The sequence below is a fragment of the Bacillus sp. BK450 genome, from assembly GCF_004364885.1.
GTDB lineage: Bacteria > Bacillota > Bacilli > Bacillales > Bacillaceae > Bacillus > Bacillus safensis.
This window is the reverse complement of sequence record NZ_SOBQ01000003.1, coordinates 1-57671: the sequence shown is the minus strand read 5'-3', so window position 1 is coordinate 57671 and position 57671 is coordinate 1. Positions and strand designations below refer to the sequence as shown.

Annotated in this window: 50 protein-coding genes, 1 pseudogene and 1 riboswitch (1 of these 52 running past the window's edge); of the genes and pseudogenes, 24 read left to right on the top strand and 27 right to left on the bottom strand. The window is 41.1% G+C overall.

The genetic code is table 11. From position 1 onward, the window contains the following. On the top strand, positions 1 to 918 hold the 3' portion of the coding sequence (locus tag EV579_RS10195; protein ID WP_024423949.1) for a Gfo/Idh/MocA family protein. Its footprint begins 66 nt before the window's first position; 918 of the gene's 984 nt are visible here — the last part of the coding sequence; its start codon lies off the left edge, out of view; the stop codon is at positions 916 to 918. Positions 919 to 957: 39 nt separating this feature from the next. Here EV579_RS10195 and EV579_RS10190 read toward each other — a convergent pair whose 3' ends face one another. Beyond that, complete coding sequence (locus EV579_RS10190; RefSeq protein WP_133744368.1) at positions 958 to 2472, bottom strand: methyl-accepting chemotaxis protein; 1515 nt, start codon at positions 2470 to 2472, stop codon at positions 958 to 960. A 315-nt stretch (positions 2473 to 2787) separates the two neighbouring features. Between EV579_RS10190 and EV579_RS10185 the strand changes: the two genes are divergently transcribed. Next, positions 2788 to 4125, top strand: a complete 1338-nt coding sequence (locus EV579_RS10185; protein WP_044334970.1) for an amino acid permease — start codon at positions 2788 to 2790, stop codon at positions 4123 to 4125. A 31-nt stretch (positions 4126 to 4156) separates the two neighbouring features. Here the strand turns inward: EV579_RS10185 and EV579_RS10180 are convergent, their stop codons facing one another. From EV579_RS10180 to EV579_RS10155, 6 genes are all read right to left on the bottom strand, one after another. Further along, on the bottom strand, positions 4157 to 5245 hold the full coding sequence (locus tag EV579_RS10180) for a DNA alkylation repair protein (RefSeq protein WP_481747244.1): 1089 nt from the start codon (positions 5243 to 5245) through the stop codon (positions 4157 to 4159). Positions 5246 to 5355: 110 nt separating this feature from the next. Then, positions 5356 to 6684, bottom strand: coding sequence for a GntP family permease (locus tag EV579_RS10175; RefSeq protein ID WP_024427563.1), 1329 nt, complete (start codon positions 6682 to 6684; stop codon positions 5356 to 5358). Between the two features lie 24 nt (positions 6685 to 6708). Continuing rightward, the gene (gene gntK / locus EV579_RS10170; RefSeq protein WP_133744366.1) at positions 6709 to 8253 is read right to left on the bottom strand and encodes a gluconokinase; all 1545 of its coding nucleotides are present in this window, start codon (positions 8251 to 8253) and stop codon (positions 6709 to 6711) included. Positions 8254 to 8438: 185 nt separating this feature from the next. Next, a complete protein-coding gene (locus EV579_RS10165; protein ID WP_024423955.1) occupies positions 8439 to 9296 on the bottom strand; it encodes a MurR/RpiR family transcriptional regulator in 858 nt (285 codons plus the stop codon). Positions 9297 to 9389: 93 nt separating this feature from the next. Then, positions 9390 to 10325 (bottom strand): nucleoside hydrolase, encoded by a 936-nt coding sequence (locus EV579_RS10160; protein ID WP_034624101.1) that lies wholly within the window; start codon positions 10323 to 10325, stop codon positions 9390 to 9392. A gap of 96 nt (positions 10326 to 10421) precedes the next feature. Continuing rightward, positions 10422 to 10928 carry a hypothetical protein gene (locus EV579_RS10155; RefSeq protein ID WP_025093750.1) on the bottom strand — a complete coding sequence of 169 codons (507 nt, stop codon included), beginning with the start codon at positions 10926 to 10928 and terminating at the stop codon, positions 10422 to 10424. Positions 10929 to 11035: 107 nt separating this feature from the next. Between EV579_RS10155 and EV579_RS10150 the strand changes: the two genes are divergently transcribed. The 3 genes from EV579_RS10150 to EV579_RS10140 all read left to right on the top strand — a co-directional run bounded on the left by EV579_RS10150 (position 11036) and on the right by EV579_RS10140 (position 14729). Continuing rightward, the gene (locus tag EV579_RS10150; RefSeq protein WP_428839912.1) at positions 11036 to 12547 is read left to right on the top strand and encodes a lipase family protein; all 1512 of its coding nucleotides are present in this window, start codon (positions 11036 to 11038) and stop codon (positions 12545 to 12547) included. Between the two features lie 12 nt (positions 12548 to 12559). Beyond that, positions 12560 to 12970, top strand: coding sequence for a hypothetical protein (locus tag EV579_RS10145; protein ID WP_025093748.1), 411 nt, complete (start codon positions 12560 to 12562; stop codon positions 12968 to 12970). An 82-nt stretch (positions 12971 to 13052) separates the two neighbouring features. Then, positions 13053 to 14729 (top strand): hypothetical protein, encoded by a 1677-nt coding sequence (locus EV579_RS10140; RefSeq protein ID WP_024423958.1) that lies wholly within the window; start codon positions 13053 to 13055, stop codon positions 14727 to 14729. A 15-nt stretch (positions 14730 to 14744) separates the two neighbouring features. Here the strand turns inward: EV579_RS10140 and EV579_RS10135 are convergent, their stop codons facing one another. Next, a complete protein-coding gene (locus EV579_RS10135) occupies positions 14745 to 15644 on the bottom strand; it encodes a LysR family transcriptional regulator (RefSeq protein ID WP_034281399.1) in 900 nt (299 codons plus the stop codon). A 172-nt stretch (positions 15645 to 15816) separates the two neighbouring features. Here EV579_RS10135 and EV579_RS10130 point away from each other — a divergent pair, with 172 nt between their 5' ends. The 7 genes from EV579_RS10130 (at position 15817) to EV579_RS10100 (ending at position 25400) form a co-directional block, all read left to right on the top strand. After that, a complete protein-coding gene (locus EV579_RS10130; protein ID WP_048237924.1) occupies positions 15817 to 16812 on the top strand; it encodes a LacI family DNA-binding transcriptional regulator in 996 nt (331 codons plus the stop codon). A 172-nt stretch (positions 16813 to 16984) separates the two neighbouring features. Beyond that, entirely contained in the window at positions 16985 to 18250 is a 1266-nt protein-coding gene (ganS, locus tag EV579_RS10125; protein ID WP_133744364.1) for a galactooligosaccharide ABC transporter substrate-binding protein GanS, read from the top strand. 167 nt (positions 18251 to 18417) lie between these two features. Further along, entirely contained in the window at positions 18418 to 19635 is a 1218-nt protein-coding gene (gene ganP / locus EV579_RS10120; protein ID WP_281237591.1) for a galactooligosaccharide ABC transporter permease GanP, read from the top strand. A gap of 1 nt (position 19636) precedes the next feature. Continuing rightward, positions 19637 to 20479 carry a sugar ABC transporter permease gene (locus EV579_RS10115; protein ID WP_133744363.1) on the top strand — a complete coding sequence of 281 codons (843 nt, stop codon included), beginning with the start codon at positions 19637 to 19639 and terminating at the stop codon, positions 20477 to 20479. A gap of 11 nt (positions 20480 to 20490) precedes the next feature. Next, on the top strand, positions 20491 to 21699 hold the full coding sequence (locus tag EV579_RS10110; RefSeq protein WP_133744362.1) for a glycoside hydrolase family 53 protein: 1209 nt from the start codon (positions 20491 to 20493) through the stop codon (positions 21697 to 21699). Positions 21700 to 21722: 23 nt separating this feature from the next. Next, positions 21723 to 23792 (top strand): beta-galactosidase, encoded by a 2070-nt coding sequence (locus EV579_RS10105; protein WP_133744361.1) that lies wholly within the window; start codon positions 21723 to 21725, stop codon positions 23790 to 23792. Positions 23793 to 24071: 279 nt separating this feature from the next. After that, positions 24072 to 25400, top strand: coding sequence for a CitMHS family transporter (locus EV579_RS10100; RefSeq protein WP_133744360.1), 1329 nt, complete (start codon positions 24072 to 24074; stop codon positions 25398 to 25400). 40 nt (positions 25401 to 25440) lie between these two features. On the opposite strand, the gene EV579_RS10095 is transcribed toward EV579_RS10100, so the two are convergent. The 8 genes from EV579_RS10095 to EV579_RS10060 all read right to left on the bottom strand — a co-directional run bounded on the left by EV579_RS10095 (position 25441) and on the right by EV579_RS10060 (position 32894). Beyond that, positions 25441 to 25869 (bottom strand): DUF4064 domain-containing protein, encoded by a 429-nt coding sequence (locus tag EV579_RS10095; RefSeq protein WP_024423966.1) that lies wholly within the window; start codon positions 25867 to 25869, stop codon positions 25441 to 25443. A gap of 24 nt (positions 25870 to 25893) precedes the next feature. Then, positions 25894 to 26844, bottom strand: a complete 951-nt coding sequence (locus EV579_RS10090; RefSeq protein ID WP_103131820.1) for an ABC transporter permease — start codon at positions 26842 to 26844, stop codon at positions 25894 to 25896. Continuing rightward, entirely contained in the window at positions 26841 to 27770 is a 930-nt protein-coding gene (locus EV579_RS10085; RefSeq protein WP_024423968.1) for an ABC transporter ATP-binding protein, read from the bottom strand. Before EV579_RS10085 ends, EV579_RS10090 begins: the two co-directional genes overlap by 4 nt. A gap of 238 nt (positions 27771 to 28008) precedes the next feature. Next, the gene (locus EV579_RS10080) at positions 28009 to 28530 is read right to left on the bottom strand and encodes a tubby C-terminal domain-like protein (RefSeq protein ID WP_133744359.1); all 522 of its coding nucleotides are present in this window, start codon (positions 28528 to 28530) and stop codon (positions 28009 to 28011) included. A 262-nt stretch (positions 28531 to 28792) separates the two neighbouring features. Beyond that, a complete protein-coding gene (locus EV579_RS10075; RefSeq protein ID WP_024423969.1) occupies positions 28793 to 29131 on the bottom strand; it encodes a zinc ribbon domain-containing protein YjdM in 339 nt (112 codons plus the stop codon). A gap of 93 nt (positions 29132 to 29224) precedes the next feature. Then, positions 29225 to 30364, bottom strand: a complete 1140-nt coding sequence (locus EV579_RS10070; RefSeq protein WP_133744358.1) for a glycerate kinase — start codon at positions 30362 to 30364, stop codon at positions 29225 to 29227. 29 nt (positions 30365 to 30393) lie between these two features. Continuing rightward, positions 30394 to 31665 carry a GntP family permease gene (locus EV579_RS10065; protein ID WP_133744357.1) on the bottom strand — a complete coding sequence of 424 codons (1272 nt, stop codon included), beginning with the start codon at positions 31663 to 31665 and terminating at the stop codon, positions 30394 to 30396. Positions 31666 to 31781: 116 nt separating this feature from the next. Continuing rightward, positions 31782 to 32894 (bottom strand): CdaR family transcriptional regulator, encoded by a 1113-nt coding sequence (locus EV579_RS10060; RefSeq protein WP_133744356.1) that lies wholly within the window; start codon positions 32892 to 32894, stop codon positions 31782 to 31784. A gap of 161 nt (positions 32895 to 33055) precedes the next feature. On the opposite strand from EV579_RS10060, the gene EV579_RS10055 reads away from it, so the two are divergent. From EV579_RS10055 to EV579_RS10030, 5 genes are all read left to right on the top strand, one after another. After that, positions 33056 to 33706, top strand: coding sequence for a TetR/AcrR family transcriptional regulator (locus tag EV579_RS10055; protein ID WP_044334868.1), 651 nt, complete (start codon positions 33056 to 33058; stop codon positions 33704 to 33706). Positions 33707 to 33775: 69 nt separating this feature from the next. After that, positions 33776 to 35029 carry an MFS transporter gene (locus EV579_RS10050; protein ID WP_044334866.1) on the top strand — a complete coding sequence of 418 codons (1254 nt, stop codon included), beginning with the start codon at positions 33776 to 33778 and terminating at the stop codon, positions 35027 to 35029. Next, the gene (locus EV579_RS10045) at positions 35026 to 37353 is read left to right on the top strand and encodes an FtsX-like permease family protein (protein ID WP_133744355.1); all 2328 of its coding nucleotides are present in this window, start codon (positions 35026 to 35028) and stop codon (positions 37351 to 37353) included. The genes EV579_RS10050 and EV579_RS10045 overlap by 4 nt, the downstream gene beginning before the upstream one ends. Positions 37354 to 37366: 13 nt before the next feature. After that, complete coding sequence (locus tag EV579_RS10040; RefSeq protein ID WP_133744354.1) at positions 37367 to 38128, top strand: ABC transporter ATP-binding protein; 762 nt, start codon at positions 37367 to 37369, stop codon at positions 38126 to 38128. Positions 38129 to 38782: 654 nt separating this feature from the next. Beyond that, the gene (locus EV579_RS10030; protein WP_133744353.1) at positions 38783 to 39961 is read left to right on the top strand and encodes a Rap family tetratricopeptide repeat protein; all 1179 of its coding nucleotides are present in this window, start codon (positions 38783 to 38785) and stop codon (positions 39959 to 39961) included. 97 nt (positions 39962 to 40058) lie between these two features. Here the strand turns inward: EV579_RS10030 and EV579_RS10025 are convergent, their stop codons facing one another. From EV579_RS10025 to EV579_RS10010, 4 genes are all read right to left on the bottom strand, one after another. Beyond that, a complete protein-coding gene (locus tag EV579_RS10025) occupies positions 40059 to 40907 on the bottom strand; it encodes a PRD domain-containing protein (RefSeq protein ID WP_133744352.1) in 849 nt (282 codons plus the stop codon). 30 nt (positions 40908 to 40937) lie between these two features. Beyond that, positions 40938 to 42404: a glycoside hydrolase family 1 protein gene (locus EV579_RS10020; RefSeq protein ID WP_073208070.1), complete on the bottom strand. Its 1467-nt coding sequence runs from the start codon at positions 42402 to 42404 to the stop codon at positions 40938 to 40940. 4 nt (positions 42405 to 42408) lie between these two features. Continuing rightward, complete coding sequence (locus EV579_RS10015) at positions 42409 to 44268, bottom strand: beta-glucoside-specific PTS transporter subunit IIABC (protein WP_103131829.1); 1860 nt, start codon at positions 44266 to 44268, stop codon at positions 42409 to 42411. Positions 44269 to 44619: 351 nt separating this feature from the next. Next, the gene (locus EV579_RS10010; RefSeq protein ID WP_056765255.1) at positions 44620 to 45513 is read right to left on the bottom strand and encodes a hypothetical protein; all 894 of its coding nucleotides are present in this window, start codon (positions 45511 to 45513) and stop codon (positions 44620 to 44622) included. Between the two features lie 180 nt (positions 45514 to 45693). On the opposite strand from EV579_RS10010, the gene EV579_RS10005 reads away from it, so the two are divergent. Together EV579_RS10005 and EV579_RS10000 are read left to right on the top strand one after the other, a co-directional pair. After that, entirely contained in the window at positions 45694 to 46245 is a 552-nt protein-coding gene (locus EV579_RS10005) for a PadR family transcriptional regulator (protein WP_024423982.1), read from the top strand. Positions 46246 to 46249: 4 nt separating this feature from the next. Then, positions 46250 to 46732 (top strand): DUF4188 domain-containing protein, encoded by a 483-nt coding sequence (locus EV579_RS10000; RefSeq protein ID WP_122632014.1) that lies wholly within the window; start codon positions 46250 to 46252, stop codon positions 46730 to 46732. 11 nt (positions 46733 to 46743) lie between these two features. On the opposite strand, the gene EV579_RS09995 is transcribed toward EV579_RS10000, so the two are convergent. Further along, a complete protein-coding gene (locus tag EV579_RS09995; protein ID WP_122632015.1) occupies positions 46744 to 47367 on the bottom strand; it encodes an NUDIX hydrolase in 624 nt (207 codons plus the stop codon). 170 nt (positions 47368 to 47537) lie between these two features. Here EV579_RS09995 and EV579_RS09990 point away from each other — a divergent pair, with 170 nt between their 5' ends. Together EV579_RS09990 and EV579_RS09985 are read left to right on the top strand one after the other, a co-directional pair. Beyond that, entirely contained in the window at positions 47538 to 47744 is a 207-nt protein-coding gene (locus EV579_RS09990) for a helix-turn-helix transcriptional regulator (protein ID WP_003215336.1), read from the top strand. After that, complete coding sequence (locus EV579_RS09985; protein ID WP_024423985.1) at positions 47741 to 48421, top strand: DUF3169 family protein; 681 nt, start codon at positions 47741 to 47743, stop codon at positions 48419 to 48421. The genes EV579_RS09990 and EV579_RS09985 overlap by 4 nt, the downstream gene beginning before the upstream one ends. Before the next feature lie 47 nt (positions 48422 to 48468). Here the strand turns inward: EV579_RS09985 and EV579_RS09980 are convergent, their stop codons facing one another. Then, the gene (locus EV579_RS09980; protein ID WP_122632016.1) at positions 48469 to 49815 is read right to left on the bottom strand and encodes an amino acid permease; all 1347 of its coding nucleotides are present in this window, start codon (positions 49813 to 49815) and stop codon (positions 48469 to 48471) included. 164 nt (positions 49816 to 49979) lie between these two features. Beyond that, a riboswitch (glycine riboswitch) is annotated at positions 49980 to 50059 on the bottom strand. A gap of 264 nt (positions 50060 to 50323) precedes the next feature. Between EV579_RS09980 and EV579_RS09975 the strand changes: the two genes are divergently transcribed. The 3 genes from EV579_RS09975 (at position 50324) to EV579_RS09965 (ending at position 53891) form a co-directional block, all read left to right on the top strand. Beyond that, entirely contained in the window at positions 50324 to 51343 is a 1020-nt protein-coding gene (locus tag EV579_RS09975; RefSeq protein ID WP_122632017.1) for a LacI family DNA-binding transcriptional regulator, read from the top strand. A gap of 445 nt (positions 51344 to 51788) precedes the next feature. Next, the gene (locus EV579_RS09970; protein WP_024423989.1) at positions 51789 to 52970 is read left to right on the top strand and encodes an MFS transporter; all 1182 of its coding nucleotides are present in this window, start codon (positions 51789 to 51791) and stop codon (positions 52968 to 52970) included. A gap of 18 nt (positions 52971 to 52988) precedes the next feature. Then, positions 52989 to 53891, top strand: a complete 903-nt coding sequence (locus tag EV579_RS09965; protein ID WP_024423990.1) for a shikimate dehydrogenase — start codon at positions 52989 to 52991, stop codon at positions 53889 to 53891. A gap of 150 nt (positions 53892 to 54041) precedes the next feature. Here the strand turns inward: EV579_RS09965 and EV579_RS09960 are convergent, their stop codons facing one another. From EV579_RS09960 to EV579_RS19280, 5 genes and pseudogenes are all read right to left on the bottom strand, one after another. After that, entirely contained in the window at positions 54042 to 55235 is a 1194-nt protein-coding gene (locus EV579_RS09960; RefSeq protein ID WP_103131835.1) for an MFS transporter, read from the bottom strand. Positions 55236 to 55558: 323 nt separating this feature from the next. Continuing rightward, positions 55559 to 55843: a YxiF family protein gene (locus EV579_RS09955; RefSeq protein WP_202037076.1), complete on the bottom strand. Its 285-nt coding sequence runs from the start codon at positions 55841 to 55843 to the stop codon at positions 55559 to 55561. Positions 55844 to 55934: 91 nt separating this feature from the next. Further along, positions 55935 to 56271: pseudogene (locus tag EV579_RS09950) on the bottom strand (tRNA-Val4). A gap of 82 nt (positions 56272 to 56353) precedes the next feature. Beyond that, positions 56354 to 56680 carry a hypothetical protein gene (locus EV579_RS09945; RefSeq protein ID WP_044336021.1) on the bottom strand — a complete coding sequence of 109 codons (327 nt, stop codon included), beginning with the start codon at positions 56678 to 56680 and terminating at the stop codon, positions 56354 to 56356. 19 nt (positions 56681 to 56699) lie between these two features. Further along, on the bottom strand, positions 56700 to 57671 hold a 972-nt coding region (locus EV579_RS19280; protein WP_279586123.1), incomplete at its 5' end, for a pre-toxin TG domain-containing protein.

Sequence of the window (57671 nt, the reverse complement as noted above, 5' to 3'; positions counted from 1 at the left end):
GACGGTGCTTCTTGTCACGCTGTTTATTCAAGAAAGGAAGCAACGGCAAAGAAGCTCGCAGACAAATTTGGAGTGCAGACAACTTATACGGATCTAACTGCTATGCTAGAAGATCCTCACGTAGAAGCCGTTTACATCGCATCACCGAATCGTTTACATAGCGAGCATGCAACGAAAGCATTGAAACACGGAAAACATGTGATATGCGAAAAGCCTTTCACCTCTAATGTGAAAGAGCTGGAAGCCTTAATCGCTCTCGCAAAGGAAAAGCAGCTTCTCCTATTTGAAGCCATTACGACCGTTCATATGCCAAACTATCATTTGATCAAAAAGCACCTTCATCAATTAGGTAAAATCAAACTGGTTCAATGCAACTATAGTCAATATTCAAGCAAATATAATCAGCTGCTAGCCGGCGAAACGCCAAATGTCTTTAACCCTGAGTTCTCTGGGGGAGCGCTGATGGATATTAATATCTATAATGTCCATTTCATCATGAACCTCTTTGGATCACCAGAGCAAGTCCGATATCAGGCAAACCGCCATCCAAACGGTATTGACACATCTGGTGTTTTGACGTTCACTTACAATGATTTTATTGCGACAAGTGTCGGCAGTAAGGATACAAGCAGCATGAACTTTGCATTGATTCAAGGAGAAAAAGGCTTCATTCATGTGAAAAATGGGGCGAATGGCTGCGAGGAAGTGCTGCTGCATGTTGATGACAGGGTCATCTCACTCAATGCACAAACGAATCCAAATCGTCTGTTTTATGAAGCAGAAGCTTTCCAGCAGATCATTGAAACAAAAAATCATGAACAGTGCTATGCATGGCTTGATGAAAGTCTCTCCGTGATGAAAGTTCTTGATGCCGCAAGAAAAGATGCAGGTATTGTTTTCCCAGCAGATCAAATTTAATGAAAAAAACCGCCTTCTATGAGAGGGCGGTTTTTTTCATTAAATACTCTTTGAATACGCCACAAGACGCTGAGACATGTGATTCACTTCATCGACTGCAGCATTCACTTGCTCTGTTAAAGCAGCCTGAGTTTGCGTAAGAGCTGTCATATTCGAGATATTTTCAAGAATTTCATCAATTTGTGTTTTCATATCCGTTAAACTAGATTCAATATTTTCCGTTGCATTGGCACTATGCAGCGCCAGCTTTCGTACTTCATCTGCAACGACAGAGAATCCGCGGCCTTGTTCACCAGCTCTAGCTGCTTCAATCGCAGCATTTAGACCAAGCAGGTTCGTTTGGTTTGCCACTTCTTTGATTAAGTCAGAAATATTTTTTGTCTCATCTGCACTATTTTTTGCTAAGTGTGCGGCAGACGTTGACTGCTCTTGAGCGACAGCCAGCTCCTGTGCTTGATTTGTCACAGAGCTAATGCCCGAAACCATCTCACTAATAGAACTTGAAAGCTGTTCTACTTGTGAAGCCATTTCATCTGCTGTTTTCTCTTTGTTTTTTTCTAACGTGATGTCACGAATGGTTCCTGCCACACGAAGAGGCACACCTTTTTCATCACGGATGGTTTCACCACCTGCATGATACCAGCGGTACTCACCATTTTTGCGTTGCAATCTGTAATCAATATCAAACGGTGTGCGTCCAGAGTGGTCATTTAAATGATCTGCAAAAGCTTGGAGAGCCATTTCTTGATCCTCAGGATGCAGACGATCGCTCCAGCTGCTCAGAACATTCGGGAAATCTTTTTCGTCTGTAAAGCCAAGCGTTTTTCTGAACTGAGGAGACCACCAGAATTCGTTATTTGGATTGACTGGATCGCCTGCCTCTACCACCATGTCCCAAGGAGCTTCGACAAGCGCACGGTTGATTAAGTCATATCTTGTAACAAATGCTTGCAGCTCTTCTTCTTTCAATTTCTGATCATGAATATCAAAAAGAGCGCCCGCCACACGAAGAGGGACACCATTTCGATCTCGAACGGTCGTTCCAGTTGCTTTGAACCAACGATAATCCCCGTTTTTTAACTTTAAGCGATATTCGATATCATACGGCGTACGCCCTGAATGATCCAATAAATGCGAAGAGAATGCATTTAGAGTATATTCTTGTTCATCCGGATGAATTCGAGACGCCCAGCTGTCTAATAGATTCGGAAAATCGTGCTCATTTTGAAAGCCGATCATTTTGCGGAATTCATCCGTCCATGTGAATTCATTCTTTGGATTGACCGGGTCTCCAGCGATGACGACCATATCCCATAAGCCAACTTGAATGGCTTTTGTCACTAAATCCATCCGCATTTGAATATTTTCATTGGCCTCCTGCATCTTTTGCAAAGCTTCATTCATTTGCGCCACTGCTTCTATCGTTTGGCTAGAAGAAAATGCAGCAGTGTCTAGTCTTGCTGAAAGGTCTCCCTTTTCAATTCGTTCTATTAATTGGCTGCTTTCACTCAGAAGGATTTCAGCCGATGAATCATTTGCTTTCCTCTTAAACATCTTTCATAACTCCTTTCAACTCTAACGTTCTTGAAATATTTTACAATTATAAACAATTCTTTATTAGGACTTTAGTAGTACAAATGATATATCGACAAAAACTGAAAATTGTTTATGTCATAAATAAGGCAAATGTTCATTTATTTGAAGTTTCATTTTTAGGATATGGATAAAATAAGTTAATTATGGATATAAATATATGTTTTGATAGAATCAACCTCTATTTTTGTCTGAAAAATCTCTTTTTTTATATTGACACTGACGTCTTGAAAAAAGAAAATGGAACATAAGCATTTTTTAAAAAAGGAGAACGTCATGAGCGCGAATCAGGAGCAACAAGAATTAAAAAAGCTTTTATCACCGCGTCACATTCGCATGATTGCGATGGGCGGGGTCATTGGTACAGGAATCTTTAAAGGAAGTGCCGATACAATTGGTTTAGCAGGTCCTGGGGTCATTTTTTCCTATGTATTTGCCGGATTGCTGCTCCTCATTGTAATGGCAGCATTAGCCGAAATGGCCATTGTGTATCCGGGAAATAATCTTCGCGACCTTATACAAATTGCGCTTGGTCAACGTTTTTCATTTGTTGTCGGCTGGGTTTACTGTTTTATGTGGCTCACTGTATGTGTCATTGAGATTATTGCAGCTGGCAGTCTGCTTCAATACTGGCTGCCGAACGTGCCGTTATGGTCACTATGTTTACTTTGCTCACTCTTAGTCATCGGAATTAATTTAAATAATGTAAAATACTTTGGTGAAATTGAGTTTTGGTTCGCTGGAATGAAGATTTTCGTTATTATTGTCTTTATTATTCTCGGTGCAGCATTATTATTTGGGATCATTCCAAACGAACAAAGCACACCAGCGCTTACCAACTATCAAAACTTCGTCCCGAATGGATGGGGTGCGATCTTTGCATCACTTTTAGTGGTTATTTTCTCTTATGGAGGCTCTGAATTGATTGGGCTGACCATTACTGAAACAAAGGATGCGGAGAAGGTTCTGCCTGGAGTAGTCAAAAGTATGATGTGGCGGATTATCTTATTTTACACATTGCCGATTTTGATCATCTGCGGCCTTATTCCTTGGAATCAAATTGACCCAAATAACAGTCCTTTTGTCCAAGTCTTTTCTGCTGCTGGTATGCAAGGCGCCTCTCACTTCATTAATTTCGTCTTGATTACAGCCGTTCTATCTGCGGCGAATTCCGGTATTTATGGAACGACGAGAATGATTCATTCTCTTTCTAAATCAGACGGCGGTCCGAAAAAACTGGCACGGGTCAACAAAAGAGGCGTACCCATTTTAAGTTTATGGGTTACCGTTCTATTTCTTCTCATCGGAACATTTTTTGCTTACTTATATCCAGACCAAATTTTCAGCTACATGCTGGCTATTCCTGGTTTTGCTGTTTCACTCATTTGGATCAGCATTTGTATGGCACATCTGAAGCTGCGTCCAAAGTATCCACAGGAGCCGTATTTCAAAGTATGGCTGTTTCCGTATTTGACTTTATTTGCAGGTCTTGTACTCAGCTTGAGCTTTGTTTTGTTCCTATTCAGACAAGAAAACCTGCCTAGCTCCATTATCAGCATTGGTTTCTTAGTCGCTGCCATCATCGCTTCATTCTTAATGAAAAAGAAGGCTTAAACGCCAAAACCCGCCGAATTGGCGGGTTTTTTTATGAGCTGCTATCTTCTGTTACCTCAAAATCAATCGACGCTTTTGGAATGCCGTTGATGATAATCGTTAAAGTATGGGTTCCCTCATAGTGCTTTCTCGTCGTCATATTTTGAAAGGACTGTGACCTGATAAATTCTCTATGTAACGCTGAACTTGTTTCAAACTCTGTGATTTTAAATACCTTTTGATTGCGGGTACCCCGAGCTTTGACATAGTCTATGGCATACTCTACACGCAGCTTTAGTGACTTAGCAGCCTGAAGTGTAAATTGAAAGGTCATTTTCTCTCCAATACGAATAGAGTCTTGCACTAACTTCAAATCTGTTACTTGAACAGATGGATCATCCCCATAGCCAAACAAAGCCATGATATCGGGATCGCCCTTTTTTAGTAAGGTACGGGAAGCATGTTTGATGATCCAGTTCGTATGTTCATTCGTTCCATACCAGCTTTTAGCCGTCTTCTTCATCAGATCAGGCTGAATTGCAGAAATGTCATTTAAGTGGTTCGCTACACTTTTTTGCACATAGCGCGCCGGATCCGACTTCAAGTTTTCTAAAATAGGCAGCGTAACCGAAGGATCCTTTTTAAGTGCAGGAACAGTTAATCCCCATGGCAAACGTGGTCTGCATCCTTCACTAGCCAGCCGCCGAATATGCTCATTTTGATTCTGTGACCATACAAGCATTTGCGCCAGCATTTTGTCTTGATCCTGAATCAGAAAAGGCCGAACGGCAAATTCAGAAGTCGAAAAAGGCGTAAAGAATTCAAGCGCCTTGATCGAGATATCCCAATGTGCTAGACCGTACGTTTCGACGTAGTCTGGAAAGACAAGCGCACTAAGTCCTGAAAAATGCGGGGCTGTCTGACGCAGCACTTCAATTGCCTGCTCATAATCCTTAGGCAGACAGGCATGCATCGATTCAGTGACTCTTCTCATTCTGCCTTTTAACTCAAGCTGCTGCCAATCCTTTTGAAACACAAGCCGCTGGAATTCTCCAGCATCAAACCCAGTCGACGCTTGTGCAAGTTTCTCCGCTAATTCTTCAATAAATAATTCATGATAAACGTGTTTTAATGGTTCGATCGTGTCCGCCTCCCGCTTCTCAATATCTTTATTTTACCCCAATCTGACAAAGGTGGTATTGCCAAAAGCAAAAACAGCCCAATTCCGAAGAATCAGGCTGTTGCGTTTCACTAAATAAACATATTAATGATCATAATAAATGCAATGGCACAAACGGAAATGATCGTCTCCATAGCCGTCCATGTCAAAAACGTTTCTTTAATGGTCATCCCAAAATACTCTTTGATCAGCCAAAAACCAGAGTCATTGACGTGAGACAAAATCAATGAACCCGCCCCTGTAGCTAACACTAGAAGCTCTCTGCTCACATCCGGCATAGATGCAGCAATCGGTGCGACAATACCAGCTGCGGTCATCATGGAGACCGTAGCAGATCCTGTTGCCACACGAATAACCGCAGCAATCAACCAGCTAAGCAAAATTGGCGAGATCGGCGAGTGTTTTGCTAAATCTGCAATATAATCACCAACACCCGAATCGATGAGCACATTATTGAAAGCCCCGCCTGCTCCAATGACAAGCAGAATAGAAGCAATCGGTCCTAAGCATTCATTACTAAAGGAAAGCACCCGGTCTCGGCTCATCCCTTGCACAAAGCCAAGACTGAAGAAAGAATACACCGTTGCAATCAGCAGTGCTGTAATTGGATCTCCAATGTACTTAAATACCTGATACCAAATATTGTCCTCTGGTAAAATAATATCCGCCAGTGTGGCAAGAAGCATTAGAATCACTGGCACCAAAATCGTAAACATCGTATTTGCAAAGCCGGGAAGTTTTCGATCTTCATTGCGTTCAGTAAATTGCTTTCTCAGCAGCTCTGGAACTGGTTTATGAATCCGCTTTCCAATCCACTTTCCATACAGCGGCCCAGCAATAATAGCTGTTGGCAAACCGACAATAATGGAAAAGAAAATGGTTTTCCCCACGTTGGCATGATAGATGCCGACAGCTGCCATAGCAGCTGGATGAGGCGGCACAAGACCGTGAACGACAGACAAGCCAGCAATGAGCGAAATCCCAATTGTCACGAGCGAGATGCCCGTTTCAATCGCAATCGTAAACAATAAAGGAATAAGAAGAACAAATCCGACCTGGAAAAAGACAGGTATTCCCACAATAAAAGCAACAAACATCATCGCCCAATGCACATTTTTCGTCCCAAACCGGCCGATTAATGTGTGAGCAATCCGCTCAGCTCCACCTGATTCAGCCATCATTTTCCCAAGCATGGTTCCAAGCGCTAGTACGATGGCCAGCAATGATAACGTATTGCCTAACCCCGTTTTGATGGATTGAATGATTTCCTGCAGGTCCATCCCTGTGGCAAAGCCGACTAACATAGAGGTAATGATTAAACTCACAAACGGATTCAACTTAGCAACTGTTATGAGGATGAGTAAAAGGACAATTGCGGCAATCACGATGAATAAAAGCATGCTCTCCCACCTTTTCCCTGATGTTTAATGATTTTGTTTTAATTGAAGCGCACTAATGACATCAAATTCATCCTTGAGTTTGTCATAGAGACGCTCATATAAGTAAAACAGTTCTATGTATGTTTCATTGTTCTCCATATTTGGTTCATGACTGGCAGAGATTCGAATCCAATCTTGAACCTCTTCTATCTCTTCCATATAACCTAAACTATGAAGTGCGAGCACGGCCGCCCCTAGTGCTGATGCTTCGTAGCTTTCTGGGACAAGTACTTCCCTGCCCATCGTATCCGCTAAAATTTGCCGCCACAGCGGAGATCGCGCAAATCCGCCCGACGCCCTGACATCCTTTGCTGAACCGGTTAAATCCCTTAAGGCAACACCGATTGAGAACACACTCATAATGACGCCTTCTAACACAGCTCTTATAAAATGCTCCCGCTTATGCTGAAGACCGATCCCAAAGAAAGTGCCTCTCGCATTTGGATTCCAATATGGTGCACGCTCACCTGTTAAAAATGGCAGAAACAGCAGTCCCTCTGAGCCGGCTGGAACTTTTTTCGCAATATCAATCATCAGGTCGTAAGGGTCCACTCCAAGACGCTTTGCTACCTCTACCTCCGAGGATCCGAATTCATCCTTCAGCCATCTCAGCATGATCCCGCCATTATTCGTCGGTCCTCCAACCACCCAATGCTTATCAGTCAACGCATAGCAGAACGTTCTTGACTGTTCATCTGTTATTGGTTTGTCCACGACCGTACGGACTGCACCGCTTGTCCCAATCGTGACAGCCACCTCACCTTTTCCAATCGCTCCCACACCTAAGTTCGCTAGAACCCCATCATTCGCACCAACAACAAATGGTGTATCTTCCGCAATGCCCATTCGCAGGGCGATCTCTGGCTGAAGCCCTCTCAGCTGATACGTCGTGGGAACAAGTTCAGACAATTGATCAGCCTCAATTCCAGCAATACGCAGCGCCTGCTCATCCCATTGAAGCGTTTCCAAACGGAACAGTCCCGTTGCTGAAGCGATTGAATAATCGACGACATACTGACCGAAGAAATGATAAAGAATATATTCTTTGATGGAAATGAATTTCGCTGCCTTCTTGAAGACATCAGGTGCCATTTCCTTGATCCACCGTATTTTTGAAAGCGGTGACATTGGATGGATCGGTGTACCGGTTCTTTTATACACTTGGAAGCCGTCCATGTCTGAAGTGATTCGCTTCGCTTGTTCTGCACTTCTGTTATCTGCCCAAATGATACTGTTCGTTAGCGCCTTGCCATGCTTATCCATCACAATCAAGGAATGCATCGCTGTACTAATCCCGACGCCTATGAGATGTTTTGCATCAAATGCTGCTTTCGTCAATGCACCTCTTACACTTGCAATGACGGCTTCTAATATATGTTCAGGGTCCTGTTCAACCCATGCTGGCTGGGGCTGAATGAGATCATAAGGAACCGAATGCTTTGCTATCACTTTCCCCTGTGGTCCAAACAGAACCGCCTTTGTACTTGTTGTTCCAATATCCAAACCAATTACCGCCTGGTTTCCCTTCATCTGTATCACGCCCAATCATTGATTTGAAATCATATTTTATTGTTTTGATAAACCTGTTAAATCCCATTATAGGAATAATTTTTTCGACATTCAACGACTAAAAAGAAAATTATTTTCACTTAAAAGCTCAAAATCGTTACCACAACGGCATTTTTCACTAATAGAAAAATTTATTTTTGAAACCATTACACCCTTTTTTGTGAAATGGTTTCTCTCATTTGTTTTAAATTCGTTAAAGTTTCCTGCTGTCTTAAGTGAGCAAGTGCAAAGTATAGTACGTCAATGACAGTGAGCTGAGCAAGTCTTGCAGACATCGCTTCTGTTCGAAAAGCCGTTTCTTGCGTCGAAGTATACAAGGTGACATCGGCAAGCTGGCTCAATGGAGAGCGCTGATAACTTGTAATACCGATGGTTTTCGCTCCTTTTTCCTTTGCTGTTTTCATTGCATCGAGTAAATCTTTATTACGGCCAGAATGAGATATACCAATCACTGTACTGTGCTGGTCGAGAAGACCGGCAGACATCGCTTGAAAATGGGAATCGGTGTGAACAATACAGTTAATGCCTGTCCTCATAAATTTATGAAAAGCGTCTGTTGCAATGAGGCCAGACCCGCCACTCCCATAAAACTCTAAGCGCTTTGCTTCATGAATGATTTGTATGGCTTTTTCTACATCCTCTGGATTCAGTAATTGAAAGCTATCCTTTAATGCAGATATATTCGCCTGAAAAACCTTTTGCATAAAAACGGCCGTATCATCATCAAGACTCATTTCTTCATCTACATAATCAGGCTTTGTTTGATCTATTTCCTGGGCAATTGCAATCTTCAAATCTTGAAAGCCCTCAAATCCAAGCCTTTTACAAAGACGAAAAATCGTTGCCTCTGAGCTCGCTGTCTTTTTAGCAAGCTCGACAATTGATAAATGAATAATGTCGCCAGGTTCACTCGTAATATGTTCTGCAATTCCTTTCAACTTTGGCGGTAATCCTCTGCTTGCTGCTCGTATTTTTTCAATACTACTTAAACTGACAGAAGCCAATTGACTTCACTCCTTCCTTATTCATGTGAGCGCATACATTTCCTCATGTTCCCATCTTATAAAAAAGAAGCCTGTTTGCACAGACTTCTTTTTTTATGAATTCATCGTTTTGATCAATAAATCGAAAAAAGCTTCATCATCTACATCCATACACACTTGGACATTACGCTCTTTCTCCCACTGATGCTGAAAATCACAGATCATTTGACCGTCACAAAACTCACTCTTCGTCTCCACTTCTACATGAAAAGCCTGTGTGCTTACAAGCTCCTTGTTAATGGCAAGACTTACAGCAAGCGGATCATGCATGGCACACGCCCACACACCATTGCGCTCAAAATAGCGCTGTCGGTAAATGCTTGTACTCTCTCTGATATAAGCTGCCAACGTTTCATTTTGAATGGCATCGATTCTCTCATCCGTTAACAAGACCTGTCTGGTGACATCTAACCCCACTTGAGTCAATGAAGGGAATCCAGCATCCAGCACCAATTTCGCTGCTTCTGGGTCTGCATATGTATTGAATTCCGCAACTGGTGAGACGTTCCCCTGCCCCTTCACGACACCACCCATAAAAATGACCTCTTTCACATGATGAATCAGCTCAGGGCATTTTTTTACCGCAAGGGCTAAATTCGTTAAAGGCCCTGTCAACACAAGCGTGACCTGATTCGAATACTGCAGCACTTGTTCAATGATAAAATCAGGCGCAAAACCAGCATCTGCTGTTTTCTTTGGCCGGGCATCCTTTAAAGCCCCGCCAATTCCATCCTCTCCGTGTACCCGATGTTCATAGTGAGGCGCTCTTAAAAGAGGAGTTGCTGAACCTTTGATGACAGGAATGTTATCTGCCTCAACCAGCTCAAGCACTTTACACGTATTCAATGTAGCCGCATCGACAGACACATTCCCGCATACCGTCGTAATCCCCAAAATATCAAACTGCTTACTTTTCACTGCCAGCAAAATCCCAATCGCATCATCGATTCCAGTATCTACATCTAAGATCAATTTCTTTGTATTTGCCATGGGTGAAATCTCTCCCTTTTAATAGTGTTGTTAGGTGAATGATAGCATATGCCTGTTTCAACTATTTGGGGTTAATCGGAAATTACTTGTTTGTTATTACTCTTTTTCTCCAATGTCTTTAAGATATTGTTCGCGTTCTTTTTTGGGGAGGCTTTTTAGGAAATTCTCTTTTAATTCCGGTTCATCTTTATATTTTTCCCAATCCCTGAATCGAATTGATAACTCGTATGAATAACTCATTGAACTAATTTCTTTAGTTCTATACTTTAAAGATGCAGAAAAATTGAACTTCTCAGGTTCATCGTTAACGTATCCTTTAACAATAATATAGCCCATAGGACTAATGGTAACTCCCTTTTTAAAAGTTATATCTTTTATAAATTGATGGATGTCCATTTCATGAAGATCTTTTTCTATTTTCGGTTTCATTTTTTCGGCTAGTTCTTCTGCCTTTTGTTGATCACTTTTCTCTTTTTCTTGCACAGTATTCTTTCCTCCTGAATCGCTAGTTTTATTTTGCTTATCATGTTGGATTAAAAGCACTGCCAACGATATGATTATTATTACAATTAGAGCAAATAAAACCTTTAATGTATTTTTCATTAGCAACTATATCCACCTTTTAAAAATTTAAAATATATTTTTAAACTTTATACTCTTTCAATCCCAGATCATAATAGATATTTAATAAACTATATAATATAATTATTATGATAAATATTACAGGAGTGACAGTTTTGTCTAAAAAGATATCAAGAATTATGCTTAGCGACGAAGACTACAATAAAATTTCGGACGAATCCTATAAAATAGAAAATTATAGTGATTCAAACATGATAAAAATAAGTAATGGTAACAACATGTACGTCATTGATTATAAAGAGACGGAAAAAGGGCTCAATGCCTTAACTCTTGTTTCTGAAGAGGATTTCACTCGATCTAATGGAGGCAAAGACCTCACCAAAATCAAAAACGCCGTCATCGCATACCGTGGTTCTGAACCGATTGGTGCAGGCCAATATAAAGATACCATTAAAAAACATGGAAAAAAAGAGTCAGATGATCTTCTTTCTACCATTTTGACGAAGCTGCCTCCTTTTAGTAGATCGAAGGGTTCACAGGAAGTGACGACTAAGCTGACAACAGGCACGACCGCCTATACAAATGAAATTGTTCAAGATTGGGTGGTTTCGGATACAAAGTATCTGATTAAAAATATTCCATTTGAGCATGGTGCAGAGAATCAAATGGTTCAAGCGGATCGATATGCGAAAGAAATACATAAGAAAATGCCGAATGCGAAAATGTATGTGACAGGTCATTCACTCGGCGGGTCAAATGCTTCCTATGTTCTTGTCAAAAACGACTTTATTCAAGGCGGGGTCACATTTGAGAATCCAAATATTTATCCAAATCTATCAGATGGTCTACAAGCTAAAGCATTAAAAGGCGATTACCGCAGCAGATTAACCGAATATATCAATCTCAATGACGGGCTTTCTCTTTTAAATCGCCATACGACAGAAATCGGCCGAGTGAAAGTGATGTATGATGCCGCTCTCCCCGAAGGTGTCGATTACTCCGAGGACTCCTCAAAAGCCGTCCAATTCATGAAAGACCTCCTCAATCGGGCAATGAGTGTGAATCCTTCACTGGATGCGAATTTATTCCTTGAAGCAATCGCTGGCAGCCATGGCTTAGATCGTTATACCTTTTCGCCAGGCGGCTCCGTTCAAACCATTGATGATATGTTGAGAAAAAACCCTTCACTTACCACGGCCATGTTACATCAGTTGAGCCAATCAAATGTTGATCCTCATAGTGTGGTGGCGATTTTAATTAAATCCCACGTTCTCATGAACACAGGGCGTAAATTCTCGACATATGCCGATCACCATATGCAGCAAATCATTCGCAAAATCGAGAAACTCGATGACAAAGTCGATCAATCTGTGGAACGGGTACGCTCAAGGTATAAACAAATTGTTGGCTTTGGTTCATATGATCAGCTGACGGCTTCAGATGTGGATACTGTGATTCGCCACTTAAAAACAGAGGGTCTTGAGAATGAGTTCTATTCGGTCAAAAAGTATGATACAGCGATTGATAACGCTATGAATTTAAAAAGATGGCTGGACTCAATATCAGATGATATGAGCGAGCTAGGAAAACAATACCACGATGCAGATACAGCCCTGGCGAAGAACATGGGTATTTCTTAAGGAGAACGACAAATGGAATTTTCAAAGAAACAACCAACAGATGCAGATCGTTTTTTGCAAAGAATGACAGATACGCATACATCAAGCTCCATCTTCTCAAAAGCAAACTTTGACACGGAAGACATGACACCAGCAGAGCTGGCAGCTTTGAAAGCAAAGATCAAAGAAGAACAGAAAACAGCACTTATCAGAGCTATCCGGCATCAGCTTCAAAATGAATTTGCAGAAGATCGCCAAGAAGCGGAAAAAATTTTAGATCTAATTGACGACCTTCTGGTCAAAGTGTATAAACAGCAACAGCGCATCCATACGCACATGTCAGGTGAAGCCATAGACGCCTTAATAGAAAAAATTGAACAAAGACTCAAATTTTACGAACTGAAAGAAGATGTTCAATCTGCCATCAACTCGATTGGCATTTAGATGAACCTTCCATCCGATGAATCTTTTCCCCGCCTCACTCGTATATACTAAAAGAGTGATTGATTTGAAAGGAGATCTGTTTGTGGGATATATTTTGTTATTTTCGGTTGTGATCGGTCTTGTCTTGACCCTTTTGCTCACACCGCTCAGGTTGATCGTTAGAAAGAAAGGAACAGAACAGCAGGTGCCGCTCATGTGGATTGCAGGCCTTGCTTTGCTGTTCATGATCGGTATTTTTGTTTTCTATTACATTACCAATTTAGACCGTAACCCTTCATCTCTATGGCTGATTGGACTTGTTGTGACAGCAGCAGGAGCCTTTTTGTCGGTTGGATTGGAGCGTAAAATCAAAGGCGTTCTGTTTCTTATTCTATTGCTGCTCGGTGTTTACATGGCGACAGCTTTTCTATTCAATGCGAATGAGAAATTCGATGTCTCCAAAATGGAGCAAAAAGTAGAAATCAAAGCATTTGATGAAAAAGAAACACCTGCGAGTGTGCCGCCTCAATTTGCCCGGAACAAAATGAAGAAATCGTTCGGACAGGTGCCAAACACAAGCTACTATGAACTTGGCAGCTTGCAAATTCAGAAGGTCAACGGTGAGTATGTATACATCGCTCCAGTGGAGTTCTCGGACTTCTTTAAATGGATTCGTGCAGGCAGCACGCCGGGCTATTTTACATTAAGTGCGACCGACTCCTCTGCTAATCCAAAGTTCGTGAAGACGGAGATGGTCTATACGCCTTCCTCCTATTTCAACAAAGAAATTGAGCGGCATATCCGTCTCCAGTACCCAGATTTAATTTTCTACGGCGGTACACAGCTGGAAATCAATGATGACGGCAAGCCTTATTACATTCAAACGTATGGCGATTTCATCTCTGCCCGAAACGGCTTTAAAGCTTCCGGTGTGGTCGTTGTTGATGCCAAAACAGGTGCGACGAAGAAATATGCTCTAGATCAAGTACCTGCCTTTATCGACGGTGCTGTTTCACCAGAGGCGGTCAGTCTGCAAAACAGCTATTTCGGAAACTATATTCACGGGTTCTGGAACAGTATGTTTGGAAAGTCAGATGTCAAGCTGCCTTCCGATGAAGGAACGGAAGCCAATGTGAGCCCTGTATTTGATTCAAAAGGAGATATGTATTACTTCACAGATTTCACAAGTCCGAAAGAGGGCGTTGATTCCATGCTCGGATATGCCCTGACAAATGCCCGGACAGGAAAAGCGACTTATTATACTGGAAATCTTGAAGAATCCTACATGGATTCTCAGGGCGCTCTGCAAATTATTGAGAAACGATTCATCGAGAAGAAATGGAAAGGCCGCATGCCAATTCTCTATAATTTCTATGGGGAAGCCAGCTGGCTCACACCGGTTCTCGATTCAAATGGATTCCTGCAAAACTACTTTATCGTTTCTGCAGCCAATCCAGAAATCGCTGCGTATGCTTCTACACCAAACGAAGCACTGAGAGCCTATAAGACAGCTCTTCAAAAAGGCGGCGGTACCGTTAATAGTTCCTCTAAGCAGGAAAAGAAAGAAGCAGCAGGGAAGGTCAAACGAGTCTACAAAGAAAAGACTGGTGATTATACAACCGTCACCTTCCTGCTAGACGATGGAAAAAGCTACACCATGTCATCTGAAAAAGAACCTCTCGTCATTTATTTAAAAGAAGGCGATCAGGTCACGATGAAATATACAGATACAGGTGAGATTTTCCTTCCAGTCGATGAAATCAAAATTAAAGGGTTATAAAAAAAGACGTTTCTCCTACTGAGGAGAAGCGTCCTTTTTCTCTTTCCTTAACAATTCAACGAGCAATTCCTTATTTTTATTTCCCCCGGTCATCGGTGACTCGACATAGGAGAACTTTCGTTTGAAATCCATGCCTCTGACAGAAATAACAGCCAATTCACCGCCAATGCTGCCTCGCTGGAGGACATATTTAGATAAAACAGAAAGACCCATTCCATGGATCACAGCTTCTTTAATCGCTTGATTGCTGCTAAAGGTCACAAAGGTTCGCGCTTTCAGTCCATTTGATTTCAGGACATGCTGTAGATATTCTCCTGTCCCTGATCCCTCTTCTCTCGTGATCCATGTTTCGTTTTGTAATTGATCAATGGTGACATCTTTTTTCTTGGCAAAAGGATGATCTAATGGCGCCACAATATAAAGTTCGTCCTCTAGAAAAGTTTCTACAGAAAGCTCTTTGTCATTGGTCTGTCCTTCGATCAAACCGATGTCGACATGGAATAAACGGACATGTCTGGCGATCGCCTCTGTATTATCAATGACCACCTCAATATCAACATGCGGATAGAGCTGATGAAACTCCGCCAATATTTGCGGCAGCACATACTCACCAATGGTGAAGCTCGCTCCGATGGTCAGCTTTCCTCTTGCCAGGTGGTGATGCTCATAAATGTCCTGCTTCGCCTGTTCATAGAGACGAATGATTTGTTTTGATCGATGGTACAGCATATCCCCTGTTGGTGTAACGGTTAATTGCTTTGGTGAACGATTCAGCAGAACGGTCTGGAATTCCTGCTCCAAGTTCTTAATATGAAGACTGACACTCGGTTGAGAAATCCGTAGCTTTTGGGCTGCTTTTGTAAAGTTCTTCTCCTCCACCACTGTCACAAATGTCTTCAGTGCATCGTAATACATCGGTCCCTCTCCTATCAGAAATCTTAATCCAACACCTTACCTATATATATCTTACTAATTCCTTCTCAGCACGTAAAGAACCGCCTAAACGAAAACAATTTAATAAAAATATTTACTAATTTTTTTAAAGACTCTATACTAAGAGGAGATATTTTCTATAGGAGGTGCTGATTTGGCAGCTAAAATAAAGGACATTGCAGAAAAAGCAGGCTTATCCATTGCAACGGTATCTCGCGTACTGAATCAAGATCCCAACCTATCTGTCACCGATCAAACACGCGAAAAAGTATATGCCGCCGCAGAAGCTTTGTCCTACCAAAAGAAGACATTCAAACATTCATTAAAAAAAATCGCCTTTCTCTATTGGATGACCGAAAAGGAAGAGCTTGAAGATATTTATTTTAAATCCATTCGACTCGGCATTGAGGAACTCACCAATACTCGGAGCTTAAATGTTACCGCTTACAATCCATCTGATGGGCTTCAATCCATTGATCCTGCTACAGAAGGAATCATCGCCATCGGCCGATTTAAAACGTCAGAGCTTGACCAATTATATGCGATCACTCCGCACATTGTCTTTATTGATACGACGCCAGATGAAGACCGTTTTGATTCTGTAAAGCCGAACCTGAAACGAATTGTTGAAAAGATCATCGATTCTTTTATCGAAAAAGAGCACACATCTATTGGATTCATTGGCGGCACAGACCTTGATCTGAATACGAATGTACACATTCCAGATATTCGTGAAACGACTTTCCGTGAATACATGATGACCCGCAATGTGCTTGATGAGCGATTGGTCTATATCGGTCACCATTTCTCAGTAGATGAAGGCTATTCACTGATGATGAAGGCGATTGACGAGCTTGGTGATGATCTGCCCACCGCTTTTTGTGTCGCTAGTGACCCTCTTGCCATCGGCTGCTTACAAGCATTAAATGAGCGAGGATTTTCTCTGCCGAACCGCGTCAGCGTCTTTAGTATCAACGATATTCATGTGTCTCAATATGTATCGCCGCCGCTCACCACATATCACATCCATACGTCTTTACTTTGTGAGACGGCGATCGATTTACTTTTAGAAAGACTTGTGGACGGCAGAACATTGCCTAAAACTGTGCTGATTGCGTCAGAACCTGTTTTTCGGAAAAGCACCATATAATCAACTGGAAGTCCCTCCTCATTTGGAGGGCTTCTTTTCTCTCTATACAAGTAAAAAATTTTACTTAATAAATTTAATAAAATATGTTTACTTTTTTTACTTAAGTTGATATTCTCACATTAAGAAAGCGTTTTCTTATCATCTGTGAAAAAAGAACGAGAGGGGATTACCAATGAAAAAGGGAAAATGGGCGACATTATCAGCAGTTGTTGGTACTGCTGTGCTTCTGCTTTCAGCATGCGGGCCAGGAGATGACAATTCAAGCGGGACTCAGCCGGCATCTACAGGTACAAAGACCTTGCTAGTATGGGAGGATGTCAAAAAATCTGATGGGATTCAAGACGCTGTAAAAGAATTTGAAAAACAAAACGATGTGAAAATCAATGTGGTCGAAAAAGCGTATGCCGACCAAATCGAAGCTCTCCGCCTTGATGGAGCAGCCGGGACAGGCCCAGACGTCATCACGATGCCTCACGATCAAATTGGATCAGCCGTCACTGAGGGGCTGTTACAGGAAATCAAGCCTGATCAAAAAGTGATCGATTCCTTTACAGACGAATCCATTCAATCACAAACGATAGACGGCAAGCTGTATGGCCTTCCTAAATCCGTTGAAACGACAGTGCTTTTCTATAACAAAGACCTTGTCAATAAGGCACCAACTACACTAGATGGCTGGTATGACCTTTCGAAAAAGCTGACAAAAGACGGGAAATACGGTTTTGTAGCGAAATGGGATGAAATTTACTATGCACAAAGTGTGTTAGGCGGATCAGGAGGCTATATTTTCAAACAGAAAAGTGATGGCTCCTATGATGTAAATGATATTGGCCTGAACAACGATGGCGCTGTTGAAGGCGGAAAATACATTCAAACATTCTTTAGCGAAGGACTTTTCCCGAAAGGCATCATTGGTGAACAAGGAATCAATGTCCTCAACTCCTTATTCACAGAGAAAAAGGCCGCAGCTGTCATTTCTGGTCCATGGTCATTTGGTCCATATAAAGAAGCTGGTATTGACTATGGCGTAACAGAGCTGCCAACACTCCCTAATGGAAAGCATATGAGCTCATTCTTAGGTGTAAAGAGCTACAACGTCTCCTCTTATTCTAAAAATAAAGACCTTGCTGAGAAATTTGTTGAATTTATCACGAATGAAAAAAATTCGAAGAAGCGATTCGAAGTGACAGAGGAAATTCCACCAGTGAAAAAGCTGATGAAGGATCCAATCATCACAGGAAACGCCAATGCGGATGCTGTTTCAAAACAAACGAAATATGCCACGCTGACACCGAATACCCCTGAAATGGCAGAGGTATGGAAGCCGATTGACAGCGCATTAGGTCTCATTGCAACCGGCCGGACAGATGTGAAAAAGGCATTTGATGATGCCGTCAATCAAATCGACTCTCAAATTAAAGCAAATCACTCTAAGTAATCATCAAACACGGGTAGCCTTTAAGTCTATCAAGCTGCCCGTATTTGATCTAATTTCATATGAAGTAGGTGTTAGACGTGACGGGTAACCTTGAACTAGACCGCACACACATAGTGGAATCAAAGACACACCGGAGACGGGCGCTAATGTTCTCCTTAATACCCGGGATGGGGCAGATGTACAACAAACAGTACGGCAAAGGGGCACTTTTTTTCCTGTTCGGCGTCTCTTTTTTCATCGTATTTTATGATTTATTCAATATTGGCTTTTGGGGGCTGTTCACACTTGGTACGATGCTGCCTCGTGACAACTCTGTTTTTCTTTTAGCAAAAGGGATTATTGCGCTGTTAACAGCTTGTTTTGGTATCGGCTTTTACGTACTCATGATGCGTGATGCTTTTATGAACGGAAAGAAACGTGATCAAGGGGTTCCGCTCCATTCCATCCGAGCTCAATATCATCAGCTGATCGACCAAGGCTTTCCTTACTTAATGAGCACTCCTGCTTTCTTTTTACTTCTATTCTCTGTTGTCTTTCCTATTATGTTCAGCTTTGCGCTTGCCTTTACGAACTACGATTTATACCACTCGCCTCCTGCCAATCTGATCGATTGGGTAGGGATCAAGAACTTTCAAAATATCTTTTCAATTGATATTTGGAGAGACACTTTCATTGATGTACTTGGCTGGACCGTCGTATGGACGTTGGCTGCTTCGACCCTTCAATGTGCTGTCGGCATCTTTCTAGCGGTTCTGCTCAATCAGAAGGATTTAAAAGGAAAACGTTTTTTTAGAACCATTTTGATTCTCCCTTGGGCTGTTCCGGGTTTTGTGACCATTTTGGTGTTTGCCGGACTGTTCAACGATACATTTGGAGCCATTAACAACACACTTTTTGCATCGATTGGAATTGATCCAAAACCATGGCTGACAGATCCATTTTGGAGCAAAATTGCCCTCATTGCGATGCAGACTTGGCTTGGATTTCCTTTTGTTTTCATTATGACAACCGGTGTTTTGCAAGCAATTCCAGAGGATCTATACGAAGCTGCGACCATTGATGGGGCAAACTTCTTTCAGAAATTCCGGTCCATCACGTTACCGCTTGTCCTTTATTCCATTGCGCCTATATTAATCACGCAATATACGTTTAACTTTAACAACTTTAATATCATCTACTTATTTAATGGCGGAGGACCTCCTGTCGCTGGCTCAACTGCTGGGGGAACGGACATCTTGGTTTCTTGGATTTACAAACTCACGATGCAGTCTTCTCAATATGCACTTGCTGCCGCTGTCACGATCTTACTTTCAATCTTTGTCATCGCCATTGCACTCTGGCAGTTTAAGAGAACGAATTCATTCAAAGAGGAGGACATGATGTGATATGGGATCAAAACAAAACAAGCTCATTCGCCTGAGCATCACTTATTCTATCCTTTTCATTGCCTCCATTTGTATTCTATATCCACTGCTTTGGACGATCGGTGCTTCCTTTAACCCTGGGAACAGCCTCATGAGTACAAGCATGTTTCCGAAGAATCCAACGTTCAGCCACTTCACCGAGCTGTTCTTCGGTCAGGGGGCACTTTATGCAAAATGGTATTGGAACTCAATGAAGATCAGTATTGCCACAATGGTTTTAACGCTCGTTCTTGTCAGTTTTACAGGCTATGCCTTTTCCAGATTCCGCTTCAAAGGACGGAAAAATGGGCTGATGCTCTTTTTGCTGCTGCAAATGATTCCTCAATTTTCAGCGCTGATAGCGATTTTTGTTCTTGCTCAAATGCTTGGACTCATTAACAGCCACCTTGCCCTGATTTTGATTTATGCAGGTGGACAAATTCCGATGAATACGTATTTAATGAAAGGCTATCTTGATGCGATTCCAAAGGATCTCGATGAATCAGCCAGAATGGACGGCGCAGGGCATTTTCGGATTTTCATCCAAATTATTATGCCGCTCGCTAAGCCCATCTTAGCTGTTGTCGCCATCAACTCATTTACAGGTCCGCTGGGTGATTTCATCATTTCCAGTGTCATTGTCCGCTCACCCGAAATGTATACGCTCCCAATCGGTCTGTACAATCTTGTGTCAGACAAAATGGGTGCAAGCTACACGACCTTTGCAGCCGGGGCTTTACTCATTGCGATTCCAGTTGCTTTATTGTTCCTTGTTTTACAAAAACAATTTGTGTCCGGTCTCACACAAGGCGGGACAAAAGGATAAGGGGAGATTTGATGAAGAAATGGTTGCTTGTCACTGTTGTCGTTTTCTTTCTGATGGGATTAGGTATTCTGCCTGAAGCAAGGGCAGATACGATTTCTGTGAAACCGATCAATGGACTGCAAGGTGATTTCATCAAGGGAGCCGATATCTCGATGCTTGCAGAAGTGGAGAAAAGCGGCGGCAAATACTACAACCAGAACGGACAGCAGGTTGATCCGCTCAAGCTATTAAAGGATAAAGGCGTCAACTATGTGCGTATCAGACTGTGGAACCATCCATATGACAATCAAGGCCGTGCCTATAACGGCGGCACAAATGATCTCAATACAGCCATCGCTTTATCGAAACGTGCAAAAGCACAAAACATGAAAGTGCTGCTTGATTTTCACTACAGTGATTTCTGGACTGACCCCGGTAAACAATTCAAACCGAAAGCGTGGGCATCCCTCTCACAAAACGATTTAGAAAAAGCGGTCGGCACTTACACAGGTGATGTGCTCAAAGCGATGAGAGCGCAAAATGCCTTGCCGAACATGGTTCAAGTCGGGAATGAGTTGAACTCAGGTATGCTGTGGCCAAACGGAAAAAGCTGGGGTGAAGGCGGTGGTGAATTTGACCGGCTCGCTGCTCTGCTAAAAGCTGGTACAAATGCCGTCCGCTCTGTCGATTCAAACATCAAAATCATGCTTCATCTTGCACATGGCGGAGACAATGGTGCATCCCGCTGGTGGTTTGATGAAATCACAAAACGAGGCGTCTCCTTCGATACGATCGGTTTATCTTATTACCCGTATTGGGACGGCGGCTTTAGCGGTCTTACGTCCAATATGAATGATATTAGTGCCCGCTATAACAAAGATGTCATCGTGGTAGAAACTGCTTACGGCTTTACGACAGCAAACGGTGACAACCTAGATAACTCATTTAACCAAGACTCTGTCAATACTGCCGGCTATCCAGCCTCACCTCAAGGTCAGGCATCTTTTATACGAGATCTATCCGAAAAAATTTCACAAGTAAAAAACAACCGCGGGAAGGGGTTCTTTTATTGGGAGCCGCTTTGGATTCCAGCAAAAGGCGCTCCGTGGTCTAGTCAATACGGGCTCGCTTATATCCAAACAACCGGGACTATCGGAAATGCGTGGGAAAATCAAGCGATGTTTGATTTCAACGGAAAAGCACTGCCTTCTCTTGATGTATTTAAACAAATGACACCGTAACTAAAAGGATAGGACGTGACAAAATGGGAAAGCGTTACCCACTCGTTCACCCAAATGTGAAAGGTTTTTTGCATGGTGGCGATTACAATCCAGATCAATGGCTCCATATGCCAGAGATCATAGACGAAGATTTTCGATTAATGAAGCTTGCACACTGTCAAACATTCTCCATCAACATTTTCGCATGGAGTAAGCTAGAGCCAGCAGAGGGTCAGTATGACTTTGCATGGCTGGATGACATCATGGACCGCTTGGCAGCACAGGGGGCACACGCCATTCTCGCAACGCCAAGCGGAGCAAGACCTGCTTGGCTGTCACAAACATATCCAGAAGTATTGCGCGTCGAAGCGAATCGTCAGCGTAACTTACATGGACTGCGCCATAATCATTGCTTCACCTCTCCGGTTTATCGAGAAAAAACGAATACACTCAACCGGCTGCTTGCGGAACGCTACAAGGATCATCCAGCACTGATCATGTGGCACATTTCGAATGAGTACGGCGGCGAGTGTCATTGCGACCTGTGCCAAGAAGCATTTCGAGACTATTTGAAGGACAAATACAACCACGATCTTGAGGCTTTGAATCAAGCATGGTGGACGGGATTTTGGAGCCACACGTATAGTGATTGGTCACAAATCGAGTCACCCGCACCACACGGGGAGCACATGATTCACGGCATGAACCTGGATTGGAAGCGCTTTGTCACAGCACAAACGATCAATTTTTATCAAAATGAAATTAAGCCGCTGCGGGAATTGACGCCTCATATCCCAGTAACCACGAACTTTATGGGCGACTATCCGCATATGCGTCCATTTCTTGGGCTGGATTATCATCAATTTGCAAAAGAGGTCGATGTGATCTCATGGGATAGCTATCCTGCTTGGCACAGCGGCAGAGAAACAACGGCCGAATTAGCATCGAACGTTGCCTTTGTACATGATTTGTATCGTTCCTTAAAGGACGGACAGCCGTTTCTCGTCATGGAGAGTACGCCGAGCCTTGTAAACTGGCATGAAGTGAACAAGGTCAAACATAAAGGCATGGCACACCTTTCTGCCATGCAGGCAATTGCCCACGGATCAGACTCCGTGCTTTATTTCCAGTGGCGGCAAGGCCGAGGCGCCTCTGAGAAATTCCACGGTGCCGTTGTCGATCATTCTGGTCATGAACATACGCGCGTGTTTCAAGAGGTAGCTGATCTAGGGAAACAACTGGAGCAGCTGCACCCAATTGCGGGCACATCCGTTCAGCCAGAGGTCGCCATCATTTATGATTGGGAAAATCACTGGGCCATTGATGATGCGCAAGGCTTAAATAATACAAACAAACGCTATGTAGAGGCTTGTCAAACTCACTATCGAAGCTTTTGGAAAAAAGGGATCTCTGTTGACATAGTCGGGATGGAAAAGGATTTCTCATCCTATCGTGTGCTCATTGGGCCAATGCTCTACATGATCAAACCAGGCGTTGCAGAAAAAATTGAAGCCTTTGTCAAAGCGGGCGGCATTTTTATCGCGACTTACTGGAGCGGCATAGTCGACGAAAATGATCTCTGTTTCCTCGGCGGTTTTCCTGGCCCTCTCCGCCATGTACTTGGCATTTGGGCAGAGGAAATCAACACATTGATGCCTGATGAACATGTGTTAATGACCACAGGGAATGGACGCACCTATCATGTCGGACAATATTGCGAATCTATACATCCTGAAACGGCCTCTGTGTTAGGGCATTTTGAGAATGGCTGCTACGAAGGACAGCCAGCCCTGACTGTCCGTTCATTAGAAAAAGGGAAAGCATACTATATGGCCTCAGAAAATGAGCAGTCTTTTTATGATGAGTTTTACGAAGACCTTATCGCAGGTATTGGCATACAGCCCGTCCTATCCACTGCCATTCCAGAAGGAATCAGTGTACAAAAACGAACAGACGGTACGCAGGACTATGTGTTTTTGATGAATTTTACAGAAGAGCAGCAGAACATGTCACTAGATTCAGAGGCAAGCTATGAGAATATGCTGACTGGACAGCAAGTACCTGAGCAGCTTCAACTTGATCCTTACGAGTACGTCGTCTTAAAAAATAGTTGAAAGAAGCGTCCATTTATTGGACGCTTTTTGATTTAAATAAGCATAAATACCCATATTAATTATGATGAATTTAATCATTATTTTTTATCTAAATTTTTTTACAATATTTGATGCCGCATCATGTCTGGTCCCTCCATCCTTTTTTACCATTGTATAGGTATGAAAGCGGTTGCCTAATACTCATATTTTTGATACCCTTTTTTTCAATGCAGATATGGGACTGCATTGTGATAAAAAGAGCAAGAAAATGTAAACGGTTTATTGTAGGGGGAGGGACTTATGTTAACGTTTGTTGGATTGTTGATTATTTTAACGATTGTTCTATTGCTGATTTGGGGGAAAGCAAGTCCAATTGTCGCCATGGTCATGGTGCCTTTAATCGGGGCATTCATCGCAGGATTTGGGATTAATGACATTCAATCATTCTTTGAAGAAGGGATTATCAAAGTACTGCCAGTGGCGACCATGTTCATCTTCGCCATTTTATTTTTTGGCATTTTACAAGATACAGGGTTCTTTGAACCTGTAATAAAAACGCTGATTAAACTGACAAAGGGAAATGTGGTCACAGTGGCAATGGGGACAGCTCTAATAGGAGTCATCGCTCATTTAGACGGAGCAGGAGCGACTACATTTTTATTAACTGTACCTGCACTGCTTCCACTTTATAAAAAATTACATATGAGTCCGTACTTATTGCTGTTATTGATCGGGACAAGTGCTGGCTTAACGAATATGGTGCCGTGGGCAGGCCCCACAGGGCGGGCAGCAAGTGTGTTGAATATGGACCCATCTGAACTATGGGTGCCGCTCATTCCCATTCAGCTCATTGGGGTCGTTCTCGTATTAGGAATGGCATTTATTTTAGGAAAAAGGGAAGAAAAACGCATTCGGGTGAAAATCGCCGCAAATGAAATCGCTGCTGTTCAATTAGAAGGCGCAGATTGGGACCGGGCTATTCAATCCATTAGCGAGACAGGTGATGCCGCTTTAAAACGTTATCACTTGATTTGGGTGAATTTCATTCTGTTTATAGCCGTAGTTGTCCTTCTTGTGCTCAACGTGATTCCGGCTAGTTATATGTTTATGATTGGTCTTTCTCTTGCACTATTAATTAACTATCCGAAAGTGGATGTACAAATGGAGAGAATCAAGGCGCATGCACCTAGTGCACTCATGATGGCCGCTGTTATTTTCTCCGCAGGTTCATTTCTAGGAATTCTCGAAGGAACGGGAATGCTAAAAGCTATCGCTGTGGACAGTATTCAGATTCTACCAGCTTTCCTGCTTCCATTTTTACATATCATTGTCGGGCTGTTTGGGGTACCACTGGATATGCTGACAAGTACAGATGCTTATTATTATGCCCTTCTGCCAATTGTCGAATCAATCACATCTGAGGTCGGCGTGACGGGCACTTCTGCGGCGTATGCCATGATGATCGGAAACATCATAGGAACCTTTGTCAGCCCTCTCGCTCCAGCCGTTTGGCTTGCAATAGGTCTTGCAGGAGTCGATATGGGGAAACACATCCGCTACTCTTTCTTCTGGATGTGGGGATTCAGTATTGTTTTATTGATCGCTGCCAAACTGATAGGCATTATTTAAATAAAAAAGACATGCGCACAGCGACGCATGTCTTTTTTCATTATGAAGGATATTCACTTGTATGAATGTCTGCATTCGGCTTTCTAATAAGAGACATTAATCCAATGATAAACAATAGAACCATTGGAGCAAATGCAAGGCCAACTGTTCCAATTAAAAGAGTCACAGCAGAAACCAAGAAAAGAATACCTGAAAGCACGGCACGACGGTCAGTTTTCAAGAAAATCACACCTACAATCGACAGCACAGCCGCAATGGCGGAAACGACCATGAACTGAGTACCAAATGCATGAACCGAAGCCTGAAGCGTTTCAATCGGCAATGTTTCCCCTTCCTCTTTTAACACTTCATTGATTTCATCATAAAATGATGGACCCACAGAAAGGATTAATGCCCCAAACCCGACACCAATGGCATTGAGGACAATACTAATAATCCCCATAATTTTTTCACCTTTACGTTTAATCATGTGTAAACCTCCTAAAAAGTTAAATTAACCTGTTTTCACTTCTCGCTTTTGGAAGACGATTAAGGCAATAGCTAAGAAAATAGCCCAATAGATGACTAGGACGGTTAGTGAGAATCCTAGAGACATACCTTCGATAAGAGTAACCTGTTCCATAAAGTATTGGGATGGATCGTTTGCAAATAACAGATATTTTGACCAATCAAAGAAGAGCATTAAAATACCTGTGACTGATCCACCCACAATATACGCTAACACACTAATGGCAATGGAGATAGCTTCACTTCTAAACACTGTAGAAATGGCGAACGAAAGGGTTCCCAAAACGACAAACATCGCACAATGAGCAAGATAATAATAGACCATATTTGCAAACTGCGAACGTTCAATCACTTCACCATTTTGATACACCAAATTCACATAATCAGTGTTAAGTCCAAAGAAAATAGCACCCAATATGAATGACAAAATAAATAGCACCACAACAAGTAAAAGAGCATACAGCTGCACCGTAATATATTTAGATATTAGGATCTTTAGCCTTGATGGTGGACGAATCAATAATAATTTAATTGTACCATGCTTGTATTCAGCCGACACAATGGTGGAAGCAATAATGATCACAAACACACCGACTAGTTGAAGTAAATTGGCGTTTGTTTTCACATAATCCCATACACTGTGGCTAAACTGATCAGCCGGCGGCAAGTTATGCTTGATTCGATAATCATTAATAGCGATCTCTTTTTCAAGCTCTCTTTTAAAGAAACCATTCTCTGTCTCTTTGAGCTCCTTCTTGTTTTCCTTATTCATCATTTCTAGCTGGGTTTTCCAATCACCTGAAGCTTGATCTTTGTCATTTGTTTTCACTACAAAGATCAGCGTGGCAACCATACCTAACACAAGAAGCCCAACCATAATCCAAGTTCCAACACGATAACTGATCTTCATCCACTCGTTTTGAATGAGGCGAATCATACGTCTGCCTCCTTTTTACCTGTTAAGCTTAAGAACTTATCTTCTAAGGTTTGTTTTTCAATTTTGATCTCGTACAAATGAATAGATGCGCTGCTCAAATGACGGATTAATTCTGGCATTTTTTGTTCTGGCATAGAGAAAAATAAGTACTGCTCCTCTTCTCTTACAGTGACGCCTTCCTCAAATGCATCAATGAGCTTCTGTGCTCCTTCAAGCTCCCCGGCTGCTACCTTCATTCGATAATTAACCAAATCATCCTGCTTCGTCTCAGCACGCTGATCCTCAATCGCAATCAGCTTTCCGGTTTGGATAATTGCAAAGCGATCACACATCAATTCCATCTCTGACATGAGGTGGCTTGAAACAATTACAGCCAGCCCTTCTTCCTTCGCAAGCCTTCTCAAGTAATCTCGTATCATTCGAATCCCCTCAGGATCAAGTCCATTGGTCGGCTCATCTAAGATTAGCAGTTTCGGTCTATGTATGAGTGCCTGCGCAATGCCCAATCGCTGTTTCATTCCTAATGAAAATGTACGCACACGCTTATGTTTCACATGCTGTAAGCTGACTAGCTCTAACAGCTCATCAATTCGCGCTTCATCCACTTTCCCATTCATTCGGGCAAAGTGAACCAGATTTTGTCTTGCCGTTAAATGATTATACATTTCTGGATTTTCAATAATCGCACCGACATGTTGGATGGCATGCTGATAGGATGTTTGAATACTATGACCATTAATCAGAATGTCACCAGATGTAATGGGAGAAAGACCGACCATCATACGAATGGTTGTTGTTTTCCCTGCACCATTAGGTCCTAAGAAGCCAAAGACTTCGCCCGCTTGGACAGAAAAGCTCAAGTCTTGAACAATCTTTTTCCCGCTAATATGTCTAGATACATTATGCAGTTCTAAAACGTTCGTCACGTTACCTCTCCTTCTTTGTCTAAGTATCATCTATCATTCTATTTCCTGATAAACACCATGATCCGTCAAAAATAGAAGAACACTTCCATATGGTACAGCAATGCCCAAAAGTTGTGAAGGGGATTAGCCAAAATTTAGCGAATCATCCGCCTTTTTTAAGGTAGAGTTAAGGTAATGGTTTAAAAAACTCTAATTCTATATTACTTAAAGACTGTGGGATTCAAAATGTGATCCCGTCTTACTCTCGTAACATAAATATATAATAGAGGCATGCAATAAGATGTAAAGATAAGTCCCCCTGTTTTTTTTCAATACTCACTGTTGCAGGAGGTATTATTTTATCGTATGTAATTTCAGCTATCGTCTGCTCAGAGCTTTCTAATCTTACATGATTATTGGCAAAACCCTTCTTTAGATAATATGTAGTATCATTTATTACTAATTTCATCATTGGATTTATTTTGATTTTAGTTCTATCTTCTAATATTAACTTTCCTTTATCTTTACATTCTATCACCCAGTTTGAACGTAACATTGATTGGAGAGATTTATTTTCAATAGCCTTTACAATCATATTAGAATTCGAATCCATTACCTCAACATTCACATAAAACTCATCAAATATGTGATCAATCCACTTTTCAACTTTGTTTGTATAAAATCTTTTTATAAATCCAATGGTGACATCTTCTTTATTACTAATTGGTATACATTTGGTCGTTTTTTTGATTACAGGCTTCTTAAAATATCCAAACTCCATTTTTATCTCCCATTTATTTTTTGGACTCAATTAATTTATGAAATGATAAGCTTAAATTATTCTAATAATGTATACGGATATTCCTTTGAATAGTTCCTCATCATTTTAAAAACTGTATAAAAATATAAAACACCTAATTTATTAAGGGATATGTTTCCTTTAACAATTTAGGTGTTTTTTGTACAACTACAACATTCTTATACTTATTTCTTGCTCAGATTTAGCCTTCATCGGCAAGTTCTAATAGTATAACTTTTTTTATTTATATCTTCTTCACAAACTCTGATTTTAATTTCATTGCGCCGAAGCTAGGAATTTTACAATCAATGTTATGATCGCCTTCAACTAAACGAATGCCTTTGACCTTCGTTCCTATTTTCAAAACGGATGAAGAACCTTTTACTTTTAGGTCTTTAATGACAGAGACCGTGTCCCCATCACTTAACAAATTCCCATTCGCATCTTTGACCACAAGCTGTTCCTCTGCCGCTTGTTCTTGTTCAAGTGACCATTCATGCGCACATTCAGGACAAACCAGCAGACTGCCGTCCTCGTAAGTATAAGGTGAGCTGCACGAAGGACAATTCGGTAGATTAGACATTTTTGTTTCCTCCAACTTTCTACATCATTTATAACAATTTTACCACATTTCGATAGAAAGGAATGTGATAGAAAAGGAAACATTTTTCATCGTTTACTTTTTTATTCCAATTTCTAACACAGCCGCGATATTCCGGGCTGTTCTTTCTACATGAAGAGCCGCATCTCGTATCGCCTCAGACAGAGAGGTAATACCTGGAACGATACTAAACAGTGCATCAATTCCATGTTCGTGTACGACTCCACTGTCTTTTGCAAGAGAGCCTGCGATGCCAATCACAGGCAGATTATACTGCTTTGCTGCTTTGGCTACGCCGATTGGGGTTTTTCCATAAATGGTCTGCCGGTCAATTCGGCCTTCTCCCGTAATGACAAGGTCTGCCTCCTTGATGACGTCATCAAAATGAACAGCCTTCAGCACGATATCGATTCCTCTTTGCAAATCGGCTTGTAAAAAGCCTAATAAACTCGCACCAAGTCCTCCTGCCGCTCCTGCCCCTGCTGCATCTCCAAAGGAGACATTGAACTGCTTTTCAGCTACTTGTGCAAAATGAGCCAGATTCTTGTCTAACACTTGAACCATTTCTTCATCTGCTCCCTTTTGAGGACCGAAAACAGCAGACGCTCCTCTCTCACCCGTTAAAGGATTATCCACATCACAAGCCGCCTCCAGACGGACGGATTGCAGTCTTGGATCGAGTCCAGATAAATCAATTGAAGCTAATTGATGAAGTGCCCCGCCGCCTGACGTCAGGGAATGTCCTGTTTTATCAAGGAAATCTGCACCTAATCCTTGCATCATTCCAACGCCGCCATCATTTGTTGCACTTCCGCCAAGCCCAATGATCACGTGCTTCGCTCCTTTATCCAGAGCTGCAAGTATTAATTCACCAGTTCCTCTTGATGTCGTCCATAATGGATTACGTTTTTCTCGGGGTACAAGATGTAAACCAGAGGCTGCAGCCATCTCTATGACAGCAGTCTGACCGTCTCCTAACATGCCAAAAAAGGCATTCACTGGCTCACCAAGCGGGCCCGTGACCACTTGATGAACAATGTGTCCGCCAGTCGCATCAACCAACGATTGAACGGTCCCCTCTCCTCCATCTGCCATCGGCAGTTTGATATACTCTGCGTTTGGCAAAATAGAACGAAATCCTCGTTCAATGGCACATGCTGTCTCATAAGCAGATAAACTTTCTTTAAATGAATCTGGTGCGATCACAATTTTCATCCTAAAGCCCCTCTTTTCTTATCATGTCCTCAGCCAAACAGCTGGAAAACGCCAAAAATAATGGTCGATACAACGGTTAACGTCAAACCGATTAACGATTCAAAAGGCATGAGCTTCAAACGCTCTTTAATATCCATTTGAACACTTCCTGCTGTTGCATGGAAAAAGCTCCCGTGCGGCATATGGTCAAGCACTGTTGCGCCAGCATGAATCATGGCTGCCCCTGAAAGAGCAGATACACCAAGCCCAATCAGTGTTCCGCTAAACACACCACTCGCTACCGCCGTTCCTGCTGTTGTCGAAGCGGTCGCGGCTGACATAAATATCCCTGAAGTAGGCGCAAGTAAATATGGAGGTAAACCCGATGCATCCAGTGCCTGAATAAACACATCTTTTAAGGAAGAATTCGATACGATTCCTGCTAATGTACCTGTCCCTAATAACATGATCGCTACACCTGACATTTTATGAAGCCCCGACATCGCATAGTCATTGAGAAATTTCCCTTTTTTCATGAAAAGAGCACCTACAATCCCTCCAATCGGTAAAGCGATCATTGGGTCTATATTGATTTGAAAAAGCGGTCTTAAAGCCAACAATAAAATGGTCACCAGCGGACCAGCCAGTGCTTGAAAAAAAGCAGGTATTTGAACTTTACTTTGCCCAGTTTCCTCTTCAAGAACGGGCGTCCCTTTGTTTGCAAGCTTTTTAGCTAATACATATGTAACAGCCAACCCGAACACAGCCGGAATGACACCAGCAGCCATCATTGAAGTCAGAGGTACACCAAAAGCGTCTGAAGCGGCAATAGCATTCGGATTCGGTGACATGATATTTCCTGCCTTCCCCCCTCCAATCATAGCAAGGAGAATTCCCGTTTTTGAGAGCTTTGCGCGTTTGGCAATGGCTAGTGCGATGGGCGCTACCGTGATAACCGCAACATCTACAAAAACGCCCACTGTTGTTAAAATCATCGTTGCAAGAGCGAGTGCTAATAGTGCCCTCGCCTCACCAAGCCTTCTCACGATGGCCTCAGCGATAGATAACGCTGCACCTGATTCAATGAGGACACCAGCCAGTACACCTGCGGCCATAATTCTAAGGACAGCCGGAATCATGTCCTTAGCACCTTCCATCATCATGTTGACGGTCTGGACAATGTCTACACCGCCAACCAATCCGCCTATGAATGCACCTGCCAGCATGCCATAAGCAGGTGATACTTTTTTTAGAATGAGAACAATCGCGATCACAAGCGCCGCCATGGCTCCCAGAGTACTTACCGTCACATCTCCACCCATCCTAAATCCCTCCAAAATGTCTTTCTTCAATTGTAAGCGTTTACTAGAAGGGCCGTGTTGTGGATCTGGATGAACTTTTTTCACTTACCACTCTACTGAATTGTGCATTTGCACAATCAAGATAGTTGAGTCATTAGCTGTGCCATATAAAGCTCGATTAACTGTTTTACATGACGAGGGTCTTTTCCGGTCAATCCTTGAATTTTGTCTAAACGATAACGCAATGTATTCCGATGAATAAATAAACGATCAACAATTCTTTGCAAATCACCGCCCTCTTCAATGTAAACCCTTAATGTATGGGCGAGCTCTGCTTCTTGTGTCAAAGGCTTGTAAAAGTCAGTCCATCGACTGTTCTTTTCAGCAATTCCCGCCATCATGAATAAGCTTTCCAGCTGATACGATTCAAAGAAATACATACTTTCTTCAGGATCAAGAGCCTTCCCTAACCTCAGGGCATCTCTCGCATGCTGAAAAGAAATTGGCAGCTGGCTGATGTCTTCAGCGACAGTCCCTATCCCCACTAACACTTGGCTTCCTACTGCTCTTTGCATTGTTTTTTGCAGATGACCTGCCGCCTGCTTTACTCGATGTTCAGGTATGGGCTGACTTAAAAGAATCAATTCATGACAAAAGGTCATGCCAAGTAAATCATCCGCATTCTTATCATATTGAATCGCATGCATCAATTTATGAACAGCATCCTCTGAGGATGGAACTGGCTGAAAAACAATAGCCATTCGGCGCTTGTCTAAATCCATCCCCAGCCAAGCAGCTCGATTTTTCAGCTGATGATCCCCAACATCAGAATATGAAATCAACTGATTGACAATTTCACTCTCTATTCGATGACGCCATTGAACCCGCTCAAGCAGAAAAGATTGCTCTAACACCAGTTCAGCTGCCATCTTCACCAGCTCGGCATGATGCCGAATGTCCTCTGGTTCACCAGTAATCCCAATCACACCAACTACTTGTTCATGGAAGCAGATAGGCAAGTTAATCCCAGGTTTCACCCCTTCTAAGCGCAAAGAGGTCTCCTGATCAATTTCCACACTGTTCCCGCTTGTCAGCACAAGCCGTGCACCATCATGTTTCTGGCCAATCCTGTTTCGTTCACCAGAACCAATAATCACACCATCTGCATTCATCACATTGATGTTTTTATGTAAAATATGCATTGTACGTTCAACCATTTCTTGAGCCAATTCACTGGTCAAAAATTGCATTTGCCATCTCCCCTGAAGGTTTTTTTCATTCAATGTATCATAGTGTCTTTGAACAATAAATGCAAAGTGTTTAAAAAACAGCCATTGACAAAGACACCCTGAAAAGTGTTTAATCAAATCAAGAATCGACCGACAGTCTAGTTAAGAGAAAGGATGGCTTTATGAGAACCGTTAAACATCCTGAGGAACGTAAAAATGACATATTAAACGCAGCCGAAGCGCTTTTTTCAACCAAAGGCTATCAGAAAACAACGATTATTGACATATTAAAAGCCGTTGGCATTGCAAAAGGCACCTTTTATTACTACTTTGCATCCAAAGAAGAAGTAATGGATGCCATTATTGACAGGATCATCAAAGAAGATATCATCGTAGCAAAGCGTATTGCAGCTGAGCCAGACCTTCCAGTCGTTGACAAACTATTTCGTATCATCATGGCGCAATCACCTCAGCAAGGAAGTCATAAACAGGGCATGATCGATCAGTTCCATCAGCCTTCTAATGCAGAAATGCATCAAAAAAGCTTAATCAAAGCCATTAAAGAACTATCACCAGTGTTGGCAGATGTCATTCAGCAAGGTGTAGAGGAAGGGACATTCAAAACGAAGTATCCGCAAGAGACGGTTGAATTTCTTCTTGCTTCTGCACAGGTCATATTTGATGAAGGCCTTTTTCAATGGACAGCCGAAGAAAGTATACAACGCGCTTTAGCTTTTATTGATATACTCGAGTCCTCATTGCATGCAGAAAAGGGGAGCTTTTCATTCCTGCTAAAGCGATTATCTGGAGAGCTGGATGAAAATAATCAGTGATTGGTCACTTCAATACCAATCCTGCATACATTATAGACTGACGGTCGGTCTAAAAGGAGAGTGATATTCATGTCTTTGTTATCCAAAAGAGGGTCCTCCCACTTTATCTACCTCGTTCTCGGGCAGATTATTTCCGTTTTCGGATCTTCTCTCATTCGGTTTGTTCTATCTTTACACGTATTGGATATGACGCATCGAGTTGATTTATATGCCTTACTTTTCGCTTTATCCAATATCCCGCTCCTTCTCTCCCCGTTAGCTGGTGCAATCGCTGACCGGTTTAACAGAAGGAACTTAATGATTTTATTTGATGTCCTCACCGGCATGATGATTCTTGCCTTTTATTTTTGGTTATTTTCGGGAAATGATTCACTCTATATGATCGGAGCTGTCATGATACTGCTTGGCGTGATGAGTACGTTCTATGCTCCCGCTGTCATGTCCAGCATTCCACAGCTAATGAAACAAGAGCAATTAGAACAAGCAAACGGCATTGTCAATGGCGTTCAGGCACTTTCAGGTGTTCTCGCACCTATTATCGGAGGAGTTTTATACGGAATGATTGGAAGCCAATCCATCATCGGTGCAAGTGCCATCGTATTTTTTCTATCAGCTTGCATGCTTTTAAGGTTAAACATTTCCTTCTCCCCTAGTCCGCTGACAGAGTCTATGGGCAAAGTGCTCATAAAAGATATGAAACAAGGATTTTCTTATATTGGCAGCCAGCCATTTTTAAAAAGAGCCATGCTGCTTGCTGCAATGTTAAATTTCATCCTTACACCATTTTTTATTGTTGGGGGTCCAATCATTTTAAGGGTCACAATGAAGAGCAGTGACATCATGTATGGAATAGGCATGGGCTTGATTGAGTTCGCTGTCATCGCAGGGGCTCTGCTAGTTGGACTTGTAGCGAAGCATTGGCGCATTCCTACTTTATATCGCTGGCTTCTTGTCATCGCAGTCATCTTGCTGCCTGTGGCGTTCTCAACATCCAAAATAGCTCTTCAATTTGGTACTTATCCAGCTTATTTTCTCTTTTTAGCAGGATGTCTTCCAATTGCTATGCTGCTAACTATGATCTCAATCGTTGTGATTTCACATGTTCAAAAGAAAACACCAAATCATCAATTAGGAAAAGTGATGGCCAATCTGACAATGGTTTCTCAATGTGCTGCTCCGCTTGGCCAAATGATGTATGGATTTTTGTTCAATACGTTTTCAGCCACCATGTATGTGACGGTGCTCATCGTCAGTACTTTCATGTTTGCACTAGCCTGCTTAACAAAAAATATGCTTCAGCATGAAGGAGAAGCAGCCTCATGAGATTAGCGTTTATAAAGAAAGACTTAACCCGACACCGTCTCATTTCAATCGGCTTAACCATTTGCATCATGATGACTTCATTTCTCGCAGCAAGTGCAGCTCAAATGATCGTACAGCTGAATGGTTCCATTTCTAACCTGCTCCATTCTGCCAAAGCGCCAGACTTTGTCCAAATGCATGAAGGCGACCTAAATGAAAAAGACATTGAAGCATTTTCGAGCAAGCAATCCATAGTAAAAGCCCATCAAATCGTCCCAATGATACCAATTGAACATGCAAACATCAGGTTCGGACATGAGCCTGCCAAAGCAGGTGTGATGGATCATTTATTTGTGAAGCAAAATCGCAACTTTGATTTTCTTCTAAATGAACAAAACGAAAAGCTCACTGTCAATAAAGGTGAAGTGGCTGTCCCAATTTATTTTCAACAAAAGTATCAGCTCAATATAGGTGAAACATTACTGATTGAGAAAGGAGCTAATCAATTCCCCTTTCGCATCAAAGCGTTCTTGCGAGATGCACAAATGAACCCCAGTCTTGTCAGTTCAAAAAGATTTCTTCTTCATAACGAGGATTGGGATGCAATAAATCAAGTGTTTCATCACAAAGAGTACTTAATCGAATTTTTACTACATGATGCCGCTCAGACAGATACCTTTCAAGCAATCTATCAATCATCACAACTGCCACAACAAGGTCCATCTGTCACACTACCTTTACTGCGTATGCTGAATGCATTGACAGATGGAATGGTCATTGCCATTCTCCTGCTTGTTTGCCTGCTGCTCATCAGTATAGCCCTTCTCTCACTCCATCTTGCTATGACGGCTTCAATAGAAGAGGATGAACGTGAAATTGGCATACTGAAGGTGCTTGGGATCTCTTTAACAAGAATCAAGCAATTATACGTTGGTAAGTATGCCGCGCTTGCTTGTGCAGGGTGTATAGCGGGATATGTGTTAACGCTTATATTTGGTGATATGTTTACAACCAATATTCACCGTTACATGGGGAATCAGCCTTCTTTTGCTCATTGGTTAATCCCGCTTTTTGTTTCTATTGCGACGGCAATAATCGTCATCTCTTGCAGCTATGCTGTCCTAAGAAAGTTTGGTCAAATATCAGCTGCTCAAGCACTTCAAGGCGTTATCAATTCACCGAGTCAAAAGAAAAGAATACCTATGCATCTTAAGAAAAGCAGGTTCATACCGATCAATATTTGGCTTGGTTTAAAAGACCTGATATCACGAAAGAAGTTGTACACAACGATTTCTTGTATTATTGCACTCTGTACATTTTTAATGCTCATGCCTATTCAGCTATGGCATACCTTACAATCACCGGATTTCATCACATACCTTGGCTCTGGTAAAAGTGACCTTCGAATGGATATACGCCAAGGAAATCATCTAGCGAAAAATACAAACGAACTAGAATCAATGATTCGTCAAGATCAGAGCATACAAACAGCAGCCATCTATAAAACTACTTCTCTTCAGGTGAAATCAAAGGAGAACACATTAGAAACGCTCTACTTAGAAACAGGTGAGCTCTCAGCATTTCCTCTCACCTATTTAAAAGGGCGGCAGCCTTTAAAGAATGAAGAAATTGCCTTATCCGTATTAAATGCAGATTCACTTCAGAAAAAGATAGGAGAAAGAATCACACTCGTGAATAATGGGCATGAAATCCAAAGAACGGTAACAGGTATTTATCAGGACGTAACCAATGGGGGCAAAACAGCAAAAGCAATATCACAGCCATTTCCTCAAACAGCTCTTTGGCAAACCATTCAAATCCAACTAAAGCCAGGAGTAAATATTGCAGAGAAAAAGACAATATTTGAAAAAAAGGTATCTCCTGCAAAAGTGACAGATATGAAAGAATACGTTCATCAAACGATCGGCAGCACAGCAGCTATTGTAAAAGTCATTGCATTTTTTGCTGCATTAGCTGCCTTTGGAACCGCCAGCTTAATGCTATTCATGTTTCTGCACATGTTAAAGGCAAAAGATTCGAGCCGAAACCACATGCTAAGAACAATTGGATTTTCTATAACAGATATAACAGCACAATATATAACGAGTTTTATCGTTGTTCTCTCTTTTGGCGCCCTTATTGGAACAATCGCAGTCAATACCATTGGTCCTGCTTTGATGAGTATAGGTGGAGCATCATTAGGGGCGTCGAGCCTTCAGTGGCTGTCACCGCAATGGGTGTCAGTTGTGTACCCCGTTACACTAGTTATTGTCAATTTAGCTTTGACCACCTGGTTATTGAAGACGTTTTTTTCCAGTCCAACGACAAGGCAAACACTTTTATAAGGAGATGTTTCACATGGAACACTTGATTGAAACGAAGCGATTGTCATTGCATATCGATTCATTAAAAGGACAGAAACAAACGATTCTTAAGAATATTCATTTATCGATAAAGCGTGGAGAATTCGTGACCATTATGGGACCTTCTGGATGCGGGAAAACATCCTTACTTTATCAGCTTAGCGGCATAGAAACAGCTTCAACAGGAGAGATCAAATATAAAGGCCGATCACTATCAGAAATGACAGACAAACAGTTAACTGCTCTGCGCTTAACAGAGATGGGGTTTGTCTTTCAGCACAGCCATTTATTAAAAAATCTTAATCTATTTGACAACATCATTGCTGCAGCTTATTTAGCAAAGAAAAAGCCAAGACAAAAATTGAATGAACGAGCTCAATATTTAATGGAAAAACTTGATATTGATCATTTGGCAAATAGATATTTGACAGAAGTATCAGGAGGACAACTTCAAAGAGCCGCTATCTGCCGAGCGCTCATGAATGAACCAGACATACTTTTTGCTGATGAACCAACAGGTGCTCTTAATTCCAGTACAACGAAGGAAGTGATGAATATTTTTTCAAGAGTACACGCTGAAGGAGCAACACTGCTGCTTGTCACACATGACCCCAAGGTGGCTCTTCGTTCTGAAAAAATCATGTTTATGAATGACGGAGAAATTGCAGACAGTTTACAATTAGGAAGATATGACCTTTCAACTGCCGAGAACCGAGAAATGAGATTAAATCAATGGCTGCAAGATTTAGGTTTTTAATCTGAGTTCAAACAGGCAGAAAACTGCCTGTTCTACTTTTTTTGGCACTCAAAGGAGTAATCCATAGACAAACTATTTGTTTCTAAGATGATTTTGCCGCCAGCTTGTTGACATGATTCTGTCAACAGCTCAATTTCTTTGCCATAAAAGTATCTCTTTGACATATAAAGAGTCACTAAAACAAGTAACAGAGTCGCGATAATGACTGTGATTTGTCTATTTAACTTTGAAATCTTTTTTTCATTTCAACATCCTTTCTAAAGGGCTGAGTTTGTGTTTAATACTTACATTTGGCTGCATCTATCAGTTTCTTATCTCATGATCTAGCAACATCATACATGATTTTCTTTCCTAGATCGACCTTCCATTTTCCCTCTGAAATAGCTAAAACTTCTTTATTTCAAATATACGAGCGATATTTTCGTTCATTATCATAAAATCCATTGTATATATCCCTTTTTTAGATTTCCAAAAAGAGATTTTATTCATTTGTGCTAACAAGCAATCACCCTTACAATATCGTACATCACATGGCCTTAGGTCCTTTTTATTACCTCTTGTCAATCTCTTCACAGAAACGATTATATTTTACCAAAAATTGTGATATCGTTTTTTATGAAACAGGTGAAAGGATCTTAAAGAGGTGAAATTTCCATGGCTATCATTTCTGCTGAACAGGTGGGGAATCGTTTAAATGATTGGAGAATTGCAATTCGCAAGCATGATGTACACAGTGCAAAAGCAATGTATACAGAATTAAAAGAATTACTTCAAAAAATGGAAGAAAATCAGGAAGTCTTGACCTATTACTCATTGCTAGAAGGCAAGTATAAACTCATGTTATATGAACGGAGAGGTACAAAACTGAAGGAACAGCCAGAGCCAGATTGCCCCTCTAAAACAAACGACTTAATTGAATACTACTTTTACCTATACAAAGCCCTTTACGCTTCATATAAAAGAGACTATGCATCAGCCATTGGACTGTTTAAAATTGCCGAGAAAAAACTACAACACATTCCTGATGAAATAGAAGTAGCAGAATTTCATACGAAAATCGCTAACTTATATATGCTGCTTCGTCAAAGCCTGATTTCTCTACACTATATTCAGAATGCTATTGATATTTTCAAAAGTCATGAAGGATATGAGAGAAGACTAGCTGTAGCCTTTGTCATCGCCGCTGCTAATTATATGGACATTGGTGACTTTATAAGAGCAGAAGACTACTACAAAAAAGCATTACACATCGCAGACAGTCTCAACGATCATTTTCTAACATCACAGCTTTATCATAATATCAGCATTTTGTACGCCGAAGCTGGCGAGTCCAAAAAATGTATTGATGCCCTAGAAAAGGCTCTTAGTGATGAAGACTATCTCTCTTCGTGTTACTTTCATCACTCCATGTACATGTTAATGAAAGAGCTGCTTTCTATCGATGAAAGGACACAAGCTCTCTATTACTTCGAATTGGTGAACCAAAAACATGAATCAGAGAAATGCCCCATCTATACAGCAAAAATGAATTTGCTTTACCATCTATACTTCACTGAAGATATGGCTCAAAAAGCTCAAGCCTGTTTCGATGAAATCAGCATTCTTAAAAAATTAAAAGATGCTGAAGGAGTCTGTGAATTAAGTGCATTAGCTGCAAAACACTTTGAAGAGCTGGGAGCCATTCATCAAGCCTATCTCTTTTTAAAGGAAGCTGATCGCATGAAACATCCTATCATTGACTGGGGGAATTCTAATGAAAAAAATGAGTTTATTGATTATCACTTTGACCATCGTTGTTTTAGGACAAACAGGGGCTTTCAATTCATTAAATGATGGCAATCCTGGTACAACAGAACGACCTATCGGAACTTAATATAAACATTGGTCATACAAAGAACCACTCGCCTCATCAAGGCAAGTGGTTCCACATTTATTTTAGTTGCTGATAAGATATGAGGCGGTGTATATGTACCGCAAGATAAGTAAGCTCATCATTAGGAATGACAATACTATGCACCTGTTTAATATAGTCTTTGATCTTAAAAGCAACATCCATCGCTTGAGGATATAAATGTGCAATTTGTTCAAATAACTCATTTTCCTGATCTGATAATAATTTATCAGCATAAAATCTCTCTACAAAGAATTTCACATGTGTAATGAACCGACTGTAATGAATATTCTCTTGATCCATTTCCATATTCAACGTATAGCGCACAAGATTGACAATACTTCCGATCATCTTGGCGTATTTCATACCATCTTTCGACTCGGACTCTTCACCTAATGCATTAATTAAGTGAAAGGCGATATTGGCAGCTTCTTCTTTTGGTAATTGTATGCCCAATGTGTCATTGACTAACTCAAGTGCGTAATTTCCTACTTCAAATTCTTCTGTATAGTAATTTTTGATTTCCCAATACACGCGATTCGTAATATTAATATTCTTTTTATGACGTTCCACTGCAAAATTCAAATGATCCATTAAGGTAAAATAAACACCTGTATTTAAATTTGAATTTAAACGTTTTTCTGCATATTTGACGATTTGCTGAGTTAAATCGATAAACTCCTGAGGCATTGAATCTAACAGTTGAAGAAATTCTTTTGCTCTCATGTTATCGACTGACATAAAGACTTGGTCCGCTTTTTTCTCTTCTATCATTTGACCTGGTTTCTGTCCATAGCCAATTCCTCGGCCGAACAAAACCATCTCCTGTTGGTTCTGATCTTCAGCCAGGACCACACTCGAGTTTAAAACTTTTTTGATTTTAAACATCGTCATCACCTGTTTTCATGATTGTGGTGTTCAATCAAGCGATTCTCCATTCGTCTCAATGACTTTTTGGTACCAATAAAATGAGTCTTTTCGAGATCGTTTTAATGTCCCGTTCCCGTCATCATCTTGATCTACGTGAATGAAGCCATAACGTTTTGACATTTGTGATGTACCTGCACTAATAATATCAATCGAGCCCCAGCTCGTATATCCAAAGAGATCGACGCCTTCTTCAATGGCTTCTCTCATTTGACGGAAATGCTCTTTAAAATAGTTAATTCGATAGTCGTCATGGATTGAGCCATCATTTTCAACTACATCCTTTGCACCCATGCCGTTCTCGACTATGATAAGAGGTTTTTGATAGCGATCATACAATTCGATCAAAGAAATTTTTAGACCAACCGGATCAATTTGCCAGCCCCAGTCAGTTGAAGGAAGATAAGGGTTTTTGACTCCACGAATGGTATTTCCTTCTGTCTCTTCTAATCCTTCTTGGGCTGATTCCGTTAAAGACATATAGTAGCTGAATGAGATAAAATCTACTGTGTTTTCCTTTAAAATGGTTAGATCATCTGCTTCCATTTGAATATGAATATCTTTTCTCTCAAGCATGCGCTTGATCAGCGGTGGATACTCGCCAAATACCTGAACATCTGCATAGAAATAGTTTTCTAAGTTTTGTTTCAAAGCTTGTTCCACATCATTCGGGTGGCACGTATGCGGATACGTTGTCAATTTAGTCAGCATACATCCTACTTGGCTGCCTGGGATGATACGATGGCAATCTGCTGTTACAAGAGCAGATGCAATAAATTGATGATGAAGTGCTTGGTACACCGTCTCTTCCACTTTTCCTTCTGGACAGCGATCAGGAATAATTCCCGCTGTAATGAAAGAGTGGCGGTGAATACTATCAATTTCATTAAAAGTGAGCCAATATTTCACATCATCTTTATAACGTTCGAAACAAACATTGGCGAACTTCACAAAGAGGTCGATTACTTTTCTTTCAACCCAGCCGTTATATTTCACACTAAGGGCTAATGGCATTTCATAATGAGAGAGTGTCACGATCGGTTCTATGTTGTGTTTTTTCATTTCTGCAAATACACGATCATAAAATTGCAGCCCTTTTTCATTCGGTTCCGCTTCTTCTCCAGTAGGGAAGATACGACTCCATGCAATAGAAATGCGAAGTGTTTGAAATCCCATTTCAGCAAAGAGAGCCAAATCCTCTTTATAGTGATGATAGAAATCAACACCTCTGCGCTTTGGGTATTTTTTATCGTCTGGATCTTTCATCGCACGATCTATATTTTCAGTGGTAACAGCAAGATGACCTTCATAATCTTCTACACTCAAGTTGGAACGGTACATTGCAATATCTGCAACAGACGGTCCCTTTCCATCTATATTCCAGGCGCCTTCTGCCTGGTTAGCAGCAATGGCGCCGCCCCATAAAAATCCTTTTGGAAAACCTTTGATTTTTTTCATATGATTAGCCTCCTAATTGTGTAACAACCATCAATGTATCTTGACGATTGACCTCTTGTAATGGCTGTACCTTAATATCATATTGATCTGTATTTGTGACTACAGCAAGAGTTACTGGATCATACCCTGCTTCCATGATTTTTTCTAGGTCAAATTCAATCAATAAATCACCCGCTTGAACACGATCTCCAGCCTGCACCTTTGGATGGAAATACTGTCCTTCCAACTGAACGGTGTCAATGCCGATGTGGAATAATACTTCAACTCCATGGTCCGTCTTCATACCAAGTGCATGGTTTGTTTCGAACAGTAAGGTTACCTCTCCATCTACTGGTGCATAAAGTGCTCCCTTTGAAGGTACAATGGCAATTCCTTCTCCCATGACCTTTGAAGAGAAAATATCATCTTTCACTTCAGATAGAGAGATCATTTGACCAATCACAGGGCTTTTGAATGTTTCTCCTGCTCCAATTTTTTCAGCAAACCCAGCTTGGTCCTTTGTCTTTTCTTCTACAGTTCGATCTTTACCTAATACAAAAGCAGCGATAAAGGCGACAATAAACGAAATGACCGCTCCAATGATAGCAAACATCAAATTTCGCGGGAGCTCATCTGATATAAACATCGACATGCTTGCTAACCCAGGGCCAACAAGCACAAAGGCTTGTATACCAACTAAACCAATGAAAATCCCGCCAACAAACGAACCCATCATAACACTTCCAAGGACTCGCTTATTTTGCAGTGTCACACCATACAGCGCCGGCTCTGTGATGCCAAAAAAGGCTGATATTCCTGCCGAAATGGCTGTTGATCTGAGTACCTTGTCTTTTGTTCGAAGTGCCACAGCAAAACACGCTCCACTTTCCGCGATATTATGCGCAAGTGATGCCGGTAAATAAAGTGCTTCTTTCCCAAGGGTTCCCATCGTTGTGACTGCATAAGGGACCATTGCTTTGTGCATGCCTGAAGCAACCATGAATGGGAGGACCGCTGCTAAAATTGCGACAGCTACCCAGCCTACCGTATTAAACATCGCAAGAATAATAGATGAAAAGCCTTGCCCCGCTGTAAAACCAATCGGTCCTAACAGAAGTAGCGTAACTGGTACAGTAATGACCAATGACATCATCGGAACGAAGAAAATCCGAATTGGTTTTGGTGAAAACCGTGTAAAGAATTTTTCCATTTTCGCGTAAAGCAATACAGAAAGGATTGCCGGAAACACTTGATATGCATAAGCTATATTTTTTACATCGAATGAAAGTAATTGCGCACCTTCTGTAAGCATCGCCGTCATGTTCGGCAGAAGGAGCGCACCGACTGCTGATAGAGCGACCAGTGGATTTACTTTTAGTTTATTCGCCGTCGTTACAGCAACTAGTAAAGGCAGAAAGTAAAGTGGTGCATCACCTACCATGTTCAGTATTTGATAGGTTTGTCCCTTTGCATCCATCCAGCCTAATAAAGAGAAAAGGAGAAGAAATGATTTTAAAATTCCTCCGCCTGCGATAGCTGGTACAAGCGGTTGGAAGACACCGACAATGAAATCTAACAGAACTGTGCCTGCTTTTCTTTTTTCTTTTGGCTGGTTGGATGGCACGTCTTGGCTTGATGAGGTGCTGCCTATTAAACTAGTTACCTTTTGATACACTTCAATGACATCATTCCCAATGACTACTTGGCATTGTCCTGACATTCTGACAGCTATAACACCTGGTGTTTTTTCTAGTGCTGGTACATCTGCTTTTTTCTGATCGATTAGTGTGAAGCGAAGCCTTGTTGAACAGTGTTCAAGGTGCGCAATGTTTTCTTTGCCGCCTACATGCTGTAAAACGTCTTTGGCAACTTGTGTGTAATTCATTTTTTCTTCTCCCCCTTTTCTCATACACGAGACCTATATTTTGGCAACAAAAAAAGGATCTAAAACGACAAATAAAAGAAATTCATCGTTTTTAGATCCTGCCTGCATGACCAGTCACATGTCTAATTTATTCATATTGGATTTGTTTTTAGTATATATTGATTATATGAAAGCGTCAACATTTATTTTTCTAAAAATTATTAAGGTCTTTATACCCAAATCACTCTTCTTTCATTGTTGAAGTAACCTTCCTGTTTTTTTATACAATAAATATCCTTTTATCACTCACCAAAAACTACTTCCATCTAAAAACCAGATAAGTTTAAAATGACTTATCTGGTTTATCATCATCTATTTTTTCTTTTCTTCAGCCTGCTTTTTGAATGCTTCCGTTTGTTCTTGATATTCCTCTTTCGTGACAGCTTTAAATTCTATTGTACCGCCTGCCATTTTAAAAGGAAATTTAATTGATGTTGCATCTCGATCAGTTTCCCCTAAAATAAACCCCTTTTCAATTGCAGGATAAGTACTCAAATCAAACATTATCCCATCTGAAACACCACCGGCTGTATGTTTCGTTTCTTTATATGGTTCACCACCATCTCCTGGGACCGTTCTCATCAAAAAAGAACCTGCCCATTCAGACTGCATATACATCCGTTTTACTTTTAGAAATAGCTGGTATGAACCATCCTCCGCTGTATACAGATAACCATAAGCGCCTGTTACTTTCTTAATAAAGTTTCTTACATAATCATGGAATCTATTCTCAGAGTCCTCCATCAATTCATCATATCGGTCATGAATGTCCTTTTGAACAGCACGTAGTTTTGTTTGATCAACTGCTTTATAGGTGATGCTTTGCTTTTCACCTTGTTTTTTCACAGAAAGATCTTTTTCATCAAGGTGAACTTTATATGTGATCGTCTCTTTCCCTTGCTTCACTTGAAATTCGTAACCGTTTTCAACAGTTTTACCAGTTAATTTATATTTGTTGATAAATAGGTTGGGATCAAAATGTCTTTTTGGGTTTTCCTCCAAAATGGTTTCATTCAGATAACCAGTGACTTTCCCTTTTCTCTCCGTTACCTTGAACCAGTTCACTTGATCCTTTGTCTTATATACAAAGGCGTAATAGTTGTTCAATACACTCTTTTTTGCATTTGCTTGGTATGCTATCCAGCTGACAGCAACGATGACTAGTACCGCTAAAATTGCTACGATCCAGATTTTTGATCTATTCATACATACCTCCTCTGATCATTGATCTGACGGATTTTTATTTTTTCTATCAATATATTGTGATGCATCTCCTAGCGATCTCTTCACCTCCTTCATTGGATTTTTTCTAAAACCTCTTGTATCACCAATGGATATCGCATATTATATATCTAAATGATATATCTTTTAGATAGGTGTGCTGATATGAAAAAATACAATGATACGACGTATGCGATTTTAGGTATTTTAACGACTGATTGTAAGTCAGGGTACGAAGTGAAGCAATTAATTGATAGAAGCCTGCATCATTTTTGGAAAATCAGTTATGGACAAATTTATCCAGCTTTAAAGTTAATAGTCGAGGAAGGCCTTGCGGAAGTTTCACCTGCTGCTACTTCTGGCCGATCAGACAAGCGGGAATATCATTTGACTGAAAAAGGACTGGATACGTTAAGAGAGTGGCTGGCGCAGCCGCTCGATCAATTACCAACAGAGCGTAATGAGGTGTTATTAAAGTTATTCTTCGGTCAATATCTTTCGTTTGAGAAAAAATTGGTGCTTTTACAGGATTATGAGCGGCAGCTCCGTATTCGTTATGAAACTTATGTATCAATTGAACAAAACATTCAAGAGCTTTATCCTGATGAAGCGGATGCGAAGTATTGGCTGTTTACTTTAGATTATGGGAAAAGAGTGGCTCAAGCAGGCATTGATTGGTGCGTGGAAACATTCCATTCGATGAAGAAGGAAGGGTAAATGAATGAAAAAAGACATACGTGCTGGCAGATTTACAACGGACAATTCTGATTCGATTGTTGTATTCATTATCGGAATGAGGATCAACAAACGCTGGGCCATTCATCAATGGCTGCCTGTGTTCATGGCAATGCCTGGCATGATCAAGGAGCTGTATACCCATCAAGATGAGCTTGGGTTTCTTGGAACAGAGAATTACTTCGGATTACGCACGACAGCGATGATTCAATATTGGAAATCAACCGATGACCTCCTTGCCTATGCCAAGATGGAGAAGCATTTGGCTGCTTGGAAAGAATTTAACCAAAGAGCACGAAATAATGAATCGGTCGGAATTTATCATGAAACGTACCAAATTCAAGCCGGCTCGTATGAATCCATCTACGTGAACATGCCTTCCTACGGACTGGGCCAAGCAAAATCCCCTATTTCAATAAGTAAAGGACAACAAACAGCGAAGGAACGCCTGAATACAACAAATTCCTAGAGAGCGATTCTCTAGGAATTTCTTTTTACAACGGTCACAAAATGCTTTAATATGCGGGCTGTTAATCCCCATATGGTGTAGTTTTTGTAATCATAAAACCATTCCTCAATCGAACGGTTTCCCCAGCTGTATTTTTCACCATTCATGATTTTTTCATAAGGGAAGTCCTCGCCTGGTGTTGGCTGAACGGATACATGATGTAAGTACGGCTCATATTGGCTGAGCCATGAAAGAGGCACGGTAAAAGTCTCCTCTACTTCTTCTTGATTAAAGGAGTGTTTCACTTTTTGCTCATCAATGATACCAACATATGGGTATACCACGAAGGATGGAGAAGCGATATAAGGACTAAGCTGTCCAAGGATCTCGACCGATTCTGGCGGAATGCCCAGCTCTTCATGTGTTTCTCGCAGTGCAGCTTCCTGTGCAGTTTCGCTGCCGTCAAGCTTGCCCCCAGGAAAGCTAATATCCCCCGGCTGTTTTCTCATGGTCAACGATCGTACCTCAAATAATATATGCCATTCTCCATTTACTTGCACCAAAGGGATAAGGACTGCTGCTTTGAACGCTGTCTCTTCTCCAATGAACAACGGCTGTGATTGATGTAAGTCATTTTTTAATTGATCAATGAACACGGACATCACCTGTTTTCTGTTTCTCTTTCCTTTAGCGTATCATGGTTCTCCTTTTGAATAAAGATGATCCTTCTGACAATTATTTTTATCATTTTGACAACTTTACTTGTCAAAATGAATATAATGCTTTACAATCAAGGAAAGATTTCAAGCAAAATTGAGGTGACAGAATGAAAAATCGGTTAAAAGAGCTTCGTGCGCGTGATGGTTTAAACCAAACTGAGCTGGCAAAGCGTGCAAAGGTCTCTCGTCAGACCATCAGCTTAATGGAACGAGATGAGTTAATGCCGTCTCTCTTGCTCGCGGTTAAGCTTTCACGAATTTTTCAGGAACCCATTGAACGTATTTTTCTATTCGAGGAGGATGAACTCTCATGAAAACTGTATACAAAATGCTCTTAGGTGCTCTCCTTGGCTTTCTCGGCGCTTACTGTCTGCTGGCAGCTGAATTTGAGATGACACTTCTTGATGTTGCATTTGAAGCGACTCTTGTCATCAGTGGATTGACGATTTTATTGATTATTTATTGTTTTTCAGGGATTTCACGTATGAAAAAAAGAGTATCTCTTTCGGTCTCTGGTGATGAGGAGGATGAACTGGAGGCAAAGCAATATCGGACCTTTACTGATTTGACTTTAGCCAATACGGTAAGTACCATTTTTTCCATTGTTGCCATCGGTATCGCGATCGTCACCGAGCAGCCACTCTGGCTGATTCTCGTCAATGCTGCTTTATTTATCGTCACCGTTATCAGTTCATATATATCGATATCTGTTCTAAAGCTTGTCTACCCTAATCGGAACCTGCCAAGTCTATCTGACAAAGACTACAGTAAAAAGCTGCTCGCCATTTCGGACGAAGGCGAAAAGCATGTGATGCTTGGCGGACTGTTTCATACGTATCAAATGATGAATATCCTATTGACCAGCGCCATGTTTATTTTGATTGTGTATTCCCTTGGAGCCAATCACTCTCAACTGTTCTCGATCATGGTCATTGGGGTTGTTTTGATCATTTTGAATGCAAATTATGTGCTAAAGATTAGAAATCGTTAAATGAACAAAAGCACAGCCTCATGCAAAGGCTGTGCTTTTTCCGTTCATTATGACGCGCGGCGTTTCTTTCGTGCATAAATCAATAGTAAGAAACAAAACCAGACCGGCGTTAATAAGAGCGCGGGGCGTGTTGCATCTGCAAACAGCATGATCACTAGAATCGCAGCGAAGAGAACCAAAACACATATATTCACAAAAGGGGTGAACGGTGCTTTAAAGGTCGATGCTGCATGCAGTTCAGGCTTTGTTTTTTTATATTTCAAATGACAAATTAAAATAATACTCCATACCCAAATGAAACAAATGGCACTGATCGTTGTCACAATACCAAAGGCTTGCTCGGGAATCAGCTTGCTTAAAAGTGCACCGACCGATACCACAATCGTCGAAACGAATAGCGCATTACTTGGGACAGCATGCTTGTTCAACCGTCCAAAGGAAGCTGGACCCTGCTTTTGATGACTGAGATTATACAGAATGCGGCTCGTCGAGAACATGCCGCTATTACAAGCTGATGCCGCAGATGTCAGGACGACAAAGTTGATGAGCCCTGCTGCTACTGGTATCCCAATGAGTCCAAAGGTTTTCACAAAAGGACTTTCTGATGCACTGAGCTCAGTCCATGGGTTAATACATAGTAAGACAAAGATCGCACCCACATAGAAAAATAGAATTCTTAATGGAATCTTATTAATTGCAGAAGGGATGTTTTTTTGCGGATTGGCTGTTTCTGCTGCGGACACACCGACCAGTTCAACTCCCACATACGCAAAAATCACCATCTGGAATGACAGCAAGAAGCCTGTGACACCATTCGGGAATAACCCGCCATGAGACCATAAATTCGTTATCGTCACCGGTCCGGCATCTGTTTGAAAACCAATGATTAAAAGAACAATTCCAACCCCGATCAATAATAGAATCGTAATCACTTTAATGAGTGCAAACCAAAATTCCATTTCTCCGAAAAGCTTTACCGTTAATAGATTCAATCCTAGTAAAATCAACAAACAAATGATGGCAGGAATCCACTGCGGGATGTCAAACCAATACTGCACGTACACACCGACCGCGATAACATCCGCCATCGCTGTCATAATCCAGCAAAACCAATATGTCCACCCTGTTACAAAGGATGCCCATGGGCCGAGATAGTCCTCCGCAATATCGGTTAATGACTGATAGCCTGCCTTCGATAAAAGCAATTCTCCGAGTGCCCTCATGACAAAAAAGATGGCCATCCCGACAATTAAATAAGCAAAAATGATTGAAGGACCTGCCAATTGAATCGCTTTTCCAGATCCTAAAAACAACCCTGTTCCAATGGTTCCGCCAATGGCAATCAATTGCACATGACGGTTTGATAAATCTCGTTTTAATTCTTGTTGTGCCAATGCTAACACCCTCCTACGACACGATCTTATACTGAAATAATGAACCCTTTAAAAAAGTCCATAAAAAAAGAGATTGGATGCGCTCCAATCTCACGGTCATAAAAGAATAGCAAAATAGAGAAAAGTCATACACGGCATCATCCATGCACCACAAATACAATATTTCGTACTCTTCTGTCCTTTTGCCTGAGATTGTGAACCCTTCGGCGCCGCACACACATGCGGTCTCTCCAGAAGCTGCTCCTGCTATAGTGTGACCCACAGCATTCATAGCCTTCGTTATTTAATTAAAATGTTGCTATTTCTGAATAATTTTATATTTTACGCCTCATTCAGAAAGCTGTCAATGGTAATCTTTTATGATTTACGGCGGTACGCATATGTCTTCACTTCATCAATCCCACCTGATTCATGTATAATAAATCAAAAGATGTTCGGCTCGTTTGATGGAGAAATCCCTCTTGATCATGAACAAAGTTAAGCAATCCATGGAAGTTGGTGAAGATAAATGAAAAAAATGAACAAACAGCGTGTTACATTACAGGATGTCGCCAAGCATGCCGGTGTCTCGACTTCAACGGCATCACTCGTTGTTCGAAATAATCCTAGAATCTCTGAAGCCACTCGAAACAAAGTACTGCAATCCATGGAGGACTTAGGATACGTATACGACCGCGTTGCTGCTAACATGCGGTCAAAAAGCTCAAATATCGTTGGTGTGATTGTGACGGATATTTCTAACACCTTTATTTCGGAGTTTTTAATTGGCGTACAGACCACACTTGAATCGCTGGGCTATACTGTTTTACTTGGTACAACCTTTGACAGTGTCGATAAACAGGAGCGGCTCATTTCCACCATGGTAGAGCACCGAGTGGGCGGGATTATTTTAAACCCAGCTTCGAAAAGCTCTGCTCGAACGGTCAAACAATTAAATCAAATTCGCACCCCAAAAGTATTGGCAAATCGTGAATTATCAGACGTGCAATGTGACTATGTCGGTGTTGATTATGAACAAGGTACTTGGATGGCGGTTCATCATCTTCTTCAAAAGGGGCATCGCCGCATCGCTTTTTTAGGCGGCATTAAGACCTCTTCGACTTGGATTGAGCGGATGAAAGGTTTCAAAAGAGCTCATGACGAAGAAAATGTGACGATTGATGAGTCGCTTATTATTGATATAGTACCTACTCGCGAAGGCGGGAAAGAAGCACTCGCCCAAGTGATGGATCAGCCCGAGCCCCCTACTGCTATTTTTTGTTTCAGTGACTTAGTCGCTTTTGGAGTCATTCAAGCACTGTCAGCACGGGGCATCCAGCCTGGTGAAGATATTGATGTCGTTGGATTCGATAATGTTCCTGAAGCGGAAATGTACCATCCGCCGCTCACCACTGTATCCTCCTTCCCCCGATCCATCGGGGTAAAAGCAGCGAACCTTTTATATCATAAAATGAACGAACAGGATGAAGAGCTGCAGCGATTGATTTTAAAGCCTCAACTTCATATTAGAGAAACCTCTCCATCATGATGAAAAAGAGAATTGTGTGCAGCAATTCTCTTTTTTTATTGATCAAGTCAACTATTTCTTTGTTTCATTTTTCTTTTTTTAAATCACAAAGTCATAAACTTGACACATTTAAAATGCAGGAGTATATTTATCTCGTTGCTTCTTTTAGTATATCGTTATACCTATTTCATCATATTATTATTTCTATCAAAAAACAGTTAAAAGTGATTTTTTATGATTCTGATCAAATCATGAAGTTTCACTTCCTAACCAAGGCTGTTATTATTTTTTACATTTTAGTAGAACGATATACTTGATTGAAGAACAGATGAATATTCATTATTTTTTCATCAATCACATAAGGGGTGTTGTGATGGGCTTCATATTATTCATTTTGAAGGAAACAATAACAAAGGGTATACAAAGAATTTGACCTTAAAGGGGTTTCAAATATAGGAGTGGGAACATGAAAAATCCTTATATAAAATCGTCACTTGGCATGTATTTAAATTACTTCATGCTTGGCATGATCAACATTATTGTAGCTTCCAACATGGACAGCTTATCTGAACGCTACCATGTAGATATTCCGAAAATCAGCTTGCTTGTATCTGCGATCGGAATTGGTAAACTCATTGCGCTCTTTTTCTCAGGCCGGTTAGCCGACAGCTGGGGACGTAAGCCTGTCATTATTACAGGAAATTTTCTTTACTTATTATTCTTAATCGGTATTCCAACGACAACAAGTTATACACTGGCATTTATCTTTGCGATTTCAGCAGGTATTGCCAACTCACTGCTTGATTCAGGAACCTATCCTGCTTTGTCAGAGTCATTTCCTAAAAAAGCAAGTTCGGCTTCTGTTTTAGTAAAAGCATCTGTATCCATTGGGGCGACTGTTCTTCCATTTATCTTGGCATTCCTAGTGGCACATGACATCTTCTGGGGCTGGGCGTTCTTTGGACTAGGGCTTCTTTATTTACTCGTAGGGATTTACTTAATCTTTATGCCATTCCCGAACCATAAGCAAGTTTCTTCACAAGACGCTCTTCCAGTACAGGATCAGCTGAAGAAAGAACCAAAAATGCTTGGCGAAGGCTTAGCTGTTGTACTGATGGGATTCACATCGACTGCATTGTTTGTCGTATGGCAGACATGGCTTCCGCAGCTCGGGTTGAAATTAATCGGACTTGGCACAGAACAAGCCACACAGCTTCTATCTTATTTTAGTATTGGTGCACTGGTATCTGTTCTATTGCTTTCGATCGTCTTAGATAAATTCATTTCACCGATTATGGTGGCGATCATTTATCCAATTGGTGCGTTCCTTGCAATGCTTTCACTTTTCCAAATCGAAACGTACAGCATTGTCATTGTCAGCACCTTCTTCTTAGGACTATTTACAGCGGGAATCTTCCAGCTGGCGATGAGTATTATGATGAAATTGTTCCCGACAAACAAAGCAACGGCTTCATCCTACGTCAACATTGCGGCAAGCTCAGCGTTTATTCTCGTGCCGCTCATTACAAGTGGATTGGTCAGCTCGTACGATATTAAAATGACGTTATTTTTCGATATGATCATTGCGGTTATTAGCGTATTACTAGCGGTCTTTGTTCTTGGACGCATGAAAAAATTATTTAGATAATTAAAGGAGATGTCAATCATGACAAACATACATGAACGAAATATTGATGGAAAAACAAAATTAGTCGGTCTTCTTGCTACACCAATCGGACACAGCCTTTCACCACGTATGCATAACCTTGGCTATACACTAACAGGTATCAACTATGCTTACCTCGCATTTGAAGTAGGGAATGATGAACTAGAAGCAGCCGTAAACGGTATGAAAGCAATGGGTGCAGCTGGATTTAACGTCTCTATGCCGAACAAAATGAAAGTACTAGATTACTTAGACGAACTAGATGATTCTGCAAGATATACACGTGCAAGTAACACTGTAGTAAACAAAGATGGTAAGCTCATCGGCTACAACACAGATGGTCTTGGATATGTGAGAAACTTAATTGAACATGGCGTTGAATTAGCCGGCAAAAAAGTCACACTTGTTGGCTCTGGCGGCGCTGCGACTCCGATTGCGATTCAGCTTGCACAGTCCGGCATCCGTGAAATTAGCATTTTTGCTCGTAATGATCAATACTTTGTTCAAGCGGAAGAAAATGTAAATTACATCAATAACGAAATGAAATCTTTCGGTGTCAAAGCAAACATTTTCCCACTTGAAGACAAAGACGCATTCCGCCGTGAAGTAGCAGAAAGTGCGATCCTGGCAAATGGGACAAGCCTTGGCATGAAACCACTAGATCAGCTCAGCATTATCGATGATACACTTGATGTACTTCGTGAAGATTTGATCGTGACAGATGTTGTATACAACCCGCAAAAAACAAAGCTTCTTGCACAAGCACAGGAAGCTGGCGCCAAAACCATTAACGGTCTTGGAATGATGCTATGGCAAGGTGCACTTGCTTACAAACTCTTTACTGGTGAAGATATGCCAGTTGATCAAGTAAAACAAATTCTGTTTGAAAATGACCGTTTCTAAAACAAAAAAGACAAAGGGCTAAAATGATGATCATTTTAGCCCTTTTTTTATGTTTAGCGTGATAGGAACGAAACGAATTTAACATTCGTGAGTACCGGCGCAGAGACCTGTCTACACGCTGAGACGACTTCCTGCGTAGGTCGTCTTTTTTTAATCATGTACCATGACTTGGCGGTATCGATACAGGATATACAGTGCGCCGATAATGGCCGCAACAGCCACCACTGCATCGAACATAAAGATTTGTAAAATGGACGCGTGACTCTGAATTAAACCTGTTACGACCGGGATGACGATAGCCGACACGCCGCCCGCTGTAGAGATAATCCCAGTCATCGTCCCTTTGTTTTTCCAGAAGAATTCAGCCATCACAGTTAACGTCAGCTGAAAAACTCCTGCCGTTGAAAATCCCAATACAAAAGCATTGACGGTTCCTATAACTGGTGATTTCACGACCAAGAGCACACAAATGGAAACAAGTGTAATGATTGGATAGATCAGCAGTACAGTGACCGGCCGGACAAAACGGCGCAGCAGAAACGCGAGCATCACGACAGACAGCAGCCCGCCCATGCTATAGTAACTGAGCAATTTCACAGCACTGCCAGATGTCATCCCCAAGATGGCCTCACCGTACGTAGGAAGCCAAATTTGCGGCAGCGCATACAGTCCATTTGACGTAAAACTGATCACAATGAGTGCGATCCCTTCTCTCCAAAATGTAGGCTCTGTCGAGAAGCGCGGAAGTCCGTCATGCTCCGTTACCTGGACTTGCTCCACCTTGCGATGATTCGGAAATGGCAAGGTCCACAGCATCAAGACATTCACAAGATAGATCAGAGCAGGAACAAAAAATGCCATTCCATAAAACAAATCATGCTCTGCTAAAAAGAAAATCGCCAGTGGCAAAATGGTTGCCCCAATGGAGATAAAGGCCTTCACCATCACATTCGCAGATCCCGAGTTTTGCGGAAAAGCCTCCATTAACGCAGGATACGTTCCTGCATCCATTGCCGAATTCGCGACCCCTGCCAAAATCGCAAACGCAAACGCAATTTGATAATTCGGAGACAATGGGATTCCGATGAGGAACACCGCCATCAGCACACCAGAAACCAAAATGACCGGTTTTCGCCCAAAACGATCTGACAGTACGCCTGATAAACCATACGTGAGCACCCTACCAATGCCAAGCGCCGAAATCATATAACTAATTCCCGCACTATTTGTATCTAACTGTTTGATTAAAAATGGCATATTTGAAGCCAAAATAATATTGACCATACCTAATAAAAAGTAATTAATATACAGACTAGAAGCCGTTCTCACATACGGATTCCTCATCCTGACACACCCCTCAATACCATCGCAATGAAGTGACAAATAATGGTTACGCTTACAAGATCTCATATGTGAGGAAGAACAGCTTTGCAGCCTTCACGTTCATACATCTCATCATGTCATGCAGCTCACAGCTTACACGCCCTTCATGTATCAAGCATTTCTTCAATTTTTCACTGCTCTTATTTTATACGAATGCGAAAGGTAAAGATAGTGAATTGCTTAAATTTGAAGGGAATTCATTGATCAAGCGTATGACACCATCGATAGAAAAAAGGAGTGGTTAACTGCCACTCCTTAAATGGTGTCTCAATTCTTTTCATCGTTCATTCATTTAACATTTGTACAGACTTTTCAATATGCTCTTGATAGTGTTCTCCATGTATTTGGATTTTATGTTCTCTCGATTGAAGGAAAGCAAATACCTTCTGACAAAACAATTGATTTTCTTCAATATCTAAAAAGGGGTGTTCTGGAAGTGTCATATAGCTTAATTCGTTTATTAAGTGTTTTCTTCTGCTTTTTCTTTTTAAGGTTTTGATTTTTGATTTTCTGTTGTTATTCATAGAAATCACCATTTTAGGGTTACCGTACTTTTTGTATTCAAACATCTTCAGATTTCTAATTAAACAAAAGCACTTGTAGCCTGAAGGACTAATCAAGTGCCTGAATCATTATGTTTCTACTCGTCAATAGCAATATTTAATCTTCAAATATTTCTGGTATTTTCTCTTTCCAAATCAACAAAAGCTCTATGAATTCCTTCGTTTCAATTTTATTTTCATGAGGTTTTTCAATCCTATAATGATGTTCAACTATTGTTTCATTTTTTTTTGATAATTACACTTGTAGCATTCAATGTAATTTCAAAGTTTTCGTATTCTCCATCTGTAACATTTTGAATATATCCTAAATACTCATCCGCTTCTTCTACTGTTGAAATATCTTGTATAAAATCTGCGAAAATACTCATTTCTTCTGGGAGTATTATTGCTAAGTTACCAAATTGATTTTCCTTAAATTCATATGAATACTTCATATAAGTTAATACATTCATACTAAAGGTTTATAGTGACTAATTTATACAGTCCAACTCGTCATCTGTTTCAAAGCCACAAAATTTAATCTTCATTTATTTGCTCGTCAACTTCTTCTAGATACTTTTCTGTATCCAAATAAGATTCAATAAGATTATCTAAAAATTCAACACTAACCTCTCGACTATCTTCATAAATATGCATTCTAGCTCCAGCTTTTTCTAGTAAACTGATCATATTTTTCATCTCTTTTAATTCATCAATATCTAATAAATTATAAGATAAAATAAAATCATTTTTATTTATTGCTTCTTTTATTTCAGAAATACTTTTATCTGTATGTTTTCTTAGAATCGAGATATATTTGATTTGATTATCATCTTTCTCTATTCGCATTTTCATTTTAGGCATTTATTTTCTCCTCCATAGTTTAGAAATCGTCAATAGGTTTAATTCTTTCTCCAGGCAGACTGTTCTTCCAATTACCTCCATGCCAACCATTAAAATGTTCATTTGGTGTAGCTGGATATATAATTTCACCTTTGTTCGCTAAATGTGGATATTGTGATGCACTGTAAGAATGGTGACCTTGCACAGTTTTTCCATCTACTTTAGGCTTCTTACCATTTAGAATATCACTTAATTGCTGCTTATCCCAGTTTCTGGTTGGTTCCTCTTTATTCAAAATCCTTTGACGTTCCTGATACCAAAACTCATTCACACCAGTGTTTCTATGTTTGGCAAACTTTTTATTCCATTTATAATTTTCGTATTCTAATTTCGTAATCGTCCTATTCTCAAATTTGTCTTTCAACTCTTTCATCTTCTTAGCGCTTAACTGCTTTCTTTGTATAGGGTGCTTCCTTAAATCTAATCCCTTGGTTCTTTCTGCTATAATTTTCTCAGCAACTTTTTGTTCACCGATCCTCAGACTACCACTGATGCTCTTTTTACCAAACGGCAAAAGCATCCCCAGCGCCGCATTCATACTCGCTTCCTGCTGTTCTTTCGAGATCTTGTTTCCAAACATGTCTCGGCCTGTGATCGCTTCGCTGAATCCGTTGGTGGCGGTGAGTCCATATAAACCTTTTTGAGATGTTTTCAGGGCGTCAAAGGATTTTTGTGATGTCTTGTAAATGTCGACTGCCCTAACTGCGGCTGATGTGGCTTGGGTGGTTTTATAGACAGCTTTTCCGCCTTTGAAAATGCGGCCTGCCCAACCGACGATTGGGATGTAGCCTGCGGCTGCCATGCCTCCTGCCGCGACTCGCTGGCCTGCGGTGAGTTCCTCGCCTGTGATTGGATCAACGCCTGTTGCGGCACGTTTTGCATCGTTCACGCCAGTCAGTTCATTCACGATGTTTCCACCATAATCGAGGGCTTTTTCATACCAAGGGCGGTT

Excerpts from the sequence above, each read along its gene's own strand:
- EV579_RS10070 (WP_133744358.1), bottom strand. The coding sequence starts at position 30,364 with ATGAAAATTGTGATCGCACCAGATTCATTTAAAGAAAGTTTATCTGCT.
- EV579_RS10115 (WP_133744363.1), top strand. The coding sequence starts at position 19,637 with ATGGGATCAAAACAAAACAAGCTCATTCGCCTGAGCATCACTTATTCT.
- EV579_RS10020 (WP_073208070.1), bottom strand. The coding sequence starts at position 42,404 with ATGAAAAAAATCAAAGGTTTTCCAAAAGGATTTTTATGGGGCGGCGCC.
- ganP (WP_281237591.1), top strand. The coding sequence starts at position 18,418 with ATGGGGCAGATGTACAACAAACAGTACGGCAAAGGGGCACTTTTTTTC.
- EV579_RS10055 (WP_044334868.1), top strand. The coding sequence starts at position 33,056 with ATGAGAACCGTTAAACATCCTGAGGAACGTAAAAATGACATATTAAAC.
- EV579_RS10110 (WP_133744362.1), top strand. The coding sequence starts at position 20,491 with ATGAAGAAATGGTTGCTTGTCACTGTTGTCGTTTTCTTTCTGATGGGA.
- EV579_RS09985 (WP_024423985.1), top strand. The coding sequence starts at position 47,741 with ATGAAAACTGTATACAAAATGCTCTTAGGTGCTCTCCTTGGCTTTCTC.
- EV579_RS09960 (WP_103131835.1), bottom strand. The coding sequence starts at position 55,235 with ATGAGGAATCCGTATGTGAGAACGGCTTCTAGTCTGTATATTAATTAC.
- EV579_RS10030 (WP_133744353.1), top strand. The coding sequence starts at position 38,783 with ATGGCTATCATTTCTGCTGAACAGGTGGGGAATCGTTTAAATGATTGG.
- EV579_RS10045 (WP_133744355.1), top strand. The coding sequence starts at position 35,026 with ATGAGATTAGCGTTTATAAAGAAAGACTTAACCCGACACCGTCTCATT.
- EV579_RS10135 (WP_034281399.1), bottom strand. The coding sequence starts at position 15,644 with ATGTATTACGATGCACTGAAGACATTTGTGACAGTGGTGGAGGAGAAG.
- EV579_RS10075 (WP_024423969.1), bottom strand. The coding sequence starts at position 29,131 with ATGTCTAATCTACCGAATTGTCCTTCGTGCAGCTCACCTTATACTTAC.
- EV579_RS09965 (WP_024423990.1), top strand. The coding sequence starts at position 52,989 with ATGACAAACATACATGAACGAAATATTGATGGAAAAACAAAATTAGTC.
- EV579_RS09970 (WP_024423989.1), top strand. The coding sequence starts at position 51,789 with ATGAAAAATCCTTATATAAAATCGTCACTTGGCATGTATTTAAATTAC.
- EV579_RS10145 (WP_025093748.1), top strand. The coding sequence starts at position 12,560 with ATGGAATTTTCAAAGAAACAACCAACAGATGCAGATCGTTTTTTGCAA.
- EV579_RS10010 (WP_056765255.1), bottom strand. The coding sequence starts at position 45,513 with ATGAATAGATCAAAAATCTGGATCGTAGCAATTTTAGCGGTACTAGTC.
- EV579_RS10175 (WP_024427563.1), bottom strand. The coding sequence starts at position 6,684 with ATGCTTTTATTCATCGTGATTGCCGCAATTGTCCTTTTACTCATCCTC.
- EV579_RS10190 (WP_133744368.1), bottom strand. The coding sequence starts at position 2,472 with ATGTTTAAGAGGAAAGCAAATGATTCATCGGCTGAAATCCTTCTGAGT.
- EV579_RS10005 (WP_024423982.1), top strand. The coding sequence starts at position 45,694 with ATGAAAAAATACAATGATACGACGTATGCGATTTTAGGTATTTTAACG.
- EV579_RS10025 (WP_133744352.1), bottom strand. The coding sequence starts at position 40,907 with ATGTTTAAAATCAAAAAAGTTTTAAACTCGAGTGTGGTCCTGGCTGAA.
- EV579_RS10015 (WP_103131829.1), bottom strand. The coding sequence starts at position 44,268 with ATGAATTACACACAAGTTGCCAAAGACGTTTTACAGCATGTAGGCGGC.
- EV579_RS10065 (WP_133744357.1), bottom strand. The coding sequence starts at position 31,665 with ATGGGTGGAGATGTGACGGTAAGTACTCTGGGAGCCATGGCGGCGCTT.
- EV579_RS10105 (WP_133744361.1), top strand. The coding sequence starts at position 21,723 with ATGGGAAAGCGTTACCCACTCGTTCACCCAAATGTGAAAGGTTTTTTG.
- EV579_RS09945 (WP_044336021.1), bottom strand. The coding sequence starts at position 56,680 with ATGCCTAAAATGAAAATGCGAATAGAGAAAGATGATAATCAAATCAAA.
- EV579_RS10160 (WP_034624101.1), bottom strand. The coding sequence starts at position 10,325 with ATGGCAAATACAAAGAAATTGATCTTAGATGTAGATACTGGAATCGAT.
- EV579_RS10100 (WP_133744360.1), top strand. The coding sequence starts at position 24,072 with ATGTTAACGTTTGTTGGATTGTTGATTATTTTAACGATTGTTCTATTG.
- EV579_RS10095 (WP_024423966.1), bottom strand. The coding sequence starts at position 25,869 with ATGATTAAACGTAAAGGTGAAAAAATTATGGGGATTATTAGTATTGTC.
- EV579_RS10150 (WP_428839912.1), top strand. The coding sequence starts at position 11,036 with ATGATAAATATTACAGGAGTGACAGTTTTGTCTAAAAAGATATCAAGA.
- EV579_RS10155 (WP_025093750.1), bottom strand. The coding sequence starts at position 10,928 with ATGAAAAATACATTAAAGGTTTTATTTGCTCTAATTGTAATAATAATC.
- EV579_RS09955 (WP_202037076.1), bottom strand. The coding sequence starts at position 55,843 with ATGTTTGAATACAAAAAGTACGGTAACCCTAAAATGGTGATTTCTATG.
- EV579_RS10040 (WP_133744354.1), top strand. The coding sequence starts at position 37,367 with ATGGAACACTTGATTGAAACGAAGCGATTGTCATTGCATATCGATTCA.
- EV579_RS10000 (WP_122632014.1), top strand. The coding sequence starts at position 46,250 with ATGAAAAAAGACATACGTGCTGGCAGATTTACAACGGACAATTCTGAT.
- EV579_RS10060 (WP_133744356.1), bottom strand. The coding sequence starts at position 32,894 with ATGCAATTTTTGACCAGTGAATTGGCTCAAGAAATGGTTGAACGTACA.
- EV579_RS10050 (WP_044334866.1), top strand. The coding sequence starts at position 33,776 with ATGTCTTTGTTATCCAAAAGAGGGTCCTCCCACTTTATCTACCTCGTT.
- EV579_RS10185 (WP_044334970.1), top strand. The coding sequence starts at position 2,788 with ATGAGCGCGAATCAGGAGCAACAAGAATTAAAAAAGCTTTTATCACCG.
- ganS (WP_133744364.1), top strand. The coding sequence starts at position 16,985 with ATGAAAAAGGGAAAATGGGCGACATTATCAGCAGTTGTTGGTACTGCT.
- EV579_RS09975 (WP_122632017.1), top strand. The coding sequence starts at position 50,324 with ATGAAAAAAATGAACAAACAGCGTGTTACATTACAGGATGTCGCCAAG.
- gntK (WP_133744366.1), bottom strand. The coding sequence starts at position 8,253 with ATGAAGGGAAACCAGGCGGTAATTGGTTTGGATATTGGAACAACAAGT.
- EV579_RS10080 (WP_133744359.1), bottom strand. The coding sequence starts at position 28,530 with ATGGAGTTTGGATATTTTAAGAAGCCTGTAATCAAAAAAACGACCAAA.
- EV579_RS09990 (WP_003215336.1), top strand. The coding sequence starts at position 47,538 with ATGAAAAATCGGTTAAAAGAGCTTCGTGCGCGTGATGGTTTAAACCAA.
- EV579_RS10090 (WP_103131820.1), bottom strand. The coding sequence starts at position 26,844 with ATGATTCGCCTCATTCAAAACGAGTGGATGAAGATCAGTTATCGTGTT.